This is a genomic window from Staphylococcus sp. SA22 (genome assembly GCF_054165785.1).
Genome location: NZ_JBSZQY010000005.1, coordinates 1 through 57671, shown reverse-complemented (window position 1 = coordinate 57671; position 57671 = coordinate 1). Strand labels below are relative to the sequence as shown.

The following is a 57671-nucleotide window of genomic DNA, read 5'->3' as shown; positions in this document are numbered from 1 at the left end:
GTTCGTCAAGCTAATGAAGGCGAAAAAATGACAACATTAGATGATACAGAACGTGAATTATTAACGAGCGATATTGTCATTACTAATGGACAAACTCCAATTGCATTAGCTGGTGTTATGGGTGGCGATTTTTCAGAAGTTAAAGAACATACATCAAATATAGTTATTGAAGGTGCTATTTTTGATTCAGTTTCCATTCGTCATACATCAAGACGTTTAAATTTACGCAGTGAATCATCTAGTCGTTTTGAAAAAGGAATAGCTACTGAATTTGTAGATGAAGCAGTCGACCGTGCATGTTATTTATTACAAACTTATGCAAACGGAAAAGTGCTAAAAGATAGAGTATCTTCAGGAGAACTTGGTGCATTTATTACACCAATCGACATCACTGCTGATAAAATTAATCGCACTATTGGATTTGATTTGTCACAAAATGATATTGTTACTATTTTTAATCAACTAGGGTTTGATACAGAAATAAATGATGATGTTATTACAGTGCAAGTACCATCACGTCGTAAAGATATTACAATTAAAGAAGATTTAATTGAAGAAGTTGCACGTATATATGGTTACGACGATATTCCATCAACGTTACCTGTCTTCGAAAAAGTTACTAGTGGTCAGCTAACTGATCGCCAATATAAAACTAGAATGGTTAAAGAAGTGTTAGAAGGTGCTGGATTAGACCAAGCTATTACGTATTCGTTAGTTTCTAAAGAAGATGCTACTGCATTTGCGATGCAACAGCGTCAAACAATTGATTTATTGATGCCAATGAGTGAAGCGCATGCGTCATTACGTCAAAGTTTATTACCACATTTAATCGAAGCGGCATCATATAATGTGGCACGCAAAAATAAAGATGTAAAATTATTTGAAATCGGCAATGTCTTCTTTGCTAATGGTGAAGGTGAACTACCAGATCAAGTTGAATATTTAAGTGGTATTTTAACTGGAGATTATGTAGTCAATCAATGGCAAGGTAAGAAAGAAACGGTTGATTTCTATTTAGCAAAAGGTGTCGTGGATAGAGTATCTGAAAAGTTAAACCTTGAATTTAGTTATCGTCGTGCTGATATTGATGGATTACATCCAGGTCGTACAGCTGAAATCTTATTAGAGAATAAAGTTGTTGGTTTTATTGGTGAATTACATCCAACATTAGCAGCTGATAATGATTTAAAACGTACGTATGTTTTTGAGTTGAATTTTGATGCATTAATGGCTGTGTCGGTAGGTTACATTAATTACCAGCCAATTCCGAGATTCCCAGGCATGTCTCGTGACATTGCATTAGAAGTAGATCAAAATATTCCAGCAGCTGATTTATTATCAACGATTCATGCACACGGTGGCAATATATTAAAAGACACACTTGTCTTTGATGTATATCAGGGTGAACATTTAGAAAAAGGTAAAAAATCAATTGCAATACGATTAAATTATTTAGACACAGAAGAAACATTGACAGATGAACGTGTTTCAAAAGTACAAGCGGAAATTGAAGCAGCATTAATTGAACAAGGTGCTGTTATTAGATAATGATTTAAACCCCATGTATAAGGATATCTGAAGTAGATTGATATCCTTAACATGGGGTTTTATTTTTGGATTCACCTATTAGGTTCCATTTCATTTATAAATCAAAGAGGCACAGTGGAATACAGTTGATGCTTCGCACAACTGCATATAAAGTCATACTTATGAGCAAAGCAAATTAGTATGACTTACCTAATAGGATTTCCTATTAGGATCCAATTTATCTTGATTATAAATCAAAGAGGCACAGCGGAATACAGTTGATGCTTCGCACAACTGCATAAAAGCCTCTAATGATTAAAAATCAAAGAGGCTTTAAAATTTTTTGGGCTTTTTCACGATTTTTAAAATGCTTTTTTGAAATGGTATCTAAACGTGAAATACCGTATTTTTTTATAATTTTGGCGGCGATTACATCGACTTTAGCACCGGCACCTTTAGGAATTGTCATATTAATATTTTTTGATATTTGATCCATATACGTAACAAATGCGTATCTAGAAATTATGCTTGCCACTGCAATGGCTAATGACTTCGATTCTCCTTTTGTTTCAAATTTTGTTTTCTTTGGAAGTGGTATATCGGATAATGCGTAATGGCTATACACTTCGCGTTTTGCGAACTGATCAATGACGATATAGTCTAATTGAGACGAATCAATTTTTTCAAGTACATTTTTGATGGCTTCATTATGAAGAACAGCTTTCATTTTTACTTGAGTCCAGCCTTTTGCTTGCTGAATATTATATTTTTCATTGTGTAGTGTTAAAAGTGAATGTGGGATGAAAGTAACCAATTGTTCAGCAAGCTCTACAATTTTGGTATCGGTTAATTTTTTTGAATCATCTACACCCAAAGTTTTTAAAATAGGAACATGCTCTTTGGTAACGAAAGCAGCACATACAGTCAATGGACCAAAGTAATCGCCACTTCCAGCTTCATCACTACCAATACAGTTAAATTGATCATACATTAAAGTTTGTTCAAGAAAAGAATTAGCCATATTTTTCTTTTTAGTTTTATTAGTATTCAATTGAGAAAGCTGCGGTAGAAGTTCTTCAGACACAGCTTCTGCATGATTACCTTGAAACATGACTTTACCTGATTGGTAAATATTTACAGTTGTATTTTGATACTTTGCACGTGCTTTCATACCTTGAGGTAAATTCTCAGTATCAAAAGAAATGCGTGACATTAATGTCGTTATGTCTTTATCCGACAATTTAAAAACGATATTCGCCATTTGTGTAAATCCTTTCATATAATTTCATTATCATTAGCAAAAATAATCATATCATAAATGATAATAACGTCAGAAACATTTATATATGTTGTAAAGAATTAATTGCGGATACTTACAAAATACATAGTGGTCATGTATAATGTTTATGAAAATGTTATAGTGACACAATTTAAACATGATAAAGTATTGAATAGAAAATTCTTTACATTATTTCATTTCATTATAAAAAGAACATTAAGTCATCTATAGAGATTGTGTTGTTGTTTTATCATAATTGCAATATAACAATATTAGTATCAAATTCAGACAAACTATCCAGTCATATTTTATAACGTGAATTTAGATTTTAAAAAAAGGATCAGGAGAAATTATAAATGGCACAGTTTAAAAACAAGGTAAATGTATCAATTAATGATCAGCTTTTTACAATTGTTGGGGAAGATAACCCAGAGCACATACGATATGTAGCACATTTAGTTGATGATAAAATAAAAGAATTAGGGTATAAAGCAGCAGGTTTAGATACTTCAAGAAAAGCAATACTAACTGCTGTGAATATTATGCATGAAAAAGTACTATTAGAAGAAGAAAATCGTCGTTTGAAACAACAAATTCACAAATTGCAGCAGCGTGAGCAATAAATGGTCATTGATTTTATCATAATCATTTTCTTTGTGTATTTTGTCATCGTTGGATTCAGACGAGGTTTTTGGTTATCTATGATACATTTGAGTGCAACGATTGTATCATTGTGGATTGCCAGTCAATTTTACAAATCTATTGTAGAAAGATTAATTGTATTTATTCCATATCCTAAAACAACAGCATTTAATACAACTTTTGCGTTTCATTTTAATCATCTACAAAATCGATTTGAAGCGATTGTAGCTTTTTTAATGATTACATTGTTTTGTAAGTTCATTTTATATCTAATTATCGTAACTTTTGATAAAATAATAGCGTATCAAAACATTCATATTTTCAGTCGTGCAATGGGAATGATAGTTGGTGTGTTTATGACAATAATTGTCTTAAACTTTACGTTATATCTATTGGCATTATATCCTAACGAAGCATTACAACATCAGCTTAAAATATCTATTGTGAGTCATTCATTGATTTTTCACATCCCATATTTATCGGCTTTCACCATTAATTTATAAATTATCATAAGAGGTCAGGACAAAGGTATATATTAATGATACGTCCTGGTCTTCTTTTTATGGAGTGTTATTATGACAAAAAAAGATGTTATCAAACTATTAGAACAAATTGCTACTTATATGGAATTAAAAGGGGAAAATACTTTTAAAATATCAGCGTATCGAAAAGCAGCTCAAAGTCTTGAATTAGATGAACGACCATTAGATGAAATATCTGATGTAACGGAGTTAAAAGGCATTGGTAAAGGTGTTGCAGAAGTAATCAATGATTACCGTGAGACCGGTGAATCTCAGTATTTACAGCAATTACAGGAAGAAGTTCCAGAAGGTCTTATTCCACTTTTGAAAATTCAAGGACTTGGAAGCAAGAAAATTGCTAAGCTATATAAAGAGTTGAATATTGTTGATAAAGCTTCACTTCAAGTTGCTTGTGAAAATGGAAAAGTTAGTGAATTAAGCGGATTTGCTAAGAAAACGGAACAAAACATATTAGAAGCTGTGAAACAACTTGGTGCTAAGAAAGATAGATATCCAATTGATCAAATGAGAAGACTTAATCAAGAAATAATTGATTATATAGATACATTAAATTATATCGATCAATATTCATCTGCAGGAAGCTTCCGTCGTTTTAAAGAAATGAGCAAAGATTTAGATTTCATAATAAGTACCGATAACCCAAAAGCAGTGCAGCAACAATTATTAAATATTCCCAATAAAGTAAAAGAAGTTGCAGTGGGGAACACAAAAGTTTCATTAGAATTAGCGTATGATGATGAAACAATTGGTGTCGATTTTCGATTAATTGAGCCAAGTGCTTTTTATCATACATTGCAGCATTTTACTGGGTCAAAAGAACATAATATAAGAATTCGACAACTTGCTAAAGCACGTGATGAAAAAGTAAGTGAATATGGAATTGAACAAGCTGATGGTACATTAATTCAATATGATAGTGAAGCCAAAATATATGAACATTTTAATGTGAATTTTATACCACCTGCTATGCGAGAAGATGGTAGCGAATTTGATAAAGATCTAAGTAATATCATTACATTAGATGATATTAATGGAGATATTCATATGCATACAACGTATAGTGATGGTGCGTTTTCTATTCGAGACATGGTAGAAGCAAATATCGCAAAAGGTTATAAATTCATGGTAATTACTGATCATTCACAAAGTTTACGTGTTGCTAATGGCTTACAAGTAGAAAGACTTTTAAGACAAAACGAAGAAATTAAAGCTTTAGATAAAGAATATAGTGAAATTGATATTTATTCAGGTACAGAAATGGATATATTACCTGATGGCTCACTGGATTATGATGATGAAATTTTAGCACAACTTGATTATGTAATTGGAGCTATTCATCAAAGCTTTAACCAATCAGAAGAACAAATTATGGAACGATTAGCTAATGCATGTCGCAATCCATACGTGCGACATATAGCGCATCCAACAGGGCGTATTATAGGTAGAAGAGATGGTTATAAACCGAATATTGAACAATTAATGGCATTAGCTGAAGAAACGAATACAGTATTAGAAATTAATGCCAATCCACATCGACTGGATCTGAACGCTGATATCGTTCGTAAATATCCAAATGTGAAATTAACTATTAACACTGATGCGCATCATACAAATCATTTAGATTTTATGAATTATGGCGTAGCAACTGCGCAAAAAGGATTTGTAACAAAAGATAGAGTGATTAACGCATTATCGCGTGAAGCTTTTAAAGACTTTATTGAAAATAATATAAAACTTAAGAAATAGAGGGATTTTATGAGACAAAAAACATTAGACGTCTTAGAATTTGAAAAAATAAAATCACTCGTTGCCAATGAAACAATTAGTGACTTAGGCTTGGAAAAGGTCAATCAAATGATGCCAGCTACTAATTTTGAAACGGTTGTTTTTCAAATGGAAGAAACGGATGAGATTGCTCAAATCTATAATAAGCATCGTTTACCAAGCTTGAGTGGCTTATCTAAAGTATCAGCATTCATTCATCGCGCTGATATTGGCGGCGTTTTAAATGTATCAGAGCTTAACTTGATAAAAAGATTAATTCAAGTACAAAATCAATTTAAGACATTTTATAATCAATTGGTTGAAGAAGATGAAGGTGTTAAATACCCAATATTAGATGACAAGATGAATCAATTACCTGTGTTAACAGATCTTTTTCAACAAATAAATGAAACATGTGATACGTACGATTTATATGATAATGCGAGTTATGAATTGCAAGGGATTAGAAGTAAAATTTCTAGCACGAATCAACGTATTAGACAAAATTTGGACCGTATTGTTAAAAGTCAAGCAAATCAGAAAAAATTATCAGATGCTATTGTAACAGTTAGGAATGAAAGAAACGTTATACCTGTCAAAGCTGAATATCGACAAGATTTTAATGGGATTGTACATGATCAATCTGCTTCAGGACAAACATTGTATATTGAGCCATCATCAGTTGTTGAAATGAATAATCAAATTAGTCGATTACGTCATGATGAAGCAATTGAAAAAGAACGCATTTTAACGCAACTAACTGGTTATGTGGCTGCGGACAAAGATGCACTGCTTGTGGCAGAACAAGTCATGGGTCAGTTAGATTTTTTAATCGCAAAAGCGAGATATAGTAGAAGTATTAAAGGAACAAAGCCGATATTTAAAGAGGAACGTACTGTATATTTACCTAAAGCATACCATCCATTATTAAATCGTGAGACTGTTGTAGCTAATACCATCGAATTTATGGAAGATATTGAAACGGTAATTATTACAGGACCGAATACAGGTGGCAAAACAGTAACATTAAAAACATTAGGTTTAATTATTGTTATGGCTCAATCAGGATTGTTGATTCCAACACTTGATGGTAGTCAGTTGAGTGTATTTAAAAATGTATATTGCGATATCGGAGATGAACAATCAATAGAACAATCATTATCAACTTTTTCATCTCATATGACGAATATAGTTGAGATTTTAAAGCATGCAGACAAACATAGTTTAGTTTTATTTGATGAATTAGGTGCAGGTACAGATCCAAGTGAAGGTGCTGCTTTAGCAATGAGCATTTTAGACCATGTTAGAAAAATTGGTTCTCTAGTAATGGCAACGACGCACTATCCTGAACTTAAAGCATATAGTTATAATCGAGAAGGCGTTATGAATGCGAGTGTAGAATTTGATGTAGATACTTTGAGTCCAACGTATAAGTTATTAATGGGTGTACCGGGTCGTTCAAATGCTTTTGACATTTCTAAAAAGTTAGGTCTTAGTTTGAATATTATTAATAAGGCTAAGACGATGATTGGTACTGATGAAAAAGAAATAAATGAAATGATTGAATCATTAGAGCGTAATTACAAACGTGTAGAGACACAGAGGTTAGAACTGGATTGTCTTGTAAAAGAAGCGGAGCAAGTGCATGATGATTTATCTAAGCAGTATCAACAATTCCAAAATTATGAAAAGTCTCTAATAGAGGAAGCGAAAGAAAAAGCAAATCAAAAGATTAAAGCTGCAACAAAAGAAGCCGACGATATTATTAAAGATTTAAGACAATTGCGTGAACAAAAAGGTGCAGATGTTAAAGAACATGAATTGATTGATAAGAAGAAACGATTAGATGATCATTATGAAGCGAAATCTATAAAGCAAAATGTACAAAAACAAAAATACGATAAAATTGTTGCTGGTGATGAAGTAAAAGTATTATCTTACGGTCAAAAGGGTGAAGTTTTAGAAATTGTCAATGATGAAGAAGCAATTGTTCAAATGGGAATTATTAAAATGAAGTTACCTATTGAAGATTTAGAGAAAAAACAAAAAGAAAAAGTTAAGCCAACGAAAATGGTTACACGTCAAAATCGTCAAACAATTAAAACTGAACTTGACTTACGAGGCTATCGTTATGAGGATGCTTTAATTGAACTAGATCAATATTTAGATCAAGCCGTTTTAAGTAATTACGAACAAGTTTATATCATTCATGGTAAAGGTACAGGTGCACTTCAAAAAGGTGTACAACAACATTTGAAAAAGCATAAATGTGTTAGTGACTTTAGAGGTGGTATGCCAAGCGAAGGTGGATTTGGCGTTACCGTTGCAACTCTAAAATAAATTATAATTTGATAAATTAAATAGCTGCAGTTAAAATAATGTAAAGCAACAAGAATACATTTCAAACATGTTATTTGAAATAAGCATAAAAATTGAGCAAATAGAAATACATGAAGCATGTTATCTGATATAATTTGAACATCATAATAATAATTAAGGAGGATTGGCATTTATGGCAATCGTAAAAGTAACAGATGCAGATTTTGATTCAAAAGTAGAATCTGGTGTACAACTAGTAGATTTTTGGGCAACATGGTGTGGTCCATGTAAAATGATCGCTCCAGTATTAGAAGAATTAGCAGCTGACTATGAAGGTAAAGCTGACATTTTAAAATTAGATGTTGATGAAAATCCATCAACTGCAGCTAAATATGAAGTGATGAGTATTCCAACATTAATCGTCTTTAAAGACGGTCAACCAGTTGATAAAGTTGTTGGTTTCCAACCAAAAGAAAACTTAGCTGAAGTTTTAGATAAACATTTATAAGTTACAACCAATGACGACTGGGGCATTTCTTTAATGAATTGCTCCAGTTTTTGTTTGTGTTTTTAATATAAAAAGTTGAATGATAAGTCATCATATTGTTTACGACTTGAGAATGGTGGGATTAATAAATCTATGAACGATAAATGATAATCAAGCATGCTAATAGACATGTAGCAGTTGGTTTGATAAAACAATGTTCAATATTACATGATGTGCATGAAAAGTCATACTCGAAGATGTTGACTATGAACTAGAATTAGTGGTGATAAATTTGAAGCACTTTTGTAGTATCATTCATTTTAAAATTAGAAGGGGGGATATTTTTGGAAGACTATAAGCAACGAATTAAAAATAAATTAAATGTCGTACCTATGGAACCAGGCTGCTATTTAATGAAAGATCGTAATGATCAAGTGATATATGTTGGCAAAGCTAAAAAGCTAAGAAATCGATTGCGATCATATTTTACGGGCGCTCATGATGCTAAAACAACGAGACTGGTTGGTGAAATACGTCGCTTTGAGTTTATTGTCACGTCTAGTGAAACAGAGTCACTTTTACTTGAATTGAATCTGATTAAACAATATCAACCTAGATACAACATTTTATTAAAAGATGATAAAAGTTATCCATTTATTAAAATTACGAAGGAAAAATATCCTAGACTACTAGTGACGAGAACTGTAAAACAAGGTACTGGCAAATATTTCGGACCGTATCCGAATGCATATTCTGCTCAAGAAACTAAAAAATTATTAGACAGAATATATCCATATCGCAAATGTGATAAGATGCCAGATAAATTATGTCTTTATTACCATATTGGACAATGTTTAGGACCATGTGTATATGACGTTGATTTGAGTAAATACGCACAAATGACGAAGGAAATTACTGATTTTCTGAATGGGGAAGACAAAACAATTTTAAAAAGTTTAGAAGAGCGAATGTTAACTGCAAGTGAATCACTTGATTTTGAACGAGCTAAAGAATATAGAGATTTAATTCAACATATTCAAAATCTAACTAACAAACAAAAAATTATGTCATCAGATAAAACGATTCGTGATGTCTTTGGTTATAGTGTTGATAAAGGATGGATGTGTATCCAAGTTTTCTTTATACGACAAGGTAATATGATAAAGCGAGATACAACGATGATTCCATTACAGCAAACAGAAGAAGAAGAATTTTATACATTTATTGGACAATTTTATAGCTTAAACCAACATATTTTACCTAAGGAAGTTCATGTACCACGTAATTTGGATAAAGAAATGATTCAATCTGTTGTGGACACTAAAATCGTTCAACCCGCGCGAGGTCCCAAAAAAGATATGGTTGACCTAGCTGCACATAACGCTAAAGTATCCTTAAATAATAAATTTGAATTAATATCACGTGATGAGTCCAGAACAATTAAAGCTATTGAAGAACTTGGAACACAAATGGGAATTCAAACACCAATTAGAATTGAAGCATTCGATAATTCTAATATTCAAGGTGTGGATCCAGTGTCAGCAATGGTTACATTTGTCGACGGTAAACCAGACAAGAAAAATTATAGAAAGTATAAAATCAAAACGGTTATAGGTCCAGATGATTACAAATCAATGAGAGAAGTAGTAAGACGACGATATTCTCGCGTTTTAAACGAAGGATTACCATTACCTGATTTAATAATAGTAGATGGTGGTAAAGGACATATGAACGGGGTTATTGATGTGCTACAAAACGAATTAGGTCTTGATATCCCTGTTGCAGGTTTGCAAAAAAATGATAAACACCAAACATCTGAATTATTATATGGCGCTAGTGCAGAAATTGTACCACTGAAGAAAAATAGCCAAGCATTTTATTTGTTGCACCGTATCCAAGATGAGGTTCACAGATTCGCAATCACCTTTCATAGACAAACACGTCAAAAGACCGGCTTGAAATCAATACTTGATGATATAGATGGTATCGGTAGCAAACGTAAAACATTATTATTGCGTTCATTCGGTTCAATCAAGAAAATGAAGGAAGCTACACTTGAAGATTTTAAAAATATAGGTATTCCTGAAAACGTTGCAAAGAACCTACATGAACAATTGCATAAATAAATTACAGGGCGTGAGAATCATTCTCATGCCCCAAAATATATGAAATAATGTTACAATATGGTTAACAAAGTTATTTTTTTGAATGTACGTGGAAGCGTTTTCTAAATGAGAAAGTTTATCATCATAAGCAATCTTAAATATCGAATCCAAATGTTACATTGTTCGACATGCAGTTTGGTGATCGTGCAGTGTGTATTTGTCTTTAATTTGTTTCGCTTAATGATAATGACAACGCTAGAAACGATATCACTTTAGGGGGTTAAGCGTACGTTTAATATAAATAGCTCAATAAATTAAATATTCGTTCACAGGGGGGACTCCTTTTGGCTCAATCAAAAAATGAATTTTATCTAAGACGTATTCACTCGTTATTAGGTATTATCCCAATAGGTGCATTTTTGGTCGTTCATTTATTAGTGAATCACCAAGCAACACAAGGTGCTGAAGCGTTTAATAAGGCATCTAACTTTATGGAATCATTACCATTTCTAATTATTGTAGAATTTTTATTTATATACATTCCGTTGTTATATCACGGTTTGTTTGGTATACACATTGCATTTACAGCAAAAGAAAATGTTGGACATTACTCGATTTTTAGAAACTGGATGTTCTTCTTCCAAAGAGTGAGTGGTATCTTAACATTTATCTTTATTGGTATCCATTTATGGCAAACACGTTTACAAAAAGCATTTTACGGCAAAGAAGTGAATTACGATTTAATGCACGAAACATTGCAACATCCTGGATGGGCAATATTTTATATTATTTGTATTATTGCTGTTGTGTTCCACTTTGCAAATGGCTTATGGTCATTCTTAGTTACTTGGGGTGGACTTCAATCTCCAAAATCACAACGAGTATTTACATGGGTTTCATTAATCGTATTCTTAGTTATTTCGTATATTGGTGTTACTGCAATTATTGCCTTTATGTAATACATCGCATTTAACAAATATAGATTGAAAATTTAGGGGAGTGACATTTTTATGGCAGAGAAACATCTTATTGTTGTCGGAGGTGGCCTAGCGGGCTTAATGTCAACAATTAAAGCGGCAGAAAAAGGTGCACATGTAGATTTATTCTCAGTTGTACCAGTAAAGCGTTCGCACTCTGTTTGTGCCCAAGGTGGCATTAATGGTGCGGTCAATACTAAAGGGGAAGGCGATTCTCCTTGGATTCACTTTGATGATACAGTGTATGGTGGCGACTTCCTTGCAAACCAACCACCTGTTAAAGCGATGACAGAGGCAGCACCTAAAATTATTCATTTATTAGACCGTATGGGCGTAATGTTCAATAGAACAAATGAAGGTCTATTAGATTTTAGACGTTTCGGTGGTACATTACACCACAGAACAGCATATGCAGGGGCAACAACTGGACAACAATTATTATATGCATTGGATGAACAAGTTCGTGCATATGAAGTAGATGGATTAGTTACGAAGTATGAAGGATGGGAATTCCTTGGCATAGTTAAAGGTGACGATGATAGTGCAAGAGGTATCGTTGCACAAAATATGACAACTGCTGAGATTGAAACATTTGGATCAGATGCAGTTATTATGGCAACGGGTGGCCCTGGTATTATTTTCGGTAAAACAACAAACTCAATGATTAATACAGGATCAGCGGCTTCCATTGTTTACCAACAAGGCGCTATTTATGCTAATGGTGAGTTCATTCAAATTCATCCTACTGCAATACCTGGTGATGATAAACTACGACTAATGAGTGAATCAGCACGTGGTGAAGGTGGACGAATTTGGACATATAAAGATGGTAAGCCTTGGTACTTCTTAGAAGAGAAATATCCTGATTATGGTAACTTAGTACCTCGTGATATCGCAACGCGTGAAATTTTCGATGTATGTATTAACCAAAAATTAGGTATTAATGGCGAAAACATGGTATATCTTGATTTGTCACATAAAGATCCACATGAGTTAGATGTCAAACTAGGTGGTATCATTGAAATTTATGAAAAATTCACTGGTGATGACCCACGCAAAGTACCAATGAAGATTTTCCCAGCTGTCCACTATTCAATGGGTGGTCTATATGTAGATTATGATCAAATGACAAATATTAAAGGGTTATTTGCAGCTGGAGAATGTGACTTCTCTCAACATGGTGGTAACCGCTTAGGTGCCAATTCATTGTTATCAGCGATTTATGGTGGTACAGTAGCAGGTCCAAACGCGATTGAGTATATTTCAAATATTGATCGATCATATACTGATATGGACGAAAGTATTTTTGAAAAACGTAAAGCTGAAGAGCAAGAACGTTTTGATAAATTATTAGCTATGCGCGGTACAGAAAATGCATATAAATTACACCGTGAACTTGGTGAAATTATGACAGCAAATGTAACTGTTGTTCGTGAAAATGAAAAACTGTTAGAAACAGATAAAAAGATTGTTGAATTGATGAAACGTTATGAAGATATTGATATGGAAGATACTCAAACTTGGAGTAACCAAGCGGTATTCTTTACTCGTCAATTATGGAACATGTTAGTACTTGCACGTGTTATTACGATTGGTGCATATAACCGTAACGAATCACGCGGTGCCCATTATAAACCAGAATTCCCAGAGCGTAATGATGAAGAGTGGTTAAAAACGACAATGGCCTCATTCCAAGGCGCATTTGAAAAACCACAGTTTACTTATGATGACGTCGATGTGAGTTTAATACCACCTCGTAAACGTGATTACACAAGTAAGTCTAAAGGGGGTAAAAAATAATGACTGAACAATCAGTGAAAAACACTCCACAACATGAAACACAATCTAAACCGAAACAAAAAACAGTAAAATTAATTATTAAACGACAAGATACAAGTGATTCTAAGCCTTATGAAGAAACATTTGAAATTCCATATCGTGAAAATTTAAACGTCATTGCATGTTTAATGGAAATTAGACGTAACCCAGTGAATATTAAAGGTGAAAAAACAACACCTGTTGTCTGGGATATGAACTGTTTAGAAGAAGTATGTGGAGCATGTTCTATGGTTATCAATGGTCGTGCAAGACAATCTTGTTCTGCGATTGTTGATCAATTAGAACAACCTATTCGTTTAGAGCCAATGAATACTTTCCCAGTTATCCGTGACTTACAAGTTGATCGTTCTAGAATGTTCGATAACTTAAAACGTATGAAAGCATGGATCCCAATCGATGGAACGTATGATTTAGGTCCGGGACCACGTATGCCAGAGAAAAAACGTCAAACAGCTTATGAATTATCTAAATGTATGACATGTGGTGTATGTTTAGAAGTTTGTCCTAATGTTACTGAAAATAATAAATTTGTTGGTGCGCAAGCAATCTCGCAAGTTCGTTTGTTTAATTTGCACCCAACAGGATCTATGACTAAGGATGAACGTTTAAATGCGTTAATGGGTACAGGTGGCTTACAGCAATGTGGTAATTCACAAAACTGTGTTAATGCTTGCCCTAAAGGTATTCCATTAACAACATCCATTGCAGCAATGAACAGAGAAACAACATTCCATATGTTTAAATCATTCTTTGGTTCAGACCATGAAGTAGAATAAAAATTAATCCCTTTTGAGTTAAAATGTTATGTTCCTTTCAAAATTAAATTGAATGGAGATACACAATAACTTAGAAGGGATTTTTTTAATAGGCAGATTACATGACAATATGATAGTGGGCTGATTTAAAACAAGTATTATATTATAATGACAAAAATGGTAAACACAGTGCATAATACTAAAATCCAATGCTTAGTTATGATAAACTAAAAATTAAATTAAAAGTAAGGATGACCGAATATGAATAAACCAATAGGTGTAATAGACTCTGGTGTCGGAGGTTTGACAGTAGCTAAAGAAATTATGCGTCAGTTGCCAAATGAGACGATTTATTACTTAGGTGATATTGGGCGATGTCCATATGGGCCAAGACCAGGAGAACAAGTAAAACAATATACAGTTGAAATCGCTCGTAAATTAATGGAATTTGATATAAAAATGCTCGTGATTGCTTGTAATACAGCAACTGCTGTAGCTTTAGAATATTTACAAAAGACCTTATCAATCCCAGTGATTGGCGTAATTGAACCAGGTGCTAGAACAGCAATAATGACTACTAGAAATCAAAATGTATTAGTACTAGGAACGGAAGGTACAATTAAATCTGAAGCATATCGTACGCATATTAAACGTATAAATCCACATGTAGAGGTACATGGCGTTGCCTGTCCAGGTTTTGTGCCACTTGTAGAACAAATGAGATATAGTGATCCAACAATTACAAGCATTGTCATTCATCAAACACTGAAACGTTGGCGTAATAGTGAGTCTGATACTGTCATTTTAGGATGTACCCACTATCCATTGCTCTATAAACCTATCTATGATTATTTTGGTGGTAAAAAGACAGTGATTTCGTCTGGATTAGAAACGGCTCGTGAAGTTAGTGCATTGCTAACATTTAGTAATGAACATGCAAGTTATACTGAACATCCAGATCATCGATTTTTTGCAACAGGTGATCCTATTCACATTACTAACATTATCAAAGAGTGGTTAAATTTATCTGTCAATGTGGAACGTATATCAGTGAATGACTAGGAGGATTTTTAATGAAAGAGATTGTTATTGCATCGAATAATCAAGGGAAAATAAATGACTTTAAAGTGATATTTCCAGATTACCACGTAATAGGTATTTCGGAACTAATACCAGATTTTGATGTGGAAGAAACAGGATCAACATTTGAAGAAAATGCTATATTAAAATCAGAAGCTGCTGCAAAAGCATTGAATAAAACGGTCATAGCTGATGACAGTGGACTAGAAGTTTTTGCATTAAATGGTGAGCCAGGTATATACTCTGCACGTTATGCTGGTGAAAATAAAAGCGATGAAGCAAATATTGAAAAATTATTAAATAAGCTTGGTAATACAACTGATCGTCGTGCGCAATTTGTTTGTGTCATAAGTATGAGTGGCCCTGATATGGAAACAAAAGTATTTAAAGGTACTGTTTCAGGTGAAATTGCAGATGGAAAATATGGTGAAAATGGTTTCGGATATGATCCGATATTTTATGTACCGAAATTAGATAAAACCATGGCTCAACTTTCTAAAGAACAAAAAGGGCAAATTAGTCATAGACGAAATGCGATTAATTTACTTCAAGCTTTTCTTGAAGGTGATAAAAATGTCTAAATGGATTATTGTTAGTGATAACCATACTGAATCAGGCGTTTTATATCAAATTTATGAAATGCACCCAGATGCAGATGTATATTTACATTTAGGAGATTCAGAATTCGCGTATGATGATACGGAACTTAGCTTATTTAATAGAGTAAAAGGCAATTGTGATTTTTATCCAGAATTTGAAAATGAAGCGGTCGCAAAATGTAATGGCGTGAAAGCATTTTACACTCATGGGCATTTATATCAAGTCAATCGAACAAGAGATTTATTAGCTAAAAAAGGACTTGAATTAGGTTGTTTGTTTGCATTTTATGGACATACACATGTGGCAAAATATGAGTATATTAATGGTGTTCATGTTATTAATCCTGGAAGTATATCTCAATCTAGAAGTTCAATGGAAGAAACATATGCTGAAGTTATTATTGATGATCAAACTTTACATGGCACCATCAATTTCAAAAATCGACATCACGAAACAATAAGTCATACTACTTTTTAAATAGAAAGTAGCTATGGCTTTTTTTAGTTTATAGACTGATTTAACTAGGAGGTCGTGACATGAATGTTTATTTAAAAGTATTTCTGACAATTTTATAAGATAACTGGAATGAATAACACATTTATGTTATGAAAAGAATTGTAATTTTGGGGAATGTGATTGTTGATGGTTCTATATGGTTGAATCATGTTGATTATTTGGTTAAAAGTGTATTGTTAAAAAGTATAAAATTAAGATTCTAAGAAGTCAGGAAATTTGAAATTTTAGTTAAAATCATGAATCGTATACATATTTAAAAGGATTTCTAAAGGCATAAATTATATCAATAATTTGATGGTTAAAATATGGAGTAGCAAAATTCTTGAAATTCAGAAATGTAGTGACACAAATATTAATGTTTAGTTAATAAATAGTTAATGTAGTTTTTTGTATCTGTCTATTATTATAAATATATACAAAATAAATATTTGAGGATAGGTGTTATTAATTATGAAAAAGAATTTTATTGGGAAATCAATTTTAAGCATAGCTGCTATTAGTTTAACGGTATCAACGTTTGCCGGTGAATCTCATGCACAAACTAAAAACGCTGAAACTGTAAAAAAATATAACGAGTATCAAACAAACTTTAAAAAACAAGTAAATAAAAAAGTTGTGGATGCACAAAAAGCTGTAAACTTGTTCAAACGTACAAGAACTGTTGCAACACACCGTAAAGCACAAAGAGCTGTTAACTTAATTCATTTCCAACACAGTTATGAAAAGAAAAAATTACAAAGACAAATCGATCTAGTTTTAAAATATAATACTTTAAAATAATTGATAGAAGCCATGCTATAGAGTGTGGCTTTTTTGCTATATCCAAAGGTATAATTAATTTATAATGTTGTGTTCATTTGAATGGTGAGGTTATTGGGATAAATCTTATATATAATTACTTAAAAGTGAATGCAATAGTTGTTTATGTTTTGAATAAGCGAGGTGGCTATTGTGAAAAGGAAATCGAATGTATTAACAATCATAAAAATTGTAACGGATATAGTGGCAACCGTGTTAATCATACGTGCTTTATTAAACAGTCGTAAAGATGCTAAATAAATTGGAAGTTACCTAAAATAAAAAAGCACGCCAAAACGTTAGCATTGTTTTCTAACGTTTGGCGTACAACTATTTAATTCAGTATATTAATTATTGCCAAGTAATTTCGCTGATTTCACCAGAACCAACCACTGGAATATTTTTTCTATGTTCTTCTAATGGGCGAGTGATATCGAATGTATAATAACCATTTTTACCACCGTCTTTGATTTTTACTACAGCTCTTGTATTGCCTTTACCCATCTTTTTAGCTATTACATATAAGTCTTCAACAGTTTTACCTTTATAGTGTTCGTTTTTTTCATCGGCTTCTTTTATTAATTTATCAGCACGTTCATCGTCCTTTTTAGCTTGATCTGCTAAATTTTTAGCGATTTCTAAACCTCTCCATTCATAACTAAAGAAAGCTTTAGCATCATTAGTTTGAGTTAAAAGACCTGCAGCGATTACTGTAGATGCGATAATAGTTTTTGTGATATTTTTTTTCATAATAAGTTCTCCCTGTAAAATAAATTTGTACTTACTAATGCGAGTACACTGCTATTTTACAAACGGTTTCATGCATTTACCAGTTAACACTTCATTAATTAAAATTAAGTGCAAATTAATAAGGTTTAATGCAATCGAAAAAGAATAATGATGAATTTGATGTTATTATTTTTATTTGAGGTATTATTGAATTTGTTGATAGTATAATAATAGTAGTAAACGTCACTCAACTATGATTGAATGATTTTTATTGTTAAAACTATATATATTTCTCTGCATTTTGTTTGCTATGTTGAGTATACAAACACTCCAAATTGTTATACACATAGCTTTTTTGATAATTAATGTTTATAAAGCAAAGAAATGACACATAGTAGAGAATTGATTAATATGTATAATTTTACTTATAAAGAAATAAGAGATATATTCTAATTAAGGTTGATATGTTATGATTAATATATAAGTTAAATATTATACTATTTAGTTGAATTATACATTTTCGAAGTAAGCATAATTCAACACTTACATTTTTAAATAGATAAAATAGTGTAAAATCACGTGCCAAGATTACTATAGAGTAGGCATTGAGTATTATTGGCAATCACTTAAGTGATTGTTATTTTTTCGTGGTCAATAATAAAGATATAAATAAATATATTGAGGTCAAACGATGATAATTAAAATTTTAACAATTCTATTACTACTTTGTATATTGAGCTATTTGGTTACAAATAGAAAGAAGCCTTTTCTGTTCTTAAAGACACTCTTTATGGGTGTGGTATTTATCTTTATAGGATATATTTCACTGGCGATATCTGCCGTAATTATTTATGGTATTATTCAATTTATCACAATTGATTTTGGTAGTTTTTTCTTAATGGGTATTATATTGATCTTGATTTCAAGTATATTCCAATTATTTATAGTTAGATTACTTTTTAGAAAAAAGAATGTCGATTTGACAGAGGTTGTCGTTTTAGAACATTTAATTCAATGGTTCTTAGTTTACTTTGCGATCTATCAGGCAGTAAATGAAAAAATGGACATTAATGATATTAATATCGACAATTTCCAATCTGTCTTTTTTGACGTGTCTAATTTGAATTTAGTAATTCTACCAACATTAATCATTAGCTGGGTAACAATATTTAACTATAGGATGAGAAGTTACAAATAAAATCTATGAAATTATACCATCAGACACCAACATTCAAATGGTGTCTTTTTTGTTGTGTGGTTTTATTTTTGAAATTCGAAAAAGTAGAGGCATGAATTTTTTGACTAGTGTATAAGTGCTGATGAGTCACAAGATAGATAACTATATTTTGTCTATATTATAAAGTGTTTATAGTTAATTAATAATTAGTTAATTTCAAAAGTTGTATAAATAGGATAACTTAATAAATGTAAGATAATAATTTGGAGGATAATTAACATGAAAAATAAATTGATAGCAAAATCTTTATTAACAATAGCGGCAATTGGTATTACTACAACTACAATTGCGTCAACAGCAGATGCGAGCGAAGGATACGGTCCAAGAGAAAAGAAACCAGTGAGTATTAATCACAATATCGTAGAGTACAATGATGGTACTTTTAAATATCAATCTAGACCAAAATTTAACTCAACACCTAAATATATTAAATTCAAACATGACTATAATATTTTAGAATTTAACGATGGTACATTCGAATATGGTGCACGTCCACAATTTAATAAACCAGCAGCGAAAACAGATGTAACTATTAAAAAGGAACAAAAATTGATTCAAGCTCAAAATCTTGTGAGAGAATTTGAAAAAACACATACTGTCAGTGCACACAGAAAAGCACAAAAGGCAGTCAACTTAGTTTCGTTTGAATACAAAGTTAAGAAAATGGTCTTACAAGAGCGAATTGATAATGTATTAAAACAAGGATTAGTAAAATAAAACTTCAATCGTTGCTGTTATGTGGAAATAAATAATTAAATGTTATGTTAATTTTTATTAATGAAAAAAGTAATCTATTTAATGACAGGTTAATGTAATTGTCCTGAAATTGACTATATAATCAGTAAGTATCAATTTTAAGGAGAGTTTACAATGAAATTTAAAAAATATATATTAACAGGAACATTAGCATTACTTTTATCATCAACAGCGATAGCAACTTTAGAAGGGAATAAAGTTGAGGCAAGTAGTAAGAAGGATTATATAATTCAAAGTGAGTATCATGATAAACAAATTGCAGATGAGCTAAGATCATTACTTAATAAATCTAATGTATATGATTTAGCTGCAGGTAGCTTAAATCGCTATTATAAGCAAACGATTATGATGAATGAACATAGAGCTAAAGCGGCATTAAGGAGCAATAATTTCGATAAAATGGCTGAAGCTAAAGTTGCGTTAGAAAAAATATACAAAGAAATTTATGAAATTATAAATAGATAATAAATAAAACAGGTTGAGACAGCAGTAAAAATGGTCTTAACCTGTTTTTAATTTGCATATGTGATAAATTCTATATCAAAATGCTTATGTATAATGAATGACATTTAAAAGTAGGGGAGACTAATATAAATACAATAGTTCCTAGTGTTACTCTCAAAATAACTATATCAATTATTTATTTTGCTCTCCTATTTTTTTAAAATTGTACATGTTTTAACAATCAAAATTGTACATTATTAAATTATCATTTCCAGTTCTAGTGCTATATTGGTAGTTAGTTGACTATATGAAAATACGCATGTAACAAGTTTTTTCAATACTCGTGGGGCCCCAACACAGAGAATTTCGAAAAGAAATTCTACAAACAATGCAAGTTGGGGTGGGCCCCAACATAGAGAAATCGGATCACCAATTCCAACAGACAATGAAAGTTGGCGGGGCCCCAACATAGAGAAATTGGAACCCCAATTTCTACAGACAAAGCAAGTTGGGGTGGGGTCCCAACACAGAAGCTGGCGAAAAGTCAGCTTACAATAATGTGCAAGTTGGCGGGCCCCAAACATAAAGAAATACTGTTTCTTTAGAAATTAGTATTTCTTATGCATGAGTTTTACTCATGTATTCATTTTTTAAGTACACATTAGCTACAGCTAATGATAAAGAACCACTACATAATAAATCATTAGTGGTTCTTTATCATTTCTATCTCACTCTTTTACTGGAAGAAAAAGTTTACGTTTGTAGAACATGCCACAATACCAAAAATAATTAAGAAAAATAAGACGATAAGCATGATGACACTTTTCAAACAACCTCTATCAGTTTCTTCCGATTTTCTTTGTTGAACCTTTTTATAATCTTCAAGTAGTTTTGTCGCTTTTTTATTTATATGTTTATTCATGATGTTGACTCCTTATAATATATGTTTAATTCATTAAAATAGTTGAAAACATGACTTGAAATAAAGATATAAAGCTAAAGTAAGGATGTTCAATTGTTTCAAATTTTATGAAAGTATAACGTTAAATATGTTAATTTGATGATGAGATGTGCTTTTTTTCCAAATGGAATTTACTTAAACTGATGCATTAAAATATTAATGAAGCACTAGAATACATAAATGAATAGTAATGGTGTACAGTATAGAATAATTAAGGCTATATTAAGTATAAATATCGTTAACTGTAAGCTATCTTTAGTTTTAATATAAACTATTAGGATAATCGACGTAAGAAGAATCATATATATTAATGATGAAGAAGTCCATACAAAATCCGCATCATTTGTTGTTAATAATGGGACTATAATTAATCCGAAATTAATCATGCATGCTATATATACTATAATGTTATACACAATGTTAATTTTTGTTCACCACCTTATACTTCTATTTTAAAAACTTCTTTATAATGATATATTGTTTAATGTTGAAATAATTAGATTATCTAATTTTCATTTGCTTTACATGTAAAAGGCTATATATAGTATGCTCTTTATGATTCTAAATGCTTTTTAATATTTAATGCTCATCAACATTTGGATTTTGAATATTCAATTCAAAAACTTTATTAGCTACGTCAATTGTAAAATCAGAACCATAGTTGACATGAGCTACTTTTAATTTTCCATCTAAATAATAGATTGCGATTGCAACATCGTAAAATTCGTCAATGACAAATAAACTCTTTTCGTTTGCTACAACCTCATGCTCTCCTGAGTATACAACGTTAATTTCCCAATCATTAAAAACCATTTGTTAACCTCCTTGAACATTTAAATTGATTCAACTTAAGTTTAACTTATTCATACAACTTCGTACAATATCTAGATGAACATTAATTGTATTTCTAGAAATCTTTTTCAATTATATGTACTAATTATACTTTTAAATTTCTTATTTCAGTATAGTTTTAAAACGATTTTAAAATAATTCTGCAAATATATTAACACATAATGTGTTCAAAAAGTTTTGAACAATTTCAAAACTTTTATATAAAGGGTTTGACAACATGGAATTCAAATATCTTATTTTAAAAATCACCTCATATAGTGTCATGTTTAGTCTAACTTTTAAGTCAGGAAAGCAAATCAAGTAGATAGTTTAAATTAAAAATATCATAAGTTAATTAAACTAAATTCAGTATAAAAATTAGCCGAAAAACATCATTTCTGAAGTTATCGGCTAAAGTTATAAATTATATTTATTTGTACATGAACAAATAATTTACATTAATTTGTCATTTCTTCTTTTTCCCAATCGATTTTATATCTTTCTGAAGAACGATCTGTCCATTTATCTTTAGTATTGGTACCTTTCCAATTTGTTGAAGTCCAATGCAATTGGTAGTCATCACGAACTCGTTCGTATATTACATCTATATTTGTTTGTTGTTTGGATGCTTTTCTATCCATAGTAATAACTGTAGCGAAGTCTGGTGAAAAACCTGAAGATAATAGAGAACTTGCTTTGTTAGGATCAAGGAAGTTATCTGCTGCTTTCATAGAGCCATTTCTAGTTTTCATGAAAAGTTGATTGCCATATACCGGGTTCCAAGAATCTCTATCATATGGTCCCCAATTTTGATTCACCATATTGTTAAATATCACTTTCCAGCCTACTTTTTTATCAGTTGGGCTCTCTAAAATTGTTTTGAAATCCGGTTGAACATATTTGAGTGTATGACCAATCGAAACATTTGCACCAATAAGGCCACCAATTTTTCCTGTATCATCACCAGTAACATTACCGTTGAATCCATAAGTTAAAGTACTCATATACTCTTTTGTATCAATCGAATTTCTTGGATAGTAATCAGATATTTGAGCTACTTCATTATCAGGTAGTTGCAACTGTACCTTAAAGGCTGAAGGCCAGGCTAAACCACTTTTGTTAGCACCTTCTTCGCTATAAACTCTATATTGACCAGCAATGGTTCCTTTCGTTCTAATAACTAGCAGTTTTTTATTGTGATTTTTATCATCGATAAAACTATAAAATACTTTTTTGTGCATGCCATTTTCTTTATCATAAGTGACTAAATCACCTGTTTTTACTGTAGTATTGCTTCCAATATCTGTAGTACCGGTTTTAATATTAATATCAGAATCTGCGGCATTAGCGACAGGATTCATTAATATGGAACCTAGCAATAGTGTTGTTGTTACTGAGCTGACTATACGTGTTTTCATTTTCATCATCCTTCTATTTTTTAAAACGATTTGAGGAAACAATAATCAATATGTCAATTTAGAATATTGCAGTTGAGACATATCAAATATTTATAATCGTTTATATTAGTATATTTAATGTAGCAACTGATAAATTACTGAGTGATGATGAGTGATTATTTTAAGAATATGTTTTTAACTTTTATTTAAAATTTGAAAGGAAGCATTTCAATTTCGAGGGTTAGTCAAAGTTGAATAAATTCTTTATGAAACAAGGAAAAGACATAGCTAATTTTATTGATTAATTTCTTTAAAACTAATGATTTGTTTGATTTAAAAATGTAATCGATCACAATATAAAAATACAAATATCTTAGAATTAAATCAATTAATTAACTATTAAATAAAAATTAACTATATATTAACTAGTGTAAATTAATAAATAGAAATAGAGAAAAAGGGTATTAATTATGTTTGAAATTTCGTCGGGAATAAATTTTGCCGTTACATAGAAATATTTAATAGATAACGAAAAAGTATCGTATGTATTTTAAATATAGTGTAAAATGTTATATGTAAAATAAAATGTAGGTTTTTAGTTAGAGGCATTATAAGAAAATTTTGAGTATAGGTTAGCTTTTAATGATGAATCTTATTGAAATTTGATTAATAAAAATATGATAGGGGATTAAAATGAAACTATTTTATATCGTATTTCTTATTATTATATGGCTGAATATATTTTTAGGAAATGAAATCATCCATACACTGACTGTTTTAATAACAACATTGTATATTGTTAATTCAAGAAAGGGGATTAAAAATGACAGAGTTGAATAATATTATAAACTCTCTTCAATCTTTGTTTGAGTCTGAATCAGGCTATAAAATTTCGAAAAATTCAGGAGTTCCATATCAAACAGTACAAGATTTAAGAAATGGGAAAACCAAACTAGAAGATGCTAGATTTAGAACGATTATTAAACTTTATAGTTATTATGTCTCATTAAAAGAACACTAATCATGGGACAATAAAGTATTGCTAAAATAATTGAATCATTAAATGAAGGAATAGAGCCTAAGACATAATAAATCAATGTCTTAGGCTCTACAATATTATATTGGTAGTAGTTGACCGAATGAAAATGCCCATGTAACAAGCATTTTTCAATTATAGGCGGGGCCCCAACATAGAGAATTTCAAAAAGAAATTCTACAGACAATGCAAGTTGGCGGGGCCCCAACACAGAAGCTGACGAAAAATCAGCTTACAATAATGTGCAAGTTGGCGGGGCCCCAACATAGAAGCTGGCAGAAAGTCAGCTTACAATAACGTGCAAGTTGGCGGGGCCCCAACACAGAAGCTGGCAGAAAGTCAGCTTACAATAACGTGCAAGTTGGGGTGGGGCCCCAACATAGTGAAATTGGATTCCCAATTTCTACAGGCAATGGAAGTTGGCGGGGCCCCAACATAGAAGCTGGCGGAAAGTCAGCTTACAATAATGTGCAAGTTGGGGAGTGACAACGAAATAAATTTTATAAAATATCATTTTTGTCACATTCCTACTCCCAATTCTATTTAAATATATAGAAAATTTCACCTATTATATAGATCATACACTTTGAAAATTATCATTTAAATAATCTGATTTGGAATTAAAGTGCATGAAGTATAAGTCACCTTCTTATACTAATCAAAGAGGACGTCAACAGTTATTTTATTAGGATTTTTAACATAAACATTTGCTAAATCTGAATGTAATCTTTTGCTTAAATCAATAGTGTAGTTATTACCGCCACCGGTGATCTTAAGCTTACCTTTATTACGATTTTCGTTATATAATATTTTATTTTTTATTAACGCTTCTCGTGCACGGAAATCGATTTCTTTCAATGTTAATACTGGTTTATTGCCTTGGTATATTTTATGTGCACCAATAATCGTTTGTAGTTTATCTTTGTATTGCACAAAAAGATTATAAGTTTTATCAGAAGGTTTTGCGGCTGGTGTAACACCACCTGTAAATGTCTCTCTATAAGACCACCATAACTGATCAGTATCTTTGTCCTTTAGTCCAAACACATCTACGTAACGATCTTTTAACTGATTAATATTTCCCCAACTTTCAGCGCCCCATAAAGAAATATGTGCTGACCATGAATATCTCTTAAGTTCAACATAAATGTTTCCATTATCATATTGATATAGCCATTTATTTGAAAATGAAAAATGAGGCTGTGTGTAATATTTAATTAATTCATTGATGTTAGTTTCATCTTGACCAATGCTATAAGCTTTAGCTTCAGAGTAAAAACTAAATACTGGTTTTTGATTTTGAGGTAATACTGTACCTAATAGTAATAATGTTGTCGTTAAAATTATATTTTTCGTGATGTTCTTATTCATTAGAACATCTCCTTTCAGAGGAATCATGAAACGAGGAATAACAAATTTATATGTGAGCGAAGTCAATATAGCATTTGCGATTATTTTTATTAACTCCGTTATTAATGTTAGTTTGATTTTTCGAGGATAACTTCAATTTTTGCATTTTGAGGTTTTTTAACATATCTATTTGCATCAGTTGATGGCAACCTTTTACTTAAATCTATTGTGTAGTTATTGTCTGCACCTGTTATTTTAATTTGTCCTTTGTTATAAGAATTATTATATAATTTTTTACTTTTAATTAATGTTTGACGAATACGAAAATCTAATTCTTTTAAAGTTAAAACAGGCTTATTACCTTCATAAACTGGAAATCCGCCAGTAAACGTTTCTGCTTTATCTTTATATGTTACATTCAGTTTATAGTGTTTATCGTTAGATGTTGCTGCAGGAGTAACACCACCAGTAAACGTTTCTTGAGATAATGCAAAAGAATCAATGGTTTCTTGGTCTTTTATACCAAAAATATCAACGCTTTTATTTCTTAATTGGTTGATATTGCCCCAACTTTCAGGTCCATAAACTTGAATATGACTATACCAAGAAAACTGTAACAACGTTGCATGAATCGTACCGTTATCTTTTTGCCATAACGTTTTGTTAGAGAAGGTTAAATGTTGCTGCGAGTAATATTTAGTTAACTCATTAACGTTAGTTTCATTTTGATTTATATAATAAGCTTTCGCTTCAGTTGAAGAACTGATAGGTGTATTAGGAAATTGTGTTGATGCTGTACCTAATAGTAACAATGTTGTTGATAAAATAATTTTTTTCGTGATGTTATTGTTCATTCGAATTTCTCCTTTGAGTACTGTTGGAATGTTTAATTATAAAAAGGGGTTAATTAGATAATTGAAATTATCCGCATTTTCAAAAGGTAATAGGTTAGTTAGATTTTTCGAGTATGACTTCAATTTGTGCATTTTTAGGATTTTTAACATAACGGTTTGTATCAGTTAATTTTAATTTTTTACTTAAATCAATCGTGTAATTATTTCCATCAGCAGTTATCTTAATTTGACCTTTATTAAATTCTCCGTTATATAACTTTTTATTCTTTATTAATGTTTGACGAATACGGAAATCTAATTCTTTTAAAGTTAATACTGGTTTATTTCCTTTGTAAAATTCATGTCCACCGATGATAGTTTGTTGTTTATCACTATATTTTAAAAATAGTCTATAAGGCTTATCAGATGAAGTAGCTGCTGGCGTAACACCACCAGTAAATGTTTCATCATAAGTCCAGTAACCTTCAACTGTGTCCTCATCTTTAGTTCCAAATATATCAACGTATTTATTTCTTAACTGATTAATGTTTCCCCAACTCTCGGATCCAAACACTTGAATATGACTATACCAAACCCACGTTTGCAATGTTGCATGAATGCTACCATTGGGCTTTTGCCATAACCATTTATTTGAAAGTGATAAATGAGGCTGTGAATAATACTTTATTAACTCATTGATATTAGTCTCGTTTTCACTGATATTATAGGCTTTTGCTTCAGATGAAAAACTGATTGGTGTTTTAGGAAGTTGTGTTGATGTGGTTCCTAAAAGTAACAATGCTGTTGATAAAACTAATTTATTCATGATGTTCTTTTTCATATGAAAATCTCCTTTGCGTGAATTACCCAAAGTATATAAGCTATTACACCGATTCGGAATTAAATAAAAGCTAAAACTATGTTAAATAAACTTAAACAGTTAGTAGTGTTATTTAAGCAAAACTTATCATTTTTAAGTTTTGGACAGAAACAGTACCTAATAAAGTAGGCTGGAGTTATATATTAAAAACGACACATTAGAATTATTCTCTAATCAATTGCATTAAATTGTTTGATAATTGAATTTTCTAACTACTTGAAAAATAGTTATACTTTAAATGTAGTACTTATTTTAATAATTTCCTACTACTTAAATTTAATATTAATAAAATGTTCATTTAATTATTGATAAAATATTACAAATTTTAATAGTAGGTTGTGTTTATTTTGTATACGCTTACAATTTAGGTGTAACTAAAATAAAAGGAGTTGTTATTAATGAAAAATTTACGAAACAGAAGTTTTTTAACTTTATTAGACTTTTCAAGACAAGAGGTAGAATTCTTATTAACACTCTCCGAGGATTTAAAACGTGCTAAATATATTGGCACTGAAAAGCCTATGTTAAAAAATAAAAATATTGCACTGTTGTTTGAAAAAGATTCTACAAGAACGCGATGTGCATTTGAAGTTGCAGCGCATGATCAAGGTGCAAATGTAACTTATTTAGGCCCAACTGGATCACAAATGGGTAAAAAAGAAACAACTAAAGATACTGCACGTGTGCTTGGTGGAATGTATGATGGCATTGAATACCGTGGTTTTTCACAAAGAACAGTAGAAACTTTAGCTGAATATTCAGGCGTACCAGTGTGGAATGGTTTAACTGATGAAGATCATCCTACTCAAGTTCTTGCTGATTTCTTAACAGCAAAAGAAGTCTTAAAAAAAGATTATGCAGATATTAACTTTACATATGTTGGAGATGGTCGTAATAACGTTGCAAATGCATTAATGCAAGGTGCTGCCATTATGGGTATGAACTTCCATTTAGTTTGTCCAAAAGAATTAAATCCAACAGATGAATTATTAAATCGCTGTAAAAATATTGCCGCTGAAAATGGTGGCAACATATTAATCACAGATGATATTGACCAAGGTGTAAAGGGTTCGGATGTAATTTACACTGACGTTTGGGTATCAATGGGTGAACCTGATGAAGTATGGAAAGAACGACTTGAATTATTGAAGCCATATCAAGTAAATAAAGAAATGATGGATAAAACTGGTAATCCAAATGTTATTTTTGAGCATTGCTTACCATCTTTCCACAATGCTGATACGAAAATTGGTCAACAAATTTTTGAAAAATATGGAATTCGAGAAATGGAAGTTACAGATGAAGTATTCGAAAGTAAAGCTTCAGTTGTATTCCAAGAAGCTGAGAACAGAATGCATACAATAAAAGCAGTCATGGTTGCTACATTGGGTGAATTTTAAATGATATAAGGAAGTGAATATGATGGCGAAAATAGTAGTAGCATTAGGTGGTAATGCTTTAGGAAAATCACCTCAAGAACAACTCGAGCTTGTTAAAAATACTGCGAAATCATTAGTAGGATTAATAACAAAAGGACATGAGATTGTTATTAGTCATGGTAATGGGCCACAGGTTGGAAGCATTAATTTGGGGCTTAACTATGCTGCAGAACATAACCAAGGTCCGGCATTTCCATTTGCTGAATGTGGCGCAATGAGTCAAGCTTACATCGGCTATCAATTACAAGAAAGCTTACAAAACGAATTGCATTCTATTGGAATGGATAAACAAGTGGTAACACTAGTGACACAAGTTGAAGTTGATGAAAATGATCCGGCATTTAACAATCCTTCAAAACCAATTGGGTTATTTTACAACAAAGAAGAAGCTGAACAAATTCAAAAAGAAAAAGGATTTATATTTGTTGAAGATGCTGGAAGAGGGTATAGACGTGTTGTTCCTTCACCACAACCCATCTCTATTATTGAATTAGAGAGTATTAAAACACTTATTAAAAATGATACACTCGTTATTGCTGCTGGTGGTGGAGGTATACCAGTAATTAGAGAGCAACATGATGGTTTTAAAGGTATTGATGCAGTTATAGACAAAGATAAAACAAGTGCGTTGTTGGGTGCTAATATTCAATGCGATCAATTGATTATTTTAACAGCAATTGATTATGTATATATTAATTTTAACACTGAAAACCAACAGCCTTTGAAAACAACAAATGTTGATGAATTAAAACGATATATAGACGAAAATCAATTTGCAAAAGGAAGTATGTTACCAAAAATTGAAGCAGCCATATCATTTATTGAAAACAATCCAAAAGGAAGTGTGCTTATAACATCATTAAATGAATTAGATGCTGCCTTAGAGGGTAAAGTAGGTACTGTGATTAAAAAGTAATTGAATTGAAACGCTTTTCAATTACTATATGTCAAATGCATGATTTTTATTATTTATGTGCACCCCTGAAAATAATGCCTCTATTTTGATGCGGGGTGCACTTTCTTAATTTATATTTATAAAATCTTTAAGGTAGAAATGCTAGGTTAAATGTCGAAGGAGATGAAACCGTGGAAAATACAATTAATGAAAGTGAAAAGAAAAAACGATTTAAATTAAGAATGCCAGGTGCATTTATGATTTTATTCATTTTAACGGTTGTTGCAGTTATAGCAACATGGGTTATTCCTGCTGGTGCATATTCTAAACTTTCTTACGAACCTTCATCCCAAGAACTAAAGATAGTTAACCCTCATAACCAAGTGAAAAAGGTTCCAGGTACGCAACAGGAACTAGACAAAATGGGGGTTAAAATTAAGATTGAACAATTTAAATCAGGTGCAATTAATAAGCCGGTATCAATTCCGAATACTTATGAAAGATTAAAGCAACATCCAGCTGGACCAGAACAAATAACAAGTAGCATGGTTGAAGGTACGATAGAAGCGGTCGATATCATGGTATTCATTCTTGTACTAGGGGGACTTATTGGCGTAGTTCAAGCCAGTGGTTCTTTTGAATCGGGATTGTTAGCTTTAACGAAGAAAACAAAAGGGCATGAATTTATGCTAATTGTGTTTGTATCAATACTAATGATTATCGGCGGGACTTTATGTGGTATTGAAGAAGAAGCTGTAGCATTTTATCCGATTTTAGTCCCTATATTTATAGCGTTAGGATATGATTCTATCGTTTCAGTTGGTGCCATATTCCTTGCCAGCTCTGTCGGTAGTACATTTTCAACTATTAACCCGTTCTCGGTTGTAATTGCCTCTAATGCCGCTGGTACAACTTTTACGGATGGCTTGTATTGGAGAATAGGTGCTTGTATTGTCGGTGCGATTTTTGTTATTAGTTATTTATATTGGTACTGTAAAAAAATTAAAAAAGATCCTAAAGCGTCATATTCTTACGAAGACAAAGATGCTTTTGAACAGCAATGGTCTGTATTAAAAGATGACGATAGTTCTCATTTTACTTTGTGTAAGAAGATAATCCTTACATTATTTGTACTACCATTTCCAATTATGGTATGGGGAGTTATGACGCAAGGTTGGTGGTTCCCAGTTATGGCTTCAGCATTTTTAATATTTACAATTATAATAATGTTTATTGCTGGGACAGGTAAATCTGGATTGGGAGAAAAAGGAACTGTAGATGCATTTGTCAATGGCGCATCAAGTTTAGTAGGTGTATCTTTAATTATTGGCTTAGCTCGAGGTATTAATTTAGTGTTGAATGAAGGTATGATTTCAGATACAATCTTACACTTTTCATCATCTTTAGTTCAACATATGAGTGGACCATTATTTATCATCGTATTACTATTTATTTTCTTCTGTTTAGGTTTTATCGTGCCATCATCTTCTGGATTAGCGGTATTATCAATGCCTATCTTTGCACCACTAGCTGATACAGTAGGTATACCAAGATTCGTCATCGTTACGACATATCAATTTGGTCAATATGCGATGTTATTCTTAGCGCCGACTGGACTTGTTATGGCCACACTACAAATGTTAAACATGCGATATTCACATTGGTTCCGATTTGTATGGCCGGTAGTTGCTTTTGTATTGATTTTCGGTGGCGGACTACTAATTACGCAAGTACTAATTTATTCATAATTTGAAATGCTATATTATAAAAAATACTAATGGGGTTTTATGCATCTCGTAGGTTTGTAGAAATACTAAACTAAGCGAGGTGCATTATTATTTTTGATTAAGAAAATAATGACGGTAATGATAACACTAGTAAGTAATTGATACAATGCTCTATTTAATAATGATATTTTTAAAATTTGTTTTTAATGTAATGTTAGATCTATGGTATATTATATTTATCGTGGTAAATATGTATTTGCTGTAAACAGTTTTTGTAACACATGACACATTTGGTTGTGAAAATAGCATATATAAAGGATGGCTATAAATGACACATTTGACAAAGGTTTTAGATACACTAACTGGAATATGCGTAGTATTATTATTTAGTAAATATTTTGTGGCGTATGCAAATATGGTGTTTGATTGGAAGTTAAGATGGTATTTGCTAGAAAACATACCACATTTGCCAATTATATTATTTATTCTGATGTTTATTTTCGGAGTACCTTCTGAAATGATAAAAGATAGGCAAAGGAAAAATAACGGTGTTTAATTTATCGATATTTAGAGGTGATAAAATTTGTCAACTATTACAAAGACTAAAATAAAAATCTTTATTAATTATTTTATTGGTATATTAGCCTTGGCGTTTGCTGCTTATATATTATTTAAATAAAGGTTAGAGTGAAACGTGTTTATGAACTAGACGTTCTAGTATAGTTACTACAGCTTTAGTCAGAAGGTATCATTGATAAGATCATATTAAATCAAAGAGGAATTGATACACACCAAAAAGAGGCAAGATTACCTGCCTCTTTTTTAGTTATTAAATATGCGTGGTAATTCTGGGTAATAGTGTTACTGAGACGCATTACGAAGAAATTTATCTTGATTTTCCTTTTTTAAAAAGAAGTGAAGATATCCTATAAAGACTCTAAGTACTATTACAGTGGCTAATAACACTTCGATAAACAAAAGGCCTTTCCAAATGACTGGAAACATAAGTACAGGCAAACTGTTCTTTAAAGCAGTTGCAGAGATTACTAAAGGGAATGTGAAAGCTGAAAATACGGGCGAAAAAGGTTCTTTTAGTAATTTAGGTAATTGTATAATGATGTAAAAATAAAATATTTGAGCTAATAGTAAAAGTATAATTACGATAAAAGCATTCGCCTTAGGAAAGGCTATAACATATGCTGCAGCGACTAAAGAAAATGGTGCACAAATTGTCGATGTGTTCGGTTTGATTGACGTCTGCAATGGAAATGCTTTTAATCGCTTGAAAACTATAGGTAAGACAATACAAGTAGCTACAAAGCCATATATTACTGTTAATTGACCTATGAAAAAATATCCGCTAACGGGTGCCGTCAATCCTGCGATAGCAATGCCAATAAAAAGTACAGTCCACGAAGGATAAACATTTTCAAGTGAAAAATCTTTTAAATATTTTATTGAAAAAATAATCATATGCGTCATAATTCCCACAAGGCATAAAATCCAAATAGGCGTTATTAAGCTATTGATAAAAGTTATGTTACTAAAAAATGTATTTAAATAAGTAGTACCTAAAAAGCCAGACATGAAAAATGTTGTGAACACTGATGAAACTAGAGGGCTGTTTAATTGTTCTTTCACATTATTAAAATATTTGAGCATAGTACATAAAAGGTGAATCCAAATCAAGAAAGCAAAGATTCCGCAAACAGCGTTTAAAGTAAGAGATAAATCTTTTAATAGATTACCGAGGCCTAATAACCCTAAGACTAGTCCTGACGTTACTAGAGGTGCTTTTTGAAGTCTCATGATTTACAACCTTTCTTATGTGATTTTCTTCACTAATTATATCATGATAGCTATGGCCTATTAATAAGAAGAGTGTGTACTATTACGTTTTTAGAGTATGTATATTGGATTGATAGACACATAATTGACATTTAAATCTCAATATTAATGATATTTGAGGTATGCTTTGCTACCTAAATATGGAATATGTGGAAAAGTATTTATTTAATTTAAATGATGATTGAAGATTTACAAGGGGGGGTGTACAAAATGAGAAATCAAATTCAAAAACTATTAGACAGTGATTTGAGCAGTTTACATATATCGAAACAAACAGGAGTGCCACAAAGCACAATACACAGAATGAGAAAAAATGAAAGATCATTAGACAATATGTCATTGAAAAACGCTGAACTACTTTATAAATTTGCCAATGGTATATTTAGTGATGAAGATTAAGAAAAATAATTAGTGAGTTAAATAATTAGAAAACCACGTCTCGATGGACGTGGTTATTTTTTAGATGTATATAATTATAATCATAAGATTTCGGGTCCCTGAAAAGTCCCTAAAATTTTGAATAGTATCAAAATCTATAGGAATAATATAATAATAAAAATCTCTACGTATGCAAATGGTGAGTGTTAAAAAATCTTGGTGTAGTTTTGGTGTAGTTCAGGTGTGCAGTATAGATGAAATTTGAGCGCAAAATTACTTAATTAAAAATGTGTAAACATGTATCAACCGCGTGTCAATTGTGTGTCAAAAAATTCTAAAATGAATAAGCAAGCTTGTTTTAATTACTGTATTTTCGGGGCTTATGCGGGGGACGTTTTGGTGATGCATCATACTATATTACTGAAATTCAAAACAAAAAGAGCCCCGTAATCACGGGACTCTTTTGATTGGTAATGCGTATAAAAATACCTATAGACGTCCTGGGAGGGATTCGAACCCCCGACCGATGGCTTAGAAGGCCATTGCTCTATCCAGCTGAGCTACCAGGACACGTTTAACAACACAAGAATTATTATATCTAAATGAACTTAAATTAGCAATACCTTGTAAATAAAAAATGTTTATATTTTTCACTATTATAGAGCTATTTATCTAAAAAGGTTCAATAAGACTTAAATACGAATTCAGGCAACTTAATTGTGTTAAATACAGTTTTGAATGCCTAACTGTATATCTTTTCTCTTTAAAATACAGTTAAGTACTTTATAAGATGTTGTGCGGATAAACAAACTAATTGCATCAAATTTATTTTAAAATAACAACAACAAAACGTTAAGCGAATAACATTTCGGTGATTTAAAAGCTACGCACGTTTTTGTTATCTTCAAATTTAAATTTTAAGGAGTGTTTTCAATGGAAGGTTTATTTAACGCAATTAAAGATACCGTAACTGCAGCAATTAATAATGACGGCGCAAAATTAGGCACAAGCATTGTGAGCATCGTTGAAAATGGCGTAGGTTTACTAGGTAAATTATTCGGATTCTAATTTCGATATGTTATGTAAGTAATAAGTATTATTTTAAAGGTGAGGGAGAGATTTAAATGACTGGACTAGCAGAAGCAATCGCAAATACTGTGCAAGCTGCACAACAACATGATAGTGTGAAATTAGGCACAAGTATCGTAGACATCGTTGCTAACGGTGTGGGTTTACTAGGTAAATTATTTGGATTCTAATATAATAACTAATATTCTTTAAAATAAACTGGGTGAGCATACTTTAATGTTATGCACTCAGTTTATTTTATTTGCAGAAATTTGGGCCTCTGTTAAGATTTAGATACATAGACAATATAGGAGATGGGGAAATTGGGATATAAAAATATTTTGATAGACTTTGATGATACAATTGTTGATTTTTATGATGCAGAAGAATGGGCGTTTCACTATATGGCGAATGTTTTTAATCATAAAGCAACAAAGGATGATTTTTTAACATTTAAAAAAATCAATCACCAACATTGGGAAGCTTTTCAACAAAATAAATTAACGAAGTCTGAAGTATTATCAGAACGATTTGTGAATTACTTTAAACATCATCAAATGGAAGTTGATGGGCATCGTGCAGATGTGTTATTTAGAAATGGATTAGCAGAAGCTAAAGTTAAATACTTTGATCAAACATTAGAAACAATTGTCGAGTTATCGAAACGACATGATCTATATATTGTTACTAATGGTGTAACCGAAACGCAAAAGAGAAGGTTAAATCAGACGCCGTTGCATAAATATATTAAAAAGATATTTATATCTGAGGAAACAGGTTATCAAAAACCTAATCCGGAATTTTTTAATTATGTTTTTAATGATATTGGTGAGGATGAAAGACAGCACTCGATTATAGTTGGAGATTCTTTAACATCTGACATTTTAGGTGGCATCAATGCGGGTATAGCTACTTGCTGGTTTAATTTTAGAGGATTTGATCATAATCCAGGAATTATACCTGATTATGAAATTAATTCATGGAAACAACTAAATGATATTGTACGTTAAGACAAATAATTTGAAAATGATTTACTTATATTAGCTAAGAAAGTAATTGTAAAAAAGACACTACGAAAAGATGCATTTTCATGCTCGTAGTGTCGAATATTATTATCTTATGGTTTCCACAATAAGACATCATGTCCCTCTATATTTTTAGCTTCCACATCTGTAAATCCATGATGTAAAAAGAAATCCTTAGAATCATTTCTACCAATGGCTTTAATTGGCATATTGAAACTCTTTGCAAAATCAATCAATTCTGAAGCGTACCCTCTGTTTTGATATTTTGGTAATACTTCTAACTTCCATAATAATATATAATCTTCAAAATCTGGGAAGTAGATTTCTTCGACATCACCTTTTTTTAGTAATGCCATTCTAGCTCCTAATTGATCTCCGACAAATATGCCATAAAATGGTGAATCTGAACTTGCATCAATCATTTGACCGTTTAACTCATTGACCATGTATAAGTCTTTGTTGCCAAACGCTCTAAAGTTTTCGAATAATTCATCAGTTTTGTAATTAATTTCAAGACGTTTGATTTCACTCATATTTATCTACCCCTTATTTGTTTACTACTATTATTATACATTAAACCACTTGTGTTTTTCATTGATTTGAAAATGTAAAACAATGAATATTATAAATTTTCCATGATTAAATTGATTTTCAAGCCGTAAAATTGTCAATCACCGGTATAGACTTTATACTATAGTTTGTAATCGCGTACTTAAGGAGAAAAAACATGGACTGTAAAGTAGTTAGTTTAAATGAAAAAGATCAGTTTATACCAAAAATAAAGAGCAGTGACCCTGTAATAACAGGATTATTTCAATATGATGCAGCTCAACAAACTAGTTTTGAAAAAAGGATGTCTAAAGAAAATAATGGAAGAGAAGCGGCATTATCGAATGTTATTCGTGAATATATGAGTGATTTAAAGCTTTCAAGTGAACAAGAATTAAATATACAACATTTAGCTAATGGTTCAAAAGTTGTGATTGGTGGACAACAAGCAGGGCTTTTCGGGGGACCATTGTATACATTCCATAAAATATTTTCAATCATTACTTTATCTAAGGAATTAACGGATACACATAAGCAACAAGTAGTACCAGTTTTTTGGATTGCAGGAGAAGATCATGATTTCGATGAAGTGAATCATACATTTGTTTATAACGAAAATCATGGGTCACTGCATAAGGTTAAATATCATACAATGGAGATGCCAGAGACGACTGTCTCTAGATATTATCCTGATAAGGCTGAGTTGAAACAAACTTTAAAAACGATGTTCATTCATATGAAAGAAACTGTTCATACACAAGGTCTACTGGAGATTTGTGACAGAATTATTGACCAATATGACTCGTGGACTGATATGTTTAAAGCACTACTGCATGAGACATTTAAAGCATATGGCGTTCTATTTATAGATGCGCAGTTTGAGCCGTTAAGAAAAATGGAAGCGCCTATGTTTAAAAAGATTTTGAAAAAACATCAGTTGCTCGATGATGCTTTTAGAGCAACACAACAACGTACTCGAAATCAAGGATTGAAGGCGATGATACAAACAGATACAAATGTTCATTTATTCTTACATGATGAAAATATGCGTCAATTAGTTTCGTATGATGGTAAGCATTTTAAATTAAATAAAACAGATAAGACATATATAAAGGAAGACATTATAAATATTGCGGAAAATCAACCTGAATTATTTTCTAATAATGTAGTGACAAGACCATTAATGGAAGAATGGCTATTTAACACGGTGGCATTTATTGGAGGACCGAGTGAAATTAAGTACTGGGCTGAATTAAAAGATGTATTTGAACTATTTGATGTTGAAATGCCTATCGTGATGCCAAGGCTTAGAATTACTTATTTAAATGACCGTATTGAAAAATTACTTTCGAAATACAATATTCCATTAGAAAAAGTGTTAGTCGATGGTGTTGAAGGAGAAAGAAGTAAGTTTATTAGAGAACAAGCATCACATCAATTTATTGAAAAGGTAGAAGGTATGATTGAACAACAGCGTCGTCTAAACCAAGACTTATTAGATGAAGTGGCGGGGAATCAAAATAATATTAACCTTGTGAATAAAAATAATGAAATTCATATACAACAGTATGATTATTTGTTAAAACGTTATCTTTTAAACATTGAAAGAGAAAACGACATCAGTATGAAGCAATTTAGAGAAATTCAAGAAACACTCCATCCAATGGGAGGATTACAAGAAAGAATATGGAATCCACTTCAAATTTTGAATGATTTTGGGATAGATGTGTTCAAGCCCTCCACCTATCCACCACTTTCTTACACTTTTGATCATATTATTATAAAACCTTAATATACCAAGGGTTTAGCCCGATTTATCTTAATGATAAATCGGGCATTTTTTTGTTTTTTAAAATAAATTTCACAAATTTTGTATAAATAGTGGTGGATAGTGGGGAGATGTGGTAAATTATATATAAGGTGAGGTGATAAAAAATGTTCATGGGAGAATACGATCATCAATTAGATACAAAAGGACGTATGATTATACCGTCCAAGTTTCGTTATGACTTAAATGAGCGTTTTATTATCACAAGAGGCCTTGATAAATGTTTATTCGGTTACACGCTAGACGAATGGCAACAGATTGAAGAGAAAATGAAAACCTTACCTATGACAAAAAAAGACGCACGTAAGTTTATGCGTATGTTCTTCTCTGGTGCTGTTGAAGTAGAACTTGATAAGCAAGGGCGTATTAACATCCCTCAAAACTTGAGGAAATACGCTAATTTAACTAAAGAATGTACAGTAATCGGTGTTTCAAATCGTATTGAGATTTGGGATAGAGAAACTTGGAATGATTTCTATGAAGAATCTGAAGAAAGTTTCGAAGATATTGCTGAAGATTTAATAGATTTTGATTTTTAAAATGGAGGAATTGAAGTGTTTCATCATATCAGCGTTATGTTAAACGAAACCATTGATTATTTAAATGTAAAAGAAAATGGTGTGTACATTGACTGTACGCTAGGTGGAGCGGGACATGCCCTTTATTTACTAAATCAATTAAATGACGACGGAAGATTAATAGCGATCGATCAAGACCAAACTGCAATTGATAATGCTAAAGAGGTATTAAAGGATCATTTGCATAAGGTGACTTTTGTTCATAGCAACTTCCGTGAATTAACTCAAATATTAAAAGACTTAAACATTGAAAAAGTAGATGGAATTTATTACGACTTGGGTGTTTCAAGCCCACAACTCGACATTCCAGAACGAGGATTCAGTTATCACCATGACGCAACATTAGACATGCGTATGGACCAAACACAAGAACTAACAGCATATGAAATTGTTAACAATTGGTCATATGAAGCGTTAGTGAAGATTTTTTATCGCTATGGCGAGGAGAAATTTTCAAAACAGATAGCTCGAAGAATCGAAGCACATCGCGAACAACAACCAATAACAACAACATTAGAATTAGTTGACATTATAAAAGAAGGTATTCCTGCAAAAGCAAGAAGAAAAGGCGGACATCCTGCAAAACGAGTATTTCAAGCACTACGAATTGCAGTGAACGATGAATTGTCAGCTTTTGAAGATTCAATAGAACAAGCGATTGAATTAGTGAAAGTAGACGGCAGGATTTCGGTAATCACTTTCCATTCTTTAGAAGATCGTTTATGTAAACAGGTGTTCCAAGAATATGAAAAAGGTCCAGAGGTACCAAGAGGATTACCAGTTATACCAGAAGCATATACACCTAAGTTAAAGCGTGTTAATCGTAAACCGATTACCGCTACAGAAGAAGATTTAGATGACAATAACAGAGCACGAAGCGCGAAATTACGTGTAGCTGAAATACTTAAATAAGGAGCAATTAATAATGGCTGTAGAAAAAGTGTACCAACCATATGACGAACAAGTTTATAATAGTATACCGAAGCAACAACCACAAACTAAGCCCGAAAAGAAGACTGTTTCGAGAAAAGTGGTTGTACAATTAACTAAATTTGAAAAAGTTTTATACATAACTTTGATTACTGTAATTGCTATGTTAAGTATTTATATGCTATCTTTAAAAATGGATGCGTATGATACGCGAGGAAAGATTGCAGATTTAGATTATAAAATAGATAAACAATCAAGTGAAAACAGTGCTTTACAATCTGAAATCAAAAAGAATTCTTCTTATGAACGCATATACGAAAAGGCTAAGAAACAGGGGATGAGCCTTGAGAACGATAATGTAAAGGTAGTGCGTAGTAATGGCGAAGCAAAAAATTAAAATTAAAAAAAATAAAATAGGGGCAGTCCTACTTGTTGGTTTATTCGGACTGCTCTTTTTTATATTGGTTTTAAGAATTTCATATATCATGATTACTGGACATTCTAATGGTCAAGATTTAGTCATGAAGGCAAATGAAAAGTATTTAGTTAAGAATGCACAACAACCAGAACGAGGAAAGATATATGATCGTAATGGTAAAGTGCTAGCAGAAGATGTAGAAAGATATAAACTTGTTGCAGTAATAGATAAAAAGGCGAGTGCCAATTCTAAAAAACCTAGGCATGTAGTTGATAAAAAAGAGACTGCAAAGAAATTATCTACAGTCATTGATATGAAGCCAGAGGAAATTGAAAAGAGACTTAGTCAAAAGAAAGCCTTCCAAATTGAATTTGGACGCAAAGGAACAAATTTAACGTATCAGGACAAATTGAAAATAGAGAAAATGAATTTGCCTGGTATTTCTTTATTGCCTGAAACAGAACGCTTTTATCCAAATGGCAATTTTGCATCACACTTAATTGGTAGAGCTCAGAAAAATCCGGATACTGGTGAACTTAAAGGTGCGCTTGGAGTTGAAAAGATTTTTGATAGTTATTTAAGTGGATCTAAAGGATCATTGAGATATATTCATGATATTTGGGGATATATTGCACCAAATACTAAAAAAGAGAAGCAGCCTAAACGTGGTGATGATGTCCATTTAACAATCGATTCAAATATTCAAGTATTTGTTGAAGAAGCTTTAGATGGCATGGTTGAAAGATACCAGCCGAAAGATTTATTTGCGGTTGTCATGGATGCCAAAACTGGAGAAATTTTAGCATACAGTCAGCGACCAACATTTAATCCTGAAACTGGTAAAGACTTTGGTAAAAAGTGGGCAAATGACCTATATCAAAACACATACGAGCCTGGATCAACATTTAAATCATATGGGTTAGCAGCTGCTATTCAAGAAGGTGTTTTTGATCCTGATAAGAAATATAAATCTGGACATAGAGATATTATGGGTTCACGTATTTCAGACTGGAATAGAGTCGGTTGGGGTGAAATCCCAATGTCACTCGGATTTACTTATTCATCTAATACATTGATGATGCATTTACAAGATTTAGTTGGTGCAGACAAAATGAAATCTTGGTATGAACGATTTGGATTTGGAAAATCAACTAAAGGTATGTTTGATGGAGAAGCACCTGGTCAAATTGGATGGAGTAATGAGTTGCAACAAAAAACGTCATCATTTGGTCAATCGACAACTGTAACACCTGTTCAAATGTTACAAGCGCAATCAGCGTTCTTTAATGATGGTAATATGTTAAAACCATGGTTTGTGAATAGCGTTGAAAATCCTGTTAGTAAAAGACAATTTTATAAAGGTCAAAAACAAATCGCAGGCAAACCAATAACAAAAGATACTGCTGAAAAAGTTGAAAAGCAATTGGATTTAGTTGTGAATAGTAAGAAGAGTCACGCTGCAAACTATCGTATTGATGGTTATGATGTCGAAGGTAAGACTGGTACAGCACAAGTCGCTGCACCTAATGGTAGTGGATACGTAAAAGGTCCAAACCCATATTTTGTAAGTTTTATGGGTGACGCGCCGAAGAAAAATCCTAAAGTTATTGTATACGCTGGTATGAGCTTGGCACAAAAAAATGACCAAGAAGCTTATGAATTAGGTGTTAGTAAAGCGTTTAAACCAATAATGGAAAATACTTTGAAATATTTAAATGTAGGTAAATCAAAAGATGACACATCTAATGCAGAGTATAGTAAAGTGCCAGATGTTGAAGGTCAAGACAAACAAAAAGCTATTGATAATGTGAGTGCAAAATCATTAGAACCAGTTACTATCGGTTCTGGCACACAAATAAAAGCACAATCTATAAAAGCAGGGAATAAAGTCTTACCTCACAGTAAAGTACTGTTATTAACAGATGGAGACTTAACTATGCCTGACATGTCAGGATGGACGAAAGAAGATGTCATTGCTTTTGAAAACCTAACAAATATTAAAGTGAATTTAAAAGGTAGCGGTTTTGTGTCCCACCAATCAATAAGTAAGGGACAAAAACTTACTGAAAAAGATAAAATAGACGTAGAATTTTCATCAGAGAATGTAGACAGCAATTCGACGAATAATTCTGATTCAAATTCAGATGATAAGAAGAAATCTGACAGTAAAACTGACAAGGATAAGTCGGACTAACAAGAATGGCTACATTAAATAAGGATGTATTGTCACTATTTGTTTTTACTAAAGTAATGCTGTGATAGAAAACAACATCTTCATTTAATCTTTATAAATAAGTGTCGATAGAGAATTTTAAGGTAGACGAGGTCAGATTAACTTGTTTGTTATAGGCAAACTTTTTATACTGGCCTCTTATGCCGTAAAAAAGAAGAATTATAAATTTTGATTACAACTTTGTTTATTTAATTGAAAAATTGATAATATATTAGTGGTTAAAAAAGTCTGGATTAAGAAGAGGAGATAGTTATGATTTTTGTATATGCGTTATTAGCGCTAGTGATTACATTTGTTTTGGTACCTGTTTTAATACCTACATTAAAAAGGATGAAATTTGGTCAAAGTATTCGAGAAGAAGGCCCACAAAGCCATATGAAGAAGACTGGTACACCAACGATGGGTGGACTAACATTTCTATTAAGTATTGTGATAACGTCTTTGGTGGCTATTATATTTGTAGATCAAGCTAATCCAATCATACTGTTATTATTTGTGACGATTGGTTTTGGGTTAATTGGTTTTATAGATGATTATATTATTGTTGTTAAAAAGAATAACCAAGGTTTAACAAGTAAACAGAAGTTTTTGGCGCAAATTGGTATTGCGATTGTTTTCTTTGTTTTAAGTAATGTATTTCATTTGGTGAATTTTTCTACGAGCATACATATTCCATTTACGAATGTAGCAATCCCACTATCATTTGCATATGTTATTTTCATTGTTTTTTGGCAAGTAGGTTTTTCTAATGCGGTAAATTTAACAGATGGTTTAGATGGATTAGCAACTGGACTGTCAATTATCGGATTTACAATGTATGCCATCATGAGCTTTGTGTTAGGAGAAACGGCGATTGGTATTTTCTGTATCATTATGTTGTTTGCACTTTTAGGATTTTTACCATATAACATTAACCCTGCTAAAGTGTTTATGGGAGATACAGGTAGCTTAGCTTTAGGTGGTATATTTGCTACGATTTCAATTATGCTTAATCAGGAATTATCATTAATTTTTATAGGTTTAGTATTCGTAATTGAAACATTATCTGTTATGTTACAAGTCGCTAGCTTTAAATTGACTGGAAAGCGTATATTTAAAATGAGTCCGATTCATCATCATTTTGAATTGATAGGATGGAGCGAATGGAAAGTAGTTACAGTATTTTGGGCTGTTGGTCTGATTTCAGGTTTAATCGGTTTATGGATTGGAGTGCATTAAGATGCTTAATTACACAGGGTTAGAAAATAAAAATGTATTAGTTGTCGGTTTGGCAAAAAGTGGTTATGAAGCAGCTAAATTATTAAGTAAATTAGGTGCGAATGTGACTGTCAATGATGGGAAAGACTTATCGCAAGATGCTCATGCAAAAGATTTAGAATCTATGGGCATTTCTGTTGTAAGTGGAAGTCATCCATTAACATTACTTGATAATAATCCAATAATTGTTAAAAATCCTGGAATACCTTATACAGTATCTATTATTGATGAAGCAGTGAAACGAGGTTTGAAAATCTTAACAGAAGTTGAGTTAAGTTATCTAATCTCTGAAGCACCAATCATAGCTGTAACGGGTACAAATGGTAAAACGACAGTTACTTCTCTAATTGGAGATATGTTTAAAAAAAGTCGCTTAACTGGAAGATTATCCGGCAATATTGGTTATGTTGCATCTAAAGTAGCACAAGAAGTAAAACCTACAGATTATTTAGTTACAGAGTTGTCGTCATTCCAGTTACTTGGAATCGAAAAGTATAAACCACATATTGCTATAATTACTAACATTTATTCAGCGCATCTAGATTACCATGAAAATTTAGAAAACTATCAAAATGCTAAAAAGCAAATATATAAAAATCAAACGGAAGAAGATTATTTGATTTGTAATTATCATCAAAGACAAGTGATAGAGTCGGAAGAATTAAAAGCTAAGACATTGTATTTCTCAACTCAACAAGAAGTTGATGGTATTTATATTAAAGATGGTTTTATCGTTTATAAAGGTGTTCGTATTATTAACACTGAAGATCTAGTATTGCCTGGTGAACATAATTTAGAAAATATATTAGCAGCTGTGCTTGCTTGTATTTTAGCTGGTGTACCTATTAAAGCAATTATTGATAGTTTAACTACATTTTCAGGAATAGAGCATAGATTGCAATATGTTGGTACTAATAGAACTAATAAATATTACAATGATTCCAAAGCAACAAACACGCTAGCAACACAGTTTGCCTTAAATTCATTTAATCAACCAATCATTTGGTTATGTGGTGGTTTGGATCGAGGGAATGAATTTGACGAACTCATTCCTTATATGGAAAATGTTCGCGCGATGGTTGTATTCGGACAAACGAAAGCTAAGTTTGCTAAACTAGGTAATAGTCAAGGGAAATCGGTCATTGAAGCGAACAATGTCGAAGACGCTGTTGATAAAGTACAAGATATTATAGAACCAAATGATGTTGTATTATTGTCACCTGCTTGTGCAAGTTGGGATCAATATAGTACTTTTGAAGAGCGTGGAGAGAAATTTATTGAAAGATTCCGTGCCCATTTACCATCTTATTAAAGGGTGTGAGTATTGATGGATGATAAAACGAAGAACGATCAACAAGAATCAAATGAAGATAAAGATGAATTAGAATTATTTACGAGGAATACATCTAAGAAAAGACGGCAAAGAAAAAGATCAAAGGCTACACATTTTTCTAATCAAAATAAAGATGATACATCTCAACAAGCTGATTTTGATGAAGAAATTTACTTGATAAATAAAGACTTCAAAAAAGAAGAAAGCAATGATGAAAATAATGATTCTGCTTCTAGTCATGCGAATAATAATAATATCGATGATTCTACAGACTCTAATAATGAAAATGAGGATTATAGATATAATCAAGAAATTGACGACCATAATGAATCGAATGGAATTGCAGTCGACAACGAACAACCTCAATCAGCTCCTAATGAACAAAATAGCGACTTGAATGATGAGGAAACAGTAACGAAAAAAGAACGAAAAAGCAAAGTAACACAATTAAAACCATTAACACTTGAAGAAAAGCGGAAGTTAAGACGTAAGCGACAAAAGCGAATCCAATACAGTGTTATTACAATATTGGTATTGTTGATTGCTGTTATATTAATTTACATGTTTTCACCACTTAGTAAAATTGCGCATGTAAATATAAATGGAAATAATCACGTTAGTACTTCAAAGATAAACAAAGTTTTAGGTGTTAAAAATGATTCAAGGATGTATACGTTTAGTAAAAAAAATGCTATTAATGATCTCGAAGAGGATCCATTAATCAAAAGTGTTGAGATACACAAGCAATTACCAAACACATTAAACGTAGATATCACAGAAAATGAAATTATTGCTTTAGTGAAATATAAAGGTAAATATTTACCTTTATTAGAAAATGGTAAATTGCTTAAAGGTTCAAATGATGTCAAAATTAATGATGCACCTGTCATGGATGGTTTCAAAGGTACAAAAGAAGATGATATGATTAAGGCGTTATCTGAAATGACACCTGAAGTTAGACGATATATTGCCGAAGTGACATACGCCCCAAGTAAAAACAAACAAAGCAGAATTGAATTGTTTACGACGGATGGACTTCAAGTAATCGGTGATATTTCGACGATATCTAAGAAAATGAAATATTATCCGCAGATGTCACAATCATTATCAAGAGATAGTTCGGGTAAACTAAAAACACGAGGCTATATTGATTTATCAGTCGGTGCTTCATTTATCCCATACCGTGGAAACACGTCTACTCAATCAGAAAGCGATAAAAATGTGACTAAATCATCTCAAGAGGAAAATCAAGCAAAAGAAGAATTACAAAGCGTTTTAAACAAAATTAACAAACAATCAAGTAAGAATAATTAAAAAATTTTGATATTGTCTATGTTTATAGTTCACAAGCCATTCAACGTATTGTAAACTAAAGATAGTGTATTTTTTAATAGTAATTTGTCAGGAGGTGCCTATCTATGGAAGAACATTACTACGTAAGTATTGATATTGGATCATCAAGCGTAAAAACAATAGTAGGCGAGAAATTTCACAATGGTATAAATGTGATAGGTACAGGACAAACCTACACGAGCGGTATAAAAAATGGTTTAATTGATGATTTTGATATTGCGCGTCAAGCAATCAAAGACACAATTAAAAAGGCATCAATCGCTTCGGGTGTTGATATTAAAGAAGTTTTCCTGAAATTACCTATCATTGGAACGGAAGTTTATGATGAATCAAATGAAATCGACTTTTATGAGGATACAGAAATCAACGGTTCACATATCGAAAAAGTATTAGAAGGTATTAGAGAAAAAAATGATGTGCAAGAAACAGAAGTAATTAATGTGTTCCCGATTCGTTTTATAGTCGATAAAGAAAATGAGGTTTCAGACCCTAAAGAATTAATTGCCAGACATTCATTAAAGGTTGAAGCAGGCGTAATTGCTATTCAAAAATCGATTTTAATTAATATGATTAAATGCGTTGAAGCATGTGGTGTTGATGTATTAGATGTTTATTCTGATGCATATAACTACGGTTCAATCCTAACAGCTACTGAAAAAGAGTTAGGTGCATGTGTCATTGATATTGGTGAAGACGTTACGCAAGTTGCTTTTTATGAACGCGGTGAATTAGTAGATGCTGATTCTATCGAAATGGCAGGGCGTGATATTACAGACGATATTGCACAAGGGTTAAACACTTCTTATGAAACTGCTGAAAAAGTTAAACACCAATACGGTCATGCATTCTATGATTCTGCTTCAGATCAAGATATCTTCACTGTTGAACAGGTTGATAGTGATGAAACAGTACAGTATACTCAAAAAGATTTGAGTGACTTTATTGAAGCGCGTGTAGAAGAAATATTCTTCGAAGTATTTGATGTTTTACAAGATTTAGGATTAACAAAAGTAAATGGTGGGTTTATTGTAACTGGTGGATCTGCAAACTTACTTGGCGTAAAAGAATTATTATCAGATATGGTAAGTGAAAAAGTTAGAATTCACACGCCATCACAAATGGGAATTAGAAAACCTGAATTTTCTTCAGCAATTTCTACAATTTCTAGTAGTATCGCTTTTGATGAGTTATTAGATTATGTTACAATTAATTATCATGATAATGAAGAAACTGAAGAAGATGTTATTGATGTGAAAGACAAAGATAACGAATCTAAATTAGGCGGATTTGATTGGTTTAAACGTAAAACAAACAAAAAAGATACTCATGAAAATGAAGTAGAGTCTACAGATGAAGAAATTTATCAATCAGAAGATAATCATCAGGAACATAAACAGAATCATGAACATGTTCAAGACAAAGATAAAGAAGAAAGTAAATTCAAAAAACTAATGAAATCTCTATTTGAATGATTATTGGCCAATAAAACTAGGAGGAAATTTAAATGTTAGAATTTGAACAAGGATTTAATCATTTAGCGACTTTAAAGGTCATTGGTGTAGGTGGTGGCGGTAACAACGCCGTAAACCGAATGATTGACCATGGAATGAATAATGTTGAATTTATCGCTATCAACACAGACGGTCAAGCTTTAAACTTATCTAAAGCTGAATCTAAAATCCAAATCGGTGAAAAATTAACACGTGGTTTAGGAGCAGGAGCTAATCCTGAAATCGGTAAAAAAGCTGCAGAGGAATCTCGTGAGCAAATTGAAGATGCAATCCAAGGTGCAGACATGGTATTTGTTACTTCTGGTATGGGTGGCGGAACTGGTACTGGTGCAGCACCAGTCGTTGCTAAAATTGCAAAAGAAATGGGCGCATTAACTGTTGGTGTTGTAACTCGTCCATTTAGTTTTGAAGGACGTAAACGTCAAACTCAAGCTGCTGCTGGAGTAGAAGCTATGAAAGCTGCAGTAGATACATTAATCGTTATACCAAATGACCGTTTATTAGATATCGTTGACAAATCTACGCCAATGATGGAAGCATTTAAAGAAGCTGACAACGTGTTACGCCAAGGTGTACAAGGTATCTCAGACTTAATCGCTGTTTCTGGTGAAGTAAACTTAGACTTTGCAGACGTTAAGACAATTATGTCTAACCAAGGTTCTGCATTAATGGGTATTGGTGTTTCTTCTGGTGAAAATAGAGCGGTAGAAGCTGCTAAAAAAGCAATCTCTTCTCCATTACTTGAAACATCTATCGTTGGTGCACAAGGTGTGCTTATGAATATTACTGGTGGCGAGTCATTGTCATTATTTGAAGCACAAGAGGCTGCTGATATTGTCCAAGATGCTGCAGATGAAGACGTTAATATGATTTTCGGTACAGTTATTAATCCTGAATTACAAGATGAGATTGTTGTAACAGTTATTGCAACTGGTTTTGATGACAAACCAACATCACATGGTCGTAAATCTGGTAGCACTGGATTCGGAACAAGCGTAAATACTTCTAGCAATGCAACTTCTAAAGATGAATCATTCACTTCAAATTCATCAAATGCACAAGCAACTGATAGTGTAAGTGAAAGAACACATACAACTAAAGAAGATGATATTCCTAGCTTCATTAGAAATAGAGAAGAAAGACGTTCAAGAAGAACAAGACGTTAATCGGTTAATATATATACACAAATAATTCAACACAAATCATCAGATAACATATCTGATGATTTTTTTACTAATTTTAGAACATGTAGAAGGACATTTAAGTTTTTCGAAGTCATTAAAAGTGTTTAAGTATCGTGTCAAAATTAAGTCAAAAATTATTTGCGCAACATTTTAACTTTAAACATAAATGTTATATTATATAATTATTAACTTTGTACAGTTAGACGAAGATAATTTAAATGAAATGATGGTGACGATCGAGTGAATGATAATTTTAAAAAGCAACCGCATCATTTAATATATGAAGAATTATTACAACAAGGTATTACTCTAGGTATTACAACTAGAGGCGATGGTTTAAGTGACTATCCTAAAAATTCTTTTAATATGGCGAGATATATTGATGATCGCCCATATAATATTACTCAACATCAATTGCAATTAGCTGAAGAAATTGCGTTTGATAGAAAAAATTGGGTGTTTCCCATCCAAACACATGAAAATAAAGTCGCTTGTATAACAAAGGATGATATAGGCACAAATATAGACACTTTAACTGATGCGCTTCATGGTATTGATGCGATGTACACATATGATAGTAATGTCTTATTAACGATGTGTTATGCAGACTGTGTACCAGTATATTTTTATAGTACAAAACATCATTTTATTGCATTGGCGCATGCAGGGTGGCGTGGTACCTATACTGAAATTGTAAAAGAAGTGCTAAAACATGTGAACTTTGATTTGAAAGACTTACATGTTGTTATTGGACCATCTACATCACCAAGTTATGAAATTAATGATGATATTAAAAATAAATTTGAAACATTGCCAATTGATAGTGCAAACTATATTGAAACTAGAGGACGAGATCGTCATGGTATTGATTTGAAAAAAGCCAATGCTGCATTATTAAATAATTATGGTGTTCCTAAAGAAAATATTTATACGACAGCGTATGCTACATCTGAACATTTAGAATTATTTTTCTCTTATCGATTAGAAAAAGGTCAAACAGGACGCATGTTAGCATTCATTGGTCAACAGTAAACAAGGAGGAGATATGCTTGCGTGTGAAAGATAATTTACAACAAATCTCAACACAAATTAATGACAAAAGTGAAAAAAATAATTTTTCAACAAAACCAAACGTGATTGCAGTTACAAAATATGTTACAATAGAGCGAGCTAAAGAAGCGTATGAGGCTGGAATAAGACATTTTGGTGAGAATAGATTGGAAGGCTTTTTTCAAAAGAAAGAAGCATTACCATCAGATGCGGTGATCCATTTTATAGGATCATTACAATCTCGAAAAGTTAAGGACGTTATAAACGACGTAGATTATTTCCATGCTTTAGATCGATTGAGCTTAGCCAAAGAAATTAACAAACGTGCAGAACATAAAATTAAATGTTTCTTGCAAGTGAACGTTTCGGGAGAAGCTTCTAAACATGGTATTGCTTTAGAAGATGTTGATCAGTTTATAGATGATCTTAAAAAATATGACAAAATCGAAATTGTAGGTTTAATGACGATGGCACCATTGACAGATGATGAAGCATATATTAGATCGTTATTTAAACAGTTACGTTTGAAAAAAGAAGAAATACAACGACTCAATTTAGAATATGCGCCTTGTGATGAATTATCAATGGGAATGAGTAATGACTATCTTATTGCAGTTGAAGAAGGTGCAACGTTTGTTAGAATTGGGACTAAACTTGTAGGAGAAGAGGAGTGAGCCACTTGGCTTTAAAAGATTTATTTAGTGGATTTTTTGTAATAGATGATGAAGAGGAAGTAGAAGTACCTGACAAACAACAGCAGGTAAATGAAGCGCCAGCAAAAGAGCAGTCACAACAAACAACAAAACAAAACGCAATCAAATCAGTCCCTCAAAAATCTGCATCAAGATATACAACAACGTCAGAAGAAAGGAATAACCGTATGTCTAATTATTCAAAAAATAATTCACGTAATGTTGTAACTATGAACAATGCTACACCAAACAATGCATCACAAGAAAGTTCAAAAATGTGTTTATTCGAACCACGTGTTTTTTCAGATACACAAGATATTGCTGATGAGCTTAAAAACCGCCGAGCGACACTTGTCAATTTACAACGTATTGATAAAGTATCAGCGAAAAGAATTATTGATTTTTTAAGCGGTACTGTTTATGCAATCGGTGGAGATATCCAACGTGTAGGTACTGATATTTTCTTATGTACGCCTGATAATGTGGAAGTAGCTGGAAGCATTACAGACCATATTGAAAATATGGAACATTCATTCGACTAAGGAGTTAACATATGGATATAAATGTGCTAGCTACAATATTTAAATTTATCCTTTTTGTTGTTGAAATTTATTATTTCGGCATGATTATATATTTCTTTACATCTTGGGTACCAAGTATTAGAGAAACTAAGGTAGGTTATTTTTTAGCGAAAATATATGAACCTTTCTTACAACCATTTAGAAAGATAATTCCACCTATTGGAATTATCGACATATCATCAATCGCTGCAATTATCGTTTTAGTATTATTCCAAAGAGGGTTACTCCAAATCTTTAATTGGATTTTAATTCAATTACAATAAATTAAGCGACATAACGAGGCAAGGGTACATGATACTTTAGCCTCGTTTTTGATATGTATTTTTCTGAATATAAGGGCAATAGATGGTATTTTATAATTTTTTTAAGGTAGGGATTAACATAGATATTTATCAACACTTTAGACAGGAAGAATACGAATTAATTGATCAGCTAACGGATAAATGTGATCAAGCGGAACAGCATTATGCACCAGTATTAACGCATTTTTTAGATCCAAGAGGGCAATATATATTGGAAGTGATTTGTGGCAGTTATGAAGATTTAATCGTATCTTTTTATGGCGGGCTAAATGCTGAAAGAAAAAGAGCAATCATTTCGCCGAACTATTATGAACCTAAAGAAAGTGACTTTGATTTAACTTTAATGGAAATAGATTATCCTGAAAAATTCGTCACTTTAAAACATCAACATATTTTAGGGACATTAATGTCTTTAGGTATCGAACGCGAACAAGTTGGAGATATAATTGTGAATGAACGAATTCAATTTGTTTTGACAAGTAGATTGGAATCATTTATTATGTTAGAATTACAACGTATTAAAGGCGCATCAGTTAAACTTTATACTATTCCAGTAACAGATATGATACAATCTAATGAGAATTGGAAAATTGAAAGTGCAACAGTTAGTTCTTTAAGGTTAGATGTTGTTATTAAAGAAATGATACGTAAATCACGTACGATTGCGAAACAACTAATCGAAAAAAAACGTGTTAAAGTGAATCACACTATTGTTGATTCAGCAGATTTTCAATTACAAGCAAATGATTTAATATCCATCCAAGGTTTTGGTAGAGCACACATTACTGACTTAGGTGGTAAAACTAAAAAAGATAAAACGCACATTACCTATAGAACATTATTCAAATAGTAATGATTTAAGGAGGATAACAAATGCCTTTTACACCAAATGAAATTAAGAATAAAGAGTTTTCACGTGTAAAGAATGGTTTAGAACCTACTGAAGTTGCTAATTTTTTGGAGCAACTAAGCACTGAAATTGAACGTCTTAAAGAAGATAAAAAACAACTTGAAAAAGTAATCGAAGAGAGAGATACTAATATTAAGTCTTATCAAGACGTGCATCAATCTGTAAGTGATGCTTTGATACAAGCTCAAAAAGCTGGTGAAGCAACTAAGCAAGCTGCAGAGAAACAAGCTGAAGCGATTATAGCTAAGGCAGAAGCGCAAGCTAATCAAATGGTTGGTGATGCGGTAGAAAAAGCACGCCGTTTAGCATTCCAAACTGAAGATATGAAACGTCAATCAAAAGTATTTAGATCGCGTTTCCGTATGTTAGTTGAAGCGCAATTAGACTTATTAAAAAACGAAGATTGGGATTACTTGTTGAATTATGATTTAGACGCTGAACAAGTGACACTTGAAAATATTCATCATTTACATGAAAATGATTTAAAGCCAGATGAAGTTGCAGCAAATGCACAAAATAATGCATCAAATACATCAGACAATAATCAACAATCCAATGATTCAGAAACAACTAAGAAGTAAGAATTAAATAAAGACAGACGCGTAATATACATTTAACTTTTCACAGCGAATTAGGTAATGGTGAGAGCCTAGTAAAAGCATGTATGTTATATCACTGGCTTTTTAATATTTAAATAATGTAATGAGAGAACTCTAAGTTGAGTTAATAAGGGTGGTACCGCGAGAAATCGTCCCTTTTAATTTAACTTAGAGTTTTTTAAATTTTTAAGGAGTGAAAAAAATGGATTACAAAGAAACGTTATTAATGCCTAAAACAGATTTCCCAATGCGAGGTGGTTTACCAAACAAGGAACCGCAAATTCAAGAAAAATGGGATGCAGAAGATCAATACCATAAAGCGTTAGAAAAAAATAAAGGTAACGAAACATTCATTTTACATGATGGCCCACCATACGCGAATGGTAACTTACATATGGGACATGCCTTGAACAAAATTTTAAAAGACTTTATTGTACGTTATAAAACTATGCAAGGGTTCTATGCACCATACGTACCAGGTTGGGATACACATGGTTTACCAATTGAACAAGCATTAACGAAAAAAGGTGTTGACCGTAAGAAAATGTCAACAGCTGAATTCCGTGAGAAATGTAAAGAATTTGCTTTAGAACAAATTGAATTACAGAAAAAAGATTTTAGACGTTTAGGTGTGCGTGGTGACTTTAATGATCCATATATTACATTAAAACCTGAATACGAAGCTGCACAAATTCGTATTTTTGGAGAAATGGCAGATAAAGGTTTAATTTATAAAGGTAAAAAGCCAGTTTATTGGTCTCCTTCAAGTGAGTCTTCATTAGCAGAAGCAGAAATTGAATATCACGATAAACGTTCAGCATCAATTTACGTTGCATTTGACGTTAAAGATGACAAAGGTGTCGTTGATGCAGATGCTAAATTTATTATCTGGACAACAACGCCATGGACAATTCCATCAAATGTTGCGATTACCGTTCATCCTGAATTAAAATATGGTCAATACAATGTAAATGGCGAAAAATATATTATTGCAGAAGCCTTATCTGACGCTGTAGCAGAAGCACTGGATTGGGATAAAGCATCAATCAAATTAGAAAAAGAATACACAGGTAAAGAATTGGAGTATGTTGTAGCACAACATCCATTCTTAGATAGAGAATCGTTAGTGATTAATGGTGATCATGTTACTACAGATGCTGGTACAGGTTGTGTACATACAGCACCAGGTCACGGGGAAGATGACTATATTGTTGGTCAAAAATATGAATTACCAGTAATTAGTCCAATCGATGATAAAGGTGTATTTACTGAAGAAGGCGGCCAATTTGAAGGAATGTTCTATGATAAAGCTAATAAAGCCGTTACTGATTTATTAACAGAAAAAGGTGCACTATTAAAATTAGACTTTATTACACATAGCTATCCACACGACTGGAGAACAAAAAAACCTGTAATCTTCCGTGCTACACCACAATGGTTTGCTTCAATCAGTAAAGTAAGACAAGATATTTTAGATGCAATCGAAAATACAAACTTCAAAGTAAATTGGGGTAAAACACGTATTTACAATATGGTTCGTGACCGTGGCGAATGGGTTATTTCTCGTCAACGTGTTTGGGGTGTACCGTTACCAGTATTTTATGCTGAAAATGGCGAAATTATCATGACGAAAGAAACAGTGAATCATGTTGCTGATTTATTTGCAGAATACGGTTCAAATATTTGGTTTGAAAGAGAAGCGAAAGACTTACTACCAGAAGGATTTACACATCCAGGCAGCCCTAACGGTACATTTACTAAAGAAACAGACATTATGGACGTTTGGTTTGATTCTGGTTCATCACACCGTGGCGTGTTAGAAACAAGACCGGAATTAAGTTTCCCAGCAGATATGTATTTAGAAGGTAGTGACCAATATCGTGGTTGGTTCAACTCTTCTATTACAACTTCAGTTGCTACAAGAGGAGTGTCACCTTATAAATTCTTACTTTCTCATGGTTTTGTTATGGACGGTGAAGGTAAGAAAATGAGTAAATCTTTAGGTAATGTGATTGTACCTGACCAAGTGGTTAAACAAAAAGGTGCTGATATTGCGAGACTTTGGGTAAGTAGTACGGACTATTTAGCTGATGTTAGAATTTCTGATGAAATTTTAAAACAAACATCTGATGTTTATCGTAAAATCAGAAATACATTAAGATTTATGTTAGGTAATATTAATGATTTCAATCCTGATACAGATAGCATTCCTGAATCAGAGTTATTAGAAGTTGATCGTTACTTGCTAAATCGTTTACGTGAATTTACTGCAAGTACGATTAACAACTATGAAAACTTTGACTACTTAAATATTTATCAAGAAGTTCAAAACTTTATCAATGTTGAGTTGAGTAATTTCTATTTGGATTATGGTAAAGATATTTTATATATTGAACAACGTGATTCTCATATCCGTCGTAGTATGCAAACAGTGTTATATCAAATTTTAGTTGATATGACGAAGTTGTTAGCACCAATCTTAGTGCATACAGCTGAAGAAGTTTGGTCTCATACACCACATGTTAAAGAAGAAAGTGTTCACTTAGCAGACATGCCTAAAGTTGTAGAAGTAGATCAAGCTTTATTGGATAAATGGCGTACATTTATGAATTTACGTGATGATGTGAATCGTGCATTAGAAACTGCTCGTAATGAAAAAGTTATTGGTAAATCATTAGAAGCTAAAGTTACGATTGCTAGTAACGATAAATTTAATGCATCTGAATTCTTAACTTCATTTGATGCATTACATCAATTATTTATCGTGTCACAAGTTAAAGTTGTAGATAAGTTAGATGATCAGGCAACAGCTTATGAACATGGTGATATTGTCATCGAACATGCAGATGGTGAAAAATGTGAAAGATGTTGGAACTATTCAGAGGATCTTGGTGCTGTTGATGAATTGACGCATCTATGTCCACGTTGCCAACAAGTTGTAAAATCACTTGTATAATTGAAATTGTATAAAGTACTCATACAGATGATATAAATTAAAGCTCTCTTCATAATCATGTTGTAGTTTTTGTTGACATGATGAAGAGAGTTTTTTTGCGAATAAAAAATGACCGAGTTACTGGTTATATGTGTAAAAAAATGTGTGATTTACTAAAATAAAAATTATTCAGGAATGGTACAAATTCTCTGAAGCTTATAAATGCGTTATAGTTGCTATTCTCAATTATGTTCGCGATAATTTTAAGTAAAAGTAAGCACAGATATTGAATTTGATAGGAGTTAATTGAATGTATCATAACAGTAACGCAAACTTTGTAAATGGTATCACTTTAAATGTAAGAGATAAGAATGAATTAAAGCCATTTTATGAGGACGTATTAGGATTAAATATTATAAATGAGACATTAACATCGATACAATATGAAGTAGGTCAAAATAATCATGTCATTACACTTGTTGAATTACAAAATGGACGTGAACCTTTAATGTCAGAAGCGGGACTGTTTCATATCGCAATTAAACTACCTCAAATTAGTGATTTAGCTAATTTACTAATTCATTTAAGCGAATATGATATTCCAGTTAACGGAGGTATACAGCCTGCTTCGTTATCATTATTTTTTGAAGACCCGGAAGGAAACGGTTTTAAATTTTATGTTGATAAAGACGAAGCGCAATGGACGAGGCAAAATGATTTAGTAAAAATTGATATTAGACCATTAAATGTACCGAGATTAGTGAGTCATGCAACAAAATTGTTATGGTTAGGTATTCCAGATGACGCTATTATAGGTGCGTTGCATATTAAGACAATTCATTTATCAGAGGTAAAAGACTACTACCTCGATTATTTTGGATTAGAGCAATCAGCATATATGGATGATTATTCAATATTTTTAGCATCGAATGGCTATTATCAACATTTGGCCATGAATGATTGGGTATCAGCAACGAAACGTGTAGAAAATTTTGATACGTATGGATTAGCAATTGTTGACTTTCATTATCCTGAAACAACACATTTAAATTTACAAGGTCCGGATGGTATCTATTATCGCTTTAATCATATCGAAGTTGAAGATTAGTATATACTTTGAATGGACGAACCATATAATGAATCGTTTTTAATGATCTTTTTATACAAGTTATGAAGGAGCTTGAGACATTAAGTTCTTAGGCAATGTAAAAAGCTGATTTCTATTAATTATTTGATAGAAATCAGCTTTTTTGATATGTATTTTATAATGTACAGCTCGTTGAGCTGCTATTTTCCTTATATTAAGTGCCATTAATACAAAACCTAGCTCTCGTTTAACTTTATTTATTCCTCGAACTGACATT

Annotated in this window: 55 protein-coding genes, 1 tRNA gene and 3 pseudogenes (1 of these 59 running past the window's edge); 46 read left to right on the top strand and 13 right to left on the bottom strand. The window is 31.9% G+C overall.

All coding sequences use genetic code 11. The features are described from left to right. A protein-coding gene (pheT, locus tag ACXQH5_RS06150) for a phenylalanine--tRNA ligase subunit beta (RefSeq protein WP_000909008.1) crosses the window boundary here: on the top strand, positions 1-1548 show its 3' portion. 855 nt of this gene lie to the left of the window's left edge; the window shows 1548 of its 2403 coding nt (coding positions 856-2403); its start codon lies off the left edge, out of view; the stop codon is at positions 1546-1548. A 301-nt stretch (positions 1549-1849) separates the two neighbouring features. Here pheT and rnhC read toward each other — a convergent pair whose 3' ends face one another. Then, positions 1850-2788, bottom strand: a complete 939-nt coding sequence (rnhC, locus tag ACXQH5_RS06145) for a ribonuclease HIII (RefSeq protein WP_001284269.1) — start codon at positions 2786-2788, stop codon at positions 1850-1852. Between the two features lie 374 nt (positions 2789-3162). Between rnhC and zapA the strand changes: the two are divergent. The 5 genes and pseudogenes from zapA (at position 3163) to trxA (ending at position 8581) form a co-directional block, all read left to right on the top strand. Beyond that, positions 3163-3422, top strand: a pseudogene (zapA, locus tag ACXQH5_RS06140) (cell division protein ZapA). Between the two features lie 7 nt (positions 3423-3429). Beyond that, the gene (locus tag ACXQH5_RS06135; protein WP_000234071.1) at positions 3430-3951 is read left to right on the top strand and encodes a CvpA family protein; all 522 of its coding nucleotides are present in this window, start codon (positions 3430-3432) and stop codon (positions 3949-3951) included. A gap of 72 nt (positions 3952-4023) precedes the next feature. After that, the gene (gene polX / locus ACXQH5_RS06130; RefSeq protein WP_000161946.1) at positions 4024-5736 is read left to right on the top strand and encodes a DNA polymerase/3'-5' exonuclease PolX; all 1713 of its coding nucleotides are present in this window, start codon (positions 4024-4026) and stop codon (positions 5734-5736) included. A gap of 9 nt (positions 5737-5745) precedes the next feature. After that, on the top strand, positions 5746-8094 hold the full coding sequence (locus ACXQH5_RS06125; protein WP_001249291.1) for an endonuclease MutS2: 2349 nt from the start codon (positions 5746-5748) through the stop codon (positions 8092-8094). Positions 8095-8266: 172 nt separating this feature from the next. After that, positions 8267-8581: a thioredoxin gene (gene trxA, locus ACXQH5_RS06120; RefSeq protein ID WP_001018928.1), complete on the top strand. Its 315-nt coding sequence runs from the start codon at positions 8267-8269 to the stop codon at positions 8579-8581. 62 nt (positions 8582-8643) lie between these two features. Here the strand turns inward: trxA and ACXQH5_RS06115 are convergent, their stop codons facing one another. After that, entirely contained in the window at positions 8644-8739 is a 96-nt protein-coding gene (locus ACXQH5_RS06115) for a hypothetical protein (protein WP_031844936.1), read from the bottom strand. 165 nt (positions 8740-8904) lie between these two features. Between ACXQH5_RS06115 and uvrC the strand changes: the two genes are divergently transcribed. The 9 genes and pseudogenes from uvrC to ecb all read left to right on the top strand — a co-directional run bounded on the left by uvrC (position 8905) and on the right by ecb (position 17212). Then, entirely contained in the window at positions 8905-10686 is a 1782-nt protein-coding gene (gene uvrC, locus ACXQH5_RS06110; protein WP_000390527.1) for an excinuclease ABC subunit UvrC, read from the top strand. Between the two features lie 323 nt (positions 10687-11009). Next, positions 11010-11624, top strand: coding sequence for a succinate dehydrogenase cytochrome b558 subunit (locus tag ACXQH5_RS06105; RefSeq protein WP_000079317.1), 615 nt, complete (start codon positions 11010-11012; stop codon positions 11622-11624). Between the two features lie 51 nt (positions 11625-11675). Continuing rightward, the gene (sdhA, locus tag ACXQH5_RS06100; protein ID WP_000818283.1) at positions 11676-13442 is read left to right on the top strand and encodes a succinate dehydrogenase flavoprotein subunit; all 1767 of its coding nucleotides are present in this window, start codon (positions 11676-11678) and stop codon (positions 13440-13442) included. Next, the gene (gene sdhB / locus ACXQH5_RS06095) at positions 13442-14257 is read left to right on the top strand and encodes a succinate dehydrogenase iron-sulfur subunit (protein WP_000139712.1); all 816 of its coding nucleotides are present in this window, start codon (positions 13442-13444) and stop codon (positions 14255-14257) included. Before sdhA ends, sdhB begins: the two co-directional genes overlap by 1 nt. A 240-nt stretch (positions 14258-14497) precedes the next feature. Continuing rightward, positions 14498-15298 carry a glutamate racemase gene (racE, locus tag ACXQH5_RS06090; protein ID WP_001039658.1) on the top strand — a complete coding sequence of 267 codons (801 nt, stop codon included), beginning with the start codon at positions 14498-14500 and terminating at the stop codon, positions 15296-15298. 11 nt (positions 15299-15309) lie between these two features. Next, on the top strand, positions 15310-15897 hold the full coding sequence (locus tag ACXQH5_RS06085) for an XTP/dITP diphosphatase (protein WP_000659317.1): 588 nt from the start codon (positions 15310-15312) through the stop codon (positions 15895-15897). Next, on the top strand, positions 15890-16393 hold the full coding sequence (locus ACXQH5_RS06080; RefSeq protein ID WP_000049481.1) for a YfcE family phosphodiesterase: 504 nt from the start codon (positions 15890-15892) through the stop codon (positions 16391-16393). Before ACXQH5_RS06085 ends, ACXQH5_RS06080 begins: the two co-directional genes overlap by 8 nt. A 128-nt stretch (positions 16394-16521) precedes the next feature. Then, positions 16522-16632, top strand: a pseudogene (locus ACXQH5_RS06075) (hypothetical protein); the annotation flags it as partial. A gap of 250 nt (positions 16633-16882) precedes the next feature. Then, entirely contained in the window at positions 16883-17212 is a 330-nt protein-coding gene (ecb, locus tag ACXQH5_RS06070) for a complement convertase inhibitor Ecb (protein WP_000739208.1), read from the top strand. 369 nt (positions 17213-17581) lie between these two features. Here the strand turns inward: ecb and ACXQH5_RS06065 are convergent, their stop codons facing one another. Continuing rightward, the gene (locus tag ACXQH5_RS06065; RefSeq protein WP_000739567.1) at positions 17582-17980 is read right to left on the bottom strand and encodes an FPRL1 inhibitory protein FLIPr; all 399 of its coding nucleotides are present in this window, start codon (positions 17978-17980) and stop codon (positions 17582-17584) included. 670 nt (positions 17981-18650) lie between these two features. Here ACXQH5_RS06065 and ACXQH5_RS06060 point away from each other — a divergent pair. The 3 genes from ACXQH5_RS06060 (at position 18651) to ACXQH5_RS06050 (ending at position 20417) form a co-directional block, all read left to right on the top strand. After that, positions 18651-19157, top strand: coding sequence for an SA1002 family membrane protein (locus ACXQH5_RS06060; protein ID WP_000584398.1), 507 nt, complete (start codon positions 18651-18653; stop codon positions 19155-19157). Between the two features lie 258 nt (positions 19158-19415). Next, positions 19416-19913, top strand: coding sequence for a complement convertase inhibitor Efb (gene efb / locus ACXQH5_RS06055; protein ID WP_000791583.1), 498 nt, complete (start codon positions 19416-19418; stop codon positions 19911-19913). Between the two features lie 153 nt (positions 19914-20066). Then, positions 20067-20417, top strand: coding sequence for a complement inhibitor SCIN family protein (locus ACXQH5_RS06050; protein WP_000669535.1), 351 nt, complete (start codon positions 20067-20069; stop codon positions 20415-20417). Positions 20418-21132: 715 nt separating this feature from the next. Here ACXQH5_RS06050 and ACXQH5_RS06045 read toward each other — a convergent pair. The 3 genes from ACXQH5_RS06045 to hyl form a co-directional block, all read right to left on the bottom strand. After that, positions 21133-21318, bottom strand: coding sequence for a hypothetical protein (locus ACXQH5_RS06045; RefSeq protein WP_001032817.1), 186 nt, complete (start codon positions 21316-21318; stop codon positions 21133-21135). Positions 21319-21936: 618 nt separating this feature from the next. After that, on the bottom strand, positions 21937-22170 hold the full coding sequence (locus ACXQH5_RS06040) for a hypothetical protein (RefSeq protein ID WP_000231631.1): 234 nt from the start codon (positions 22168-22170) through the stop codon (positions 21937-21939). Between the two features lie 476 nt (positions 22171-22646). Beyond that, the gene (hyl, locus tag ACXQH5_RS06035) at positions 22647-23606 is read right to left on the bottom strand and encodes an alpha-hemolysin (protein ID WP_000857485.1); all 960 of its coding nucleotides are present in this window, start codon (positions 23604-23606) and stop codon (positions 22647-22649) included. 672 nt (positions 23607-24278) lie between these two features. Between hyl and ACXQH5_RS06030 the strand changes: the two genes are divergently transcribed. Continuing rightward, complete coding sequence (locus ACXQH5_RS06030; protein ID WP_000765708.1) at positions 24279-24425, top strand: hypothetical protein; 147 nt, start codon at positions 24279-24281, stop codon at positions 24423-24425. After that, entirely contained in the window at positions 24382-24606 is a 225-nt protein-coding gene (locus ACXQH5_RS06025) for a hypothetical protein (RefSeq protein WP_001802045.1), read from the top strand. Before ACXQH5_RS06030 ends, ACXQH5_RS06025 begins: the two co-directional genes overlap by 44 nt. A gap of 669 nt (positions 24607-25275) precedes the next feature. On the opposite strand, the gene ACXQH5_RS06020 is transcribed toward ACXQH5_RS06025, so the two are convergent. The 3 genes from ACXQH5_RS06020 to ACXQH5_RS06010 all read right to left on the bottom strand — a co-directional run bounded on the left by ACXQH5_RS06020 (position 25276) and on the right by ACXQH5_RS06010 (position 27645). Then, on the bottom strand, positions 25276-25992 hold the full coding sequence (locus ACXQH5_RS06020) for a superantigen-like protein SSL12 (protein WP_001038858.1): 717 nt from the start codon (positions 25990-25992) through the stop codon (positions 25276-25278). A 107-nt stretch (positions 25993-26099) separates the two neighbouring features. After that, complete coding sequence (locus ACXQH5_RS06015) at positions 26100-26825, bottom strand: superantigen-like protein SSL13 (protein ID WP_001063565.1); 726 nt, start codon at positions 26823-26825, stop codon at positions 26100-26102. A gap of 94 nt (positions 26826-26919) precedes the next feature. Continuing rightward, positions 26920-27645 (bottom strand): superantigen-like protein SSL14, encoded by a 726-nt coding sequence (locus ACXQH5_RS06010; protein ID WP_000739527.1) that lies wholly within the window; start codon positions 27643-27645, stop codon positions 26920-26922. 437 nt (positions 27646-28082) lie between these two features. On the opposite strand from ACXQH5_RS06010, the gene argF reads away from it, so the two are divergent. From argF to elxI1, 4 genes are all read left to right on the top strand, one after another. Beyond that, on the top strand, positions 28083-29084 hold the full coding sequence (argF, locus tag ACXQH5_RS06005; protein WP_000793607.1) for an ornithine carbamoyltransferase: 1002 nt from the start codon (positions 28083-28085) through the stop codon (positions 29082-29084). 22 nt (positions 29085-29106) lie between these two features. Continuing rightward, complete coding sequence (gene arcC / locus ACXQH5_RS06000; protein WP_001074342.1) at positions 29107-30039, top strand: carbamate kinase; 933 nt, start codon at positions 29107-29109, stop codon at positions 30037-30039. Positions 30040-30209: 170 nt separating this feature from the next. After that, positions 30210-31766, top strand: a complete 1557-nt coding sequence (locus tag ACXQH5_RS05995; RefSeq protein WP_000432082.1) for a YfcC family protein — start codon at positions 30210-30212, stop codon at positions 31764-31766. A gap of 307 nt (positions 31767-32073) precedes the next feature. After that, entirely contained in the window at positions 32074-32301 is a 228-nt protein-coding gene (elxI1, locus tag ACXQH5_RS05990) for an epilancin biosynthesis-related protein ElxI1 (protein WP_000149420.1), read from the top strand. A 305-nt stretch (positions 32302-32606) separates the two neighbouring features. Here the strand turns inward: elxI1 and ACXQH5_RS05985 are convergent, their stop codons facing one another. Next, positions 32607-33554, bottom strand: a complete 948-nt coding sequence (locus tag ACXQH5_RS05985; protein WP_001239297.1) for a TDT family transporter — start codon at positions 33552-33554, stop codon at positions 32607-32609. Positions 33555-33803: 249 nt separating this feature from the next. Between ACXQH5_RS05985 and ACXQH5_RS05980 the strand changes: the two genes are divergently transcribed. Continuing rightward, on the top strand, positions 33804-33992 hold the full coding sequence (locus ACXQH5_RS05980; RefSeq protein ID WP_001245798.1) for a hypothetical protein: 189 nt from the start codon (positions 33804-33806) through the stop codon (positions 33990-33992). Between the two features lie 475 nt (positions 33993-34467). Here ACXQH5_RS05980 and ACXQH5_RS05975 read toward each other — a convergent pair. Next, a tRNA-Arg gene (locus tag ACXQH5_RS05975) sits at positions 34468-34541 on the bottom strand. A gap of 363 nt (positions 34542-34904) precedes the next feature. Here ACXQH5_RS05975 and ACXQH5_RS05970 point away from each other — a divergent pair. The 3 genes from ACXQH5_RS05970 to ACXQH5_RS05960 all read left to right on the top strand — a co-directional run bounded on the left by ACXQH5_RS05970 (position 34905) and on the right by ACXQH5_RS05960 (position 36049). Continuing rightward, a complete protein-coding gene (locus tag ACXQH5_RS05970) occupies positions 34905-35039 on the top strand; it encodes a beta-class phenol-soluble modulin (RefSeq protein WP_000398672.1) in 135 nt (44 codons plus the stop codon). A gap of 56 nt (positions 35040-35095) precedes the next feature. After that, the gene (locus ACXQH5_RS05965; RefSeq protein ID WP_000147103.1) at positions 35096-35230 is read left to right on the top strand and encodes a beta-class phenol-soluble modulin; all 135 of its coding nucleotides are present in this window, start codon (positions 35096-35098) and stop codon (positions 35228-35230) included. A gap of 123 nt (positions 35231-35353) precedes the next feature. Beyond that, entirely contained in the window at positions 35354-36049 is a 696-nt protein-coding gene (locus tag ACXQH5_RS05960; RefSeq protein ID WP_001788648.1) for a YjjG family noncanonical pyrimidine nucleotidase, read from the top strand. Positions 36050-36156: 107 nt separating this feature from the next. On the opposite strand, the gene ACXQH5_RS05955 is transcribed toward ACXQH5_RS05960, so the two are convergent. Next, on the bottom strand, positions 36157-36597 hold the full coding sequence (locus tag ACXQH5_RS05955) for an N-acetyltransferase (RefSeq protein WP_001289711.1): 441 nt from the start codon (positions 36595-36597) through the stop codon (positions 36157-36159). 194 nt (positions 36598-36791) lie between these two features. Between ACXQH5_RS05955 and bshC the strand changes: the two genes are divergently transcribed. The 18 genes from bshC to ACXQH5_RS05865 all read left to right on the top strand — a co-directional run bounded on the left by bshC (position 36792) and on the right by ACXQH5_RS05865 (position 57415). Further along, positions 36792-38405, top strand: coding sequence for a bacillithiol biosynthesis cysteine-adding enzyme BshC (gene bshC, locus ACXQH5_RS05950; protein WP_000340485.1), 1614 nt, complete (start codon positions 36792-36794; stop codon positions 38403-38405). A 143-nt stretch (positions 38406-38548) separates the two neighbouring features. Further along, positions 38549-38980 (top strand): division/cell wall cluster transcriptional repressor MraZ, encoded by a 432-nt coding sequence (mraZ, locus tag ACXQH5_RS05945; protein WP_000480800.1) that lies wholly within the window; start codon positions 38549-38551, stop codon positions 38978-38980. 15 nt (positions 38981-38995) lie between these two features. Then, positions 38996-39931, top strand: coding sequence for a 16S rRNA (cytosine(1402)-N(4))-methyltransferase RsmH (gene rsmH, locus ACXQH5_RS05940; protein ID WP_000468384.1), 936 nt, complete (start codon positions 38996-38998; stop codon positions 39929-39931). A 13-nt stretch (positions 39932-39944) separates the two neighbouring features. Further along, a complete protein-coding gene (ftsL, locus tag ACXQH5_RS05935; protein ID WP_000257598.1) occupies positions 39945-40346 on the top strand; it encodes a cell division protein FtsL in 402 nt (133 codons plus the stop codon). Beyond that, the gene (locus tag ACXQH5_RS05930) at positions 40327-42561 is read left to right on the top strand and encodes a penicillin-binding protein (protein ID WP_001118658.1); all 2235 of its coding nucleotides are present in this window, start codon (positions 40327-40329) and stop codon (positions 42559-42561) included. Before ftsL ends, ACXQH5_RS05930 begins: the two co-directional genes overlap by 20 nt. A gap of 291 nt (positions 42562-42852) precedes the next feature. Then, positions 42853-43818 (top strand): phospho-N-acetylmuramoyl-pentapeptide-transferase, encoded by a 966-nt coding sequence (gene mraY, locus ACXQH5_RS05925; protein ID WP_000578462.1) that lies wholly within the window; start codon positions 42853-42855, stop codon positions 43816-43818. Between the two features lies 1 nt (position 43819). Next, positions 43820-45169, top strand: a complete 1350-nt coding sequence (gene murD / locus ACXQH5_RS05920) for a UDP-N-acetylmuramoyl-L-alanine--D-glutamate ligase (protein ID WP_000935991.1) — start codon at positions 43820-43822, stop codon at positions 45167-45169. A gap of 15 nt (positions 45170-45184) precedes the next feature. Further along, positions 45185-46504, top strand: coding sequence for a cell division protein FtsQ/DivIB (locus ACXQH5_RS05915; protein ID WP_000342180.1), 1320 nt, complete (start codon positions 45185-45187; stop codon positions 46502-46504). Between the two features lie 104 nt (positions 46505-46608). Next, entirely contained in the window at positions 46609-48015 is a 1407-nt protein-coding gene (gene ftsA / locus ACXQH5_RS05910; RefSeq protein WP_000391032.1) for a cell division protein FtsA, read from the top strand. A gap of 32 nt (positions 48016-48047) precedes the next feature. Then, positions 48048-49220 carry a cell division protein FtsZ gene (gene ftsZ, locus ACXQH5_RS05905; protein ID WP_000888997.1) on the top strand — a complete coding sequence of 391 codons (1173 nt, stop codon included), beginning with the start codon at positions 48048-48050 and terminating at the stop codon, positions 49218-49220. 258 nt (positions 49221-49478) lie between these two features. Beyond that, positions 49479-50270, top strand: coding sequence for a peptidoglycan editing factor PgeF (pgeF, locus tag ACXQH5_RS05900; protein WP_000999351.1), 792 nt, complete (start codon positions 49479-49481; stop codon positions 50268-50270). Between the two features lie 23 nt (positions 50271-50293). Then, positions 50294-50962 (top strand): YggS family pyridoxal phosphate-dependent enzyme, encoded by a 669-nt coding sequence (locus ACXQH5_RS05895; protein WP_001548498.1) that lies wholly within the window; start codon positions 50294-50296, stop codon positions 50960-50962. After that, positions 50959-51522: a cell division protein SepF gene (locus ACXQH5_RS05890; protein ID WP_000018608.1), complete on the top strand. Its 564-nt coding sequence runs from the start codon at positions 50959-50961 to the stop codon at positions 51520-51522. The genes ACXQH5_RS05895 and ACXQH5_RS05890 overlap by 4 nt, the downstream gene beginning before the upstream one ends. A gap of 11 nt (positions 51523-51533) precedes the next feature. Further along, positions 51534-51824 carry a YggT family protein gene (locus ACXQH5_RS05885; protein WP_000354111.1) on the top strand — a complete coding sequence of 97 codons (291 nt, stop codon included), beginning with the start codon at positions 51534-51536 and terminating at the stop codon, positions 51822-51824. An 82-nt stretch (positions 51825-51906) separates the two neighbouring features. After that, positions 51907-52713, top strand: a complete 807-nt coding sequence (locus ACXQH5_RS05880; protein ID WP_000232496.1) for a YlmH family RNA-binding protein — start codon at positions 51907-51909, stop codon at positions 52711-52713. A 23-nt stretch (positions 52714-52736) separates the two neighbouring features. Further along, a complete protein-coding gene (locus tag ACXQH5_RS05875) occupies positions 52737-53354 on the top strand; it encodes a DivIVA domain-containing protein (protein WP_001117062.1) in 618 nt (205 codons plus the stop codon). Positions 53355-53574: 220 nt separating this feature from the next. Beyond that, positions 53575-56328, top strand: coding sequence for an isoleucine--tRNA ligase (gene ileS / locus ACXQH5_RS05870; RefSeq protein WP_000384697.1), 2754 nt, complete (start codon positions 53575-53577; stop codon positions 56326-56328). 289 nt (positions 56329-56617) lie between these two features. Continuing rightward, complete coding sequence (locus tag ACXQH5_RS05865; protein ID WP_000274850.1) at positions 56618-57415, top strand: VOC family protein; 798 nt, start codon at positions 56618-56620, stop codon at positions 57413-57415. 60 nt (positions 57416-57475) lie between these two features. Here ACXQH5_RS05865 and ACXQH5_RS05860 read toward each other — a convergent pair. Then, a pseudogene (locus tag ACXQH5_RS05860) lies at positions 57476-57671 on the bottom strand (IS5/IS1182 family transposase); the annotation flags it as partial.

What these genes read in the sequence shown, in the direction of transcription:
- rnhC (WP_001284269.1), bottom strand. Translation starts at nt 2,788, where the DNA reads ATGGCGAATATCGTTTTTAAATTGTCGGATAAAGACATAACGACATTA.
- ACXQH5_RS06135 (WP_000234071.1), top strand. Translation starts at nt 3,430, where the DNA reads ATGGTCATTGATTTTATCATAATCATTTTCTTTGTGTATTTTGTCATC.
- polX (WP_000161946.1), top strand. Translation starts at nt 4,024, where the DNA reads ATGACAAAAAAAGATGTTATCAAACTATTAGAACAAATTGCTACTTAT.
- ACXQH5_RS06125 (WP_001249291.1), top strand. Translation starts at nt 5,746, where the DNA reads ATGAGACAAAAAACATTAGACGTCTTAGAATTTGAAAAAATAAAATCA.
- trxA (WP_001018928.1), top strand. Translation starts at nt 8,267, where the DNA reads ATGGCAATCGTAAAAGTAACAGATGCAGATTTTGATTCAAAAGTAGAA.
- ACXQH5_RS06115 (WP_031844936.1), bottom strand. Translation starts at nt 8,739, where the DNA reads ATGCTTGATTATCATTTATCGTTCATAGATTTATTAATCCCACCATTC.
- sdhA (WP_000818283.1), top strand. Translation starts at nt 11,676, where the DNA reads ATGGCAGAGAAACATCTTATTGTTGTCGGAGGTGGCCTAGCGGGCTTA.
- sdhB (WP_000139712.1), top strand. Translation starts at nt 13,442, where the DNA reads ATGACTGAACAATCAGTGAAAAACACTCCACAACATGAAACACAATCT.
- racE (WP_001039658.1), top strand. Translation starts at nt 14,498, where the DNA reads ATGAATAAACCAATAGGTGTAATAGACTCTGGTGTCGGAGGTTTGACA.
- ACXQH5_RS06085 (WP_000659317.1), top strand. Translation starts at nt 15,310, where the DNA reads ATGAAAGAGATTGTTATTGCATCGAATAATCAAGGGAAAATAAATGAC.
- ACXQH5_RS06080 (WP_000049481.1), top strand. Translation starts at nt 15,890, where the DNA reads ATGTCTAAATGGATTATTGTTAGTGATAACCATACTGAATCAGGCGTT.
- ecb (WP_000739208.1), top strand. Translation starts at nt 16,883, where the DNA reads ATGAAAAAGAATTTTATTGGGAAATCAATTTTAAGCATAGCTGCTATT.
- ACXQH5_RS06065 (WP_000739567.1), bottom strand. Translation starts at nt 17,980, where the DNA reads ATGAAAAAAAATATCACAAAAACTATTATCGCATCTACAGTAATCGCT.
- ACXQH5_RS06060 (WP_000584398.1), top strand. Translation starts at nt 18,651, where the DNA reads ATGATAATTAAAATTTTAACAATTCTATTACTACTTTGTATATTGAGC.
- efb (WP_000791583.1), top strand. Translation starts at nt 19,416, where the DNA reads ATGAAAAATAAATTGATAGCAAAATCTTTATTAACAATAGCGGCAATT.
- ACXQH5_RS06050 (WP_000669535.1), top strand. Translation starts at nt 20,067, where the DNA reads ATGAAATTTAAAAAATATATATTAACAGGAACATTAGCATTACTTTTA.
- ACXQH5_RS06045 (WP_001032817.1), bottom strand. Translation starts at nt 21,318, where the DNA reads ATGAATAAACATATAAATAAAAAAGCGACAAAACTACTTGAAGATTAT.
- ACXQH5_RS06040 (WP_000231631.1), bottom strand. Translation starts at nt 22,170, where the DNA reads ATGGTTTTTAATGATTGGGAAATTAACGTTGTATACTCAGGAGAGCAT.
- hyl (WP_000857485.1), bottom strand. Translation starts at nt 23,606, where the DNA reads ATGAAAACACGTATAGTCAGCTCAGTAACAACAACACTATTGCTAGGT.
- ACXQH5_RS06030 (WP_000765708.1), top strand. Translation starts at nt 24,279, where the DNA reads ATGAAACTATTTTATATCGTATTTCTTATTATTATATGGCTGAATATA.
- ACXQH5_RS06020 (WP_001038858.1), bottom strand. Translation starts at nt 25,992, where the DNA reads ATGAATAAGAACATCACGAAAAATATAATTTTAACGACAACATTATTA.
- ACXQH5_RS06015 (WP_001063565.1), bottom strand. Translation starts at nt 26,825, where the DNA reads ATGAACAATAACATCACGAAAAAAATTATTTTATCAACAACATTGTTA.
- ACXQH5_RS06010 (WP_000739527.1), bottom strand. Translation starts at nt 27,645, where the DNA reads ATGAAAAAGAACATCATGAATAAATTAGTTTTATCAACAGCATTGTTA.
- argF (WP_000793607.1), top strand. Translation starts at nt 28,083, where the DNA reads ATGAAAAATTTACGAAACAGAAGTTTTTTAACTTTATTAGACTTTTCA.
- arcC (WP_001074342.1), top strand. Translation starts at nt 29,107, where the DNA reads ATGGCGAAAATAGTAGTAGCATTAGGTGGTAATGCTTTAGGAAAATCA.
- elxI1 (WP_000149420.1), top strand. Translation starts at nt 32,074, where the DNA reads ATGACACATTTGACAAAGGTTTTAGATACACTAACTGGAATATGCGTA.
- ACXQH5_RS05985 (WP_001239297.1), bottom strand. Translation starts at nt 33,554, where the DNA reads ATGAGACTTCAAAAAGCACCTCTAGTAACGTCAGGACTAGTCTTAGGG.
- ACXQH5_RS05980 (WP_001245798.1), top strand. Translation starts at nt 33,804, where the DNA reads ATGAGAAATCAAATTCAAAAACTATTAGACAGTGATTTGAGCAGTTTA.
- ACXQH5_RS05970 (WP_000398672.1), top strand. Translation starts at nt 34,905, where the DNA reads ATGGAAGGTTTATTTAACGCAATTAAAGATACCGTAACTGCAGCAATT.
- ACXQH5_RS05965 (WP_000147103.1), top strand. Translation starts at nt 35,096, where the DNA reads ATGACTGGACTAGCAGAAGCAATCGCAAATACTGTGCAAGCTGCACAA.
- ACXQH5_RS05960 (WP_001788648.1), top strand. Translation starts at nt 35,354, where the DNA reads ATGGGGAAATTGGGATATAAAAATATTTTGATAGACTTTGATGATACA.
- ACXQH5_RS05955 (WP_001289711.1), bottom strand. Translation starts at nt 36,597, where the DNA reads ATGAGTGAAATCAAACGTCTTGAAATTAATTACAAAACTGATGAATTA.
- bshC (WP_000340485.1), top strand. Translation starts at nt 36,792, where the DNA reads ATGGACTGTAAAGTAGTTAGTTTAAATGAAAAAGATCAGTTTATACCA.
- mraZ (WP_000480800.1), top strand. Translation starts at nt 38,549, where the DNA reads ATGTTCATGGGAGAATACGATCATCAATTAGATACAAAAGGACGTATG.
- ftsL (WP_000257598.1), top strand. Translation starts at nt 39,945, where the DNA reads ATGGCTGTAGAAAAAGTGTACCAACCATATGACGAACAAGTTTATAAT.
- ACXQH5_RS05930 (WP_001118658.1), top strand. Translation starts at nt 40,327, where the DNA reads ATGGCGAAGCAAAAAATTAAAATTAAAAAAAATAAAATAGGGGCAGTC.
- mraY (WP_000578462.1), top strand. Translation starts at nt 42,853, where the DNA reads ATGATTTTTGTATATGCGTTATTAGCGCTAGTGATTACATTTGTTTTG.
- murD (WP_000935991.1), top strand. Translation starts at nt 43,820, where the DNA reads ATGCTTAATTACACAGGGTTAGAAAATAAAAATGTATTAGTTGTCGGT.
- ACXQH5_RS05915 (WP_000342180.1), top strand. Translation starts at nt 45,185, where the DNA reads ATGGATGATAAAACGAAGAACGATCAACAAGAATCAAATGAAGATAAA.
- ftsA (WP_000391032.1), top strand. Translation starts at nt 46,609, where the DNA reads ATGGAAGAACATTACTACGTAAGTATTGATATTGGATCATCAAGCGTA.
- ftsZ (WP_000888997.1), top strand. Translation starts at nt 48,048, where the DNA reads ATGTTAGAATTTGAACAAGGATTTAATCATTTAGCGACTTTAAAGGTC.
- ACXQH5_RS05885 (WP_000354111.1), top strand. Translation starts at nt 51,534, where the DNA reads ATGGATATAAATGTGCTAGCTACAATATTTAAATTTATCCTTTTTGTT.
- ACXQH5_RS05880 (WP_000232496.1), top strand. Translation starts at nt 51,907, where the DNA reads ATGGTATTTTATAATTTTTTTAAGGTAGGGATTAACATAGATATTTAT.
- ACXQH5_RS05875 (WP_001117062.1), top strand. Translation starts at nt 52,737, where the DNA reads ATGCCTTTTACACCAAATGAAATTAAGAATAAAGAGTTTTCACGTGTA.
- ileS (WP_000384697.1), top strand. Translation starts at nt 53,575, where the DNA reads ATGGATTACAAAGAAACGTTATTAATGCCTAAAACAGATTTCCCAATG.
- ACXQH5_RS05865 (WP_000274850.1), top strand. Translation starts at nt 56,618, where the DNA reads ATGTATCATAACAGTAACGCAAACTTTGTAAATGGTATCACTTTAAAT.